The following is a 44558-nucleotide window of genomic DNA, read 5'->3' as shown; positions in this document are numbered from 1 at the left end:
CATTCCTTTCGACCGGGTCTTGACACCGCGCGGACGTGAGCTGGCCGACCGGGCGGAGACCGTCTGCAAGACCGAACTGGACCGGCAGGTGGCCGGAACTCGGCTCGACGAGCTGTTCAGCGCACCGGTGGCGTCGCTGGACGGCATCGAAGCGGCGCTCGATGGCTTCATGGGCACCCCGACCGAGGGATATGACCGGCCGATCTTCCTCGGGCACGGTCTGCTCGACACCGACGTTCCGCCACAGTCCACGCAGACGTTGCATCAGCAGCTCATCGCTCATCATCAGGACGTGGAGTTGCATATCTATCCCGACCAAGATCATTCCGGCACGGTGCTCGCCTCCATGCCCGACTCCACCCGCTTCCTGCACCGCATCATGACGGAGGGTGGCCCATGACCGACCGTGTGGCGATACGCGCGGGCATTCCGCCCTTCCATGTCATGGACGTGTGGCTGGCCGCGGCCGAACGCCAACGCACCCATGGCGATCTGGTGAACCTGTCGGCCGGGCAGCCCAGCGTGGGCGCTCCCGAACCGGTGCGCGCCGCCGCCGCCAGGGCCCTGAACGCCAACCAGTTGGGCTACACCGTCGCGCTGGGCATCCCGGAGCTGCGTGCGGCCATCGCCGGCTCCTACGCCCATCGCTACGGGCTGAGCGTCGACCCCGACGATGTGGTGGTGACCACGGGCTCGTCGGGCGGTTTCCTGCTGGCGTTTCTGGCCTGCTTCGACGCCGGTGACCGGGTGGCGATCGCCAGCCCAGGTTATCCCTGTTACCGCAACATCTTGACCGCCCTGGGCTGCGAGGTGGTCGAGATCCCGTGCGGGCCCGAAACCCGATTCCAGCCCACCGCTGCGATGCTGGCCGAGCTCGAAGGCCCGTTGGCCGGTGTGATCGTCGCCAGCCCGGCCAATCCGACCGGCACCGTACTGGAACCGGCGGAGCTGGCCGCGATCGCCACCTGGTGCGACTCCGCCGGGGTGCGGTTGATCAGCGACGAGGTGTACCACGGCCTGGTCTATGACGGTGCACCGCAGACCAGCTGTGCCTGGGAGACCTCGCGCAACGCGGTGGTGGCCAACAGTTTCTCCAAGTATTTCGCCATGACCGGGTGGCGGCTGGGCTGGCTGCTGGTGCCACCGGCCTTGCGCCGCGCCGTGGACTGTCTGACCGGCAATTTCACCATCTGCCCTCCGGTGCTGGCCCAATATGCCGCGGTCGCGGCCTTCACCCCGGAGGCCATCGCCGAAGCGCAAGGCCACCTACGGCACTACGCCGCCAACCGGGAACTACTGCTGGGCGGGCTGCGAAACTTGGGCATTGACCGGCTGGCCCCCACCGACGGCGCCTTCTACGTCTATGCCGACATCGCCGAGCACACCGCAGACTCACTGGACTTCTGCGCGCGCCTGCTGGCCGACACCGGGCTCGCGCTGGCGCCCGGAATCGATTTCGACACCGAGCGCGGCAACACCTACGTCCGTCTCTCGTTCGCAGGCCCGACCGCCGACATCGAGGAGGCACTGCAACGGCTCCGCGGGTGGCTGCCCCTCCGGTAGGTTTACCCCAAGCTGGAAATACCTGATCGAAGGGATCATCGCTATGCGCACCACCACCACTTCCCGGCTGGCGCTTGGCGCGGCGACCGTAGGCATCCTGGGTGCTGTGGCCGCTGCCGCGACGGCCGGACTCAGCTCGCCCGCCGATGCCGCGCCCGACCCGTGCACCGCAGCCGGGCTGTCCAGCACCGCCAGTGGCGTCCTGAGCCAGGCTGGCGCGTTCCTGCACGACCACCCGGAGGCCAACGACGTGCTGACCTCCGCGGCCACCATGCCCGCGGACCAGGCCAAGTCCTCGGTTCAGGGCTACTTCATCGGCCACCTCGACCAGCTCTCGACCCTGCAGGGCATCGCCCAGCCGCTCACCGACCTGAAGAACCAGTGCGGGATCGCGGTCTCGCCGACCCAGCTGGCCATGCTGCTGGAGACCGTCAGCAAGTAGGCCCGGGCGATGGCCCTGGTGATCACTGAGCAGGAACGAGCCGCGCTGGCGCAGGCGGCCGGTTTCGGGTTGTTCGCCGCCATCACCGGACGCCGGTCGCGACGGTTTCCGGTGGGCGGCGCCATTCCGGCAGGTGCGCTGGCCTACACCAGCCGCCGTCCGGTGCAGCCGTTGTCGGAGGTCGAGCGAGCCCTGCTGCTGTCGCTGATGGCCGGCACCACCGGCTGGCACGACGGCATCGCGCACCATCCGGGGTACGCCCCGGCGCTGCCGAACTATCCCGGCAGCGCCACCGGGCGGGCCATGCCGTCGGCCGCCGGTTTTCACACCAGCCAGCTGTTTTTCACCGACGACACCGGCTGTTACCTGCTGCCCACGCGCGACCAGCAGCCACAGCAGTTCGACACCATCGAACAGTGGATAAGCCATACCGCCGATTCCTATGTACGGCTGTCAGATTCACGCCTGGAGTTGCCGCGCGAAGAGCCCTACATGGAAGGTCATAACACCTGGATCGGCAACCATCCGGGCAGTCTGCTGGCCTTCAACGTGGCCGACCTGTCCGAACATCTGCTGGAGAATCTGTGGTTCTTCGCGGCGAACGGCTACCCGGTCCGTGATGACATCAACGACCGTGAGATCCCCGGCGTCTCAGCTTTTCCCGGCCTGACCCATGCCGACGACCCGATACCGCTGTCGTTCGTCGAGCAGTACACCCTGACCGAGGCCAGTGCCGAACTGTCGATCGCGGCGCACAACGGCGCCCTGGCCCTGCAGGCGATGGGTCTGGGCGGCTGGATCTTCGACGGGCTGGACCGGTTGTCGGTACTGGGCGGCTCGGGCGATCCGCGCGCACCCGGTCTGGGTTTCGTCGCCGACACCGATCCCCGCTGGCCTTTCCCGAACGTCACCGGCCTACCCGGCCACTTCGAGACGCTCAGCCCACCGCATGTCACCTCCGTCGCCGAGGGTGTCCGCAAGCTGGTGGACCGCAAGTTCGGGCCCGGTGGCCCGTCGCACCCCGAGACGCCGGGGCCGTGGTCGGACAGCGCTGCGGTGCGCGGCACGGCTCTGCCGCCGGACGGCATCGCCGAACTGGTCACCTGCCAGGCGTCCTACATCTACGACACTTTCGGCAAGCTGCCGGGCACCGTCCCGACCGTGCACGTGTTGATGTATCTGCAGGCCCAACACCTGGACATCGACTTCTACGACCAGTTCTACGCCCCGGGTGCCTACCTGCACACCCACGCCGAGCACCAGCGATGCTGGCACGGCTCATGAGCGGCGGTGCACCGCGCCGGTGATGGTGTAGCCGAGCCCGACTGCCAGCAGTGCGAACTTGACCGACGCCGCGCCGCGGGCGCGCCGGGCGTTGGCGTCTAGGTCCACCCCGTCGAGTACCCGCAGCAGCGCCACCCCCTCGACCGCGTCACCGGCAACCGCGGCAATCGGTAGCAGCCGCAGCGCGATCGGATGGCCGCGGCGGCGGCGGACACGTTCGACGAACAGCAGCGCGGCGGCGCCGTAGGTCAGCATGTAGCCGAAGTCGAGCCACAGCGACCAGCGCGCCCAGCGCCGGCCCTCCGGTCCCCAAACGTCCAAGATCTGCTGGGTTCGCTCGCGGTTGCCGGCCAGCTCGAATCCGATGATGCCGGGACCGCCCGTCTTGCGCATCCCGCGGTCCAGCACCAGCATCACTGCGGCATAGGCAGCGGTCGCCGCTGCCGACCAACCAAGTCGCTTCACCCGCTGCATGGTAGTCCCGCAGCTGGATGGTTCAGCGGCGCATTCGCCAGCTAGCATCTCGCTCCATGGACAGAGCCGACGTCACCTTCTTGTCCGCCGGAACACATTGCACGGGATGGCTGTATCGGCCGAGCAATACTGCCGGCGATGTCCCGTGTGTAGTCATGGCGCACGGTTTTGGGTTGACCCGCCACGATGGACTGCCCAGCTACGCAGAAGCGCTGGCGCACGCCGGGGTCGCCGTACTCGTCTATGACCATCGCTATCTAGGCGATTCGAGCGGCCAACCCCGGCAACGCATTCGGACCAGCGAGCAGCTCGAGGACCGGTTGGCCGCTATTGCCTTCGCACGGACGCTCGAGGGAATCGACCCCGACCAGATCATCCTCTGGGGTTACTCGCTCAGCGGTGGAACCGCGGTGGAGGCCGCCGCTGCAGATCAGCGCGTGAGCGGCGTGATCCTGCTCTGTCCCTTCCTCGACGGCAGATGGCAGACGATCCACGCACTCAGAGCTGACCCCGGCAATACGCTGTGGCTGACGGCGCAGGCCATGCGCGACGCTCTGATACCGCTGGTCGCCGCCCCAGGCGGCCGCGCCGGAGTGACCTCTCCCGGCGAACTGGAGGGATTTCTGTCCGTCGTGGCACCGGGTTGGCGCAACGAGGTGCATGCCGGCCTGGCTCTGCGCCTGCCGCTCTGGCGTCCAGTGACCCAGGCGAGAAGGCTCCACTGCCGGGTCCTGGTTCAGGCCGGCGAACGTGACATCACGGTGTCGGCGCGGGCCATCGATCATCTCGCCCGGCGGGCACCGCAGGCGACCCGAAAGAGCTACGACGCCGACCACTTCGAGCCGTTCCGCGACGGGTATTCGGCCCAGATCATCGCCGACCAGGTCGGCTGGCTCAGAGCTCTGTCACGAGCCTGAGGGCACCACCCAGCAACTACAGCCAGGTGTCGTCGGTGGTGGTGGTGAGGAATGCTTCGAGGTCGTCGCGCCAGTGCGCTGGCGTGGTCTTGTCCGGCTCGATACCGGTGTAGTCGCCGCGATAGAACAGCAGCGGCCGCGGCTTCACCTTCGGCACATCCGAAAGGGACTGCACCGCACCGAAGACCACGAAGTGGTCGCCGCCGTCATGCACCGAGGCCACCGTGCAGTCGATGTGCGCCAAGGACCCGGCCAGGATCGGCGACCCAAGCGGGGACGGCTGCCAGTCCACACCGGCGAACTTGTCCGGCTCGCGGGAGCCGAACCGGGCACAGACATCCTTCTGCTCCTCGGCCAGGATGTTGACGCAGAATTTTCCACTGGACTCGATGGCCTGCCAGGACCGCGACTGCTTGGTCGGGCAGAACAGCACCAGCGGCGGGTCCAGGGACAGCGCAGCGAACGACTGGCAGGCGAACCCGACCGGCACCTCGTTGTCCACCGTGGTGATGATGGTGATGCCGGTACAGAACTGGCCGAGCACATTACGAAACGCGCGCGGGTCGATCCCGGGTTCTTCGGCCACAGCTATTGCATACCCACGGTGAAGTCATGCCCCCAGAGGCTGACAGCCGTGCTCTCCCGGGCCACCCAGTCCTCGTCATCGACCTCGAGCCCCTCGCAGCCGAACTCGACCTGAAAACCGCTGGGCGCCTTCATGTAGAACGACAGCATCTTGTCGTTGACATGCCGGCCCAAAGTGGCGGCCATGGGGATCTTGCGGCGCGCGACGCGGTCCAGGCACAGGCCGACGTCGTCGGCGTTCTCCACTTCCACCATGAGGTGCACGATTCCGGTGGGCGTCGGCATCGGCAGAAACGCCAGGCTGTGGTGACGCGGGTTGCAGCCGAAGAACCGAAGCCAGGCCGGCTCGCCGTCGGCCGGGCGGCCGACCATCTGCGGGGGCAGCCGCATGGAGTCGCGCAGCCGGAAGCCGAGCACGTCGCGGTAGAAGTGCAGTGCCTCGGCGTCGTCCTTGGTGGACAGCACCACGTGGCCCAGGCCCTGTTCTTCGGTGACGAACCGGTGACCGTAAGGGCTGACCACCCGGCGGTGCTGCAGCGCCACCCCGTGGAACACCTCAAGGTGATTTCCCGACGGGTCGTCGAAGGCGATCATCTCCTGGACGCAGCGCTCGGCCAACTCGGCCGCGGTCGCCTCCTTGTAGGGCGTGCCCTCGGCTTCCAGGCGCCGCCGGATGTCAGCCAGCCCTTCGGCGTTGGCGCATTCCCAACCGGAAACCAGCAGCCGGTCGGTGTCACCGGGCACCACCACCAGCCGGGCCGGGAACTCATCCATCCGCAGGTACAGCGCACCCTCGCAGGTGCCGGACCCCTCGACCATGCCGAGAACCTTCAGCCCGAAGTCCCGCCAGGCCGCCATGTCGGTGGCCTGAATTCGCAGGTAGCCCAGCGAACGGATACTCATCGGTGATACCTCCAGCTAGCTCGTCGTTGTCCCGGCCAGGTCCAGTTCGATCAGACCATGGTGTCGCCGGGTGGCAACCCGAACTCGTGGTTACCGAAGATCATGTATGCGCGCTCCGGGTCGTTGGCCGCGTGCACCCGACCCGCATGCGCGTCACGCCAGAACCGCTGCACCGGTGCGTCATTGGACAGCGCCGTGGCTCCGGCCGCCTCAAACAACCGGTCGATGGAGGCAATGGCCCGGCCGGTGGCACGGACCTGGTCCCGCCGGGCCCGGGCCCGCAGCTCGAACGGGATCTCCTTGCCGGCGGCCAGCAGCGCGTACTCGTCGCCGACGTTGCCGATCAGCTGACGCCAGCCGGCGTCGATGTCGCTGGCGGCCTCGGCGATGCGGACTTTGGCGAACGGGTCGTCCTTGGCCTTCTCCCCGGCGAACGCCGCACGCACCCGCTTGCCCTGGTGCTCCACGTGCGCCTCGTAGGCGCCGTAGGCCATGCCCATGATCGGCGTCGAGATGGTGGTCGGGTGAATGGTGCCCCACGGCATCTTGTAGACCGGCGCGGTGTTGGTCTTGTAGCCGCCGGCGGTGCCGTCGTTCATCGCCCGGTAGGACAGGAAGCGGTGCCGCGGCACGAAAGCGTCCTTGACCACCACGGTGTTGCTGCCGGTGCCACGCAGGCCCACCACGTGCCAGACGTCGTCGATGCGGTAGTCGGAGATCGGGATCAAGAAGCTGCCGAAGTCGACCGGCTTGCCGTCCTTGATCACCGGACCGCCGAGGAACGCCCAGGTGGCATGGTCACAGCCCGACGACCAGTTCCACGAACCGTTGACGATGTAGCCGTCGGCGGTCTCGGTGACCACACCTGCGCCCATCGGCGCGTACGACGAGGAGATCCGGACGTTGGTGTCCTCGCCCCAGACGTCTTCCTGGGCCTGCTGGTCGAACAGGGCCAGGTGCCAGTTGTGCACGCCGATGATGCCGGCCACCCAGCCGGTGGAGCCGCAGGCACTGGCCAGCCGGCGCACCGCCTCGTAGAAGATGGTGGGGTCGCACTGCATTCCGCCCCACTGCTCGGGCTGCAGCAGCCGGAAAAAGCCGATCTCCTCGAGCGCCGCGACGTTGGCGTCGGGCAGCTTACGCAGGTCTTCGGTCTCCTGGGCGCGCTCACGCAACTGCGGCAGCAGGTCGTCGATGGCGGCCAACACCGACTGCGCGTCACGCTGTTGAATGGACGTCACTAGATTGCCTCCCAGGAGTGAACAGGTTCTTCCGGCCCGTTTTCCAACCAGCCTAGTGTGAGATTAGAACACGTTCCGATTTGTGTCGAGCAGGGTGTTCCTGCTGCTGGTGGCGATAGCGGACCGCTTTTCTGTAACCTGTTCTAGTTGTGACCGACGATGAAGGGCGGCCCGTGACGGAGACCATTCCGGACGAACCACTCGGTGCTCATGTGCTGGAACTGCAGATCACCGCAGTCGTCACCGAAACCGACGACGCCCGGTCCCTGGTTTTCGGCGTTCCCGACGGGCCGGACGACCCCGAGATCCCCGAGCAGCGGCTGAAGTACTCGCCGGGCCAATTCCTGACGCTGCGCGTTCCCAGCGACCAGACCGGCTCGGTGGCGCGCTGCTATTCGCTGTCCAGTTCGCCGTTCACCGACGATGCGCTGACGGTCACCGTCAAGCGCACCGCGCAGGGCTACGCGTCGAACTGGCTGTGCGACAACGCGCACCCCGGGATGCGCATGCACGTGCTGGCGCCCTCGGGCACCTTCGTGCCCAAGTCGCTGGACACCGACTTTCTGCTGCTGGCCGCCGGCAGTGGCATCACCCCGATGATGGCAATCTGCAAGTCGGCGCTGTCGCAGGGCAGCGGCAAGGTGGTGCTGGTCTACGCCAACCGCGACGAACGGTCGGTGATCTTCGCCGCCGCGCTGCGCGAGCTGACCGCGGCCTACCCTGACCGGCTGACGGTAGTGCACTGGCTGGAGTCGGTCCAGGGCCTGCCGTCGCGTGCGGCGCTGGCACAGCTGGCCGCGCCCTACACCGATCGCCAGGTCTTCATCTGTGGCCCGGGGCCGTTCATGCAGGCCGCCCGCGAGGCCCTGCAGGACTGCGACGTTCCCGCCGAGCAGGTCCATCTGGAGGTGTTCAAGTCGCTGGACGGCGACCCGTTCGCCGCGGTGACGATCACCGAAGCGCCGGAGGGCGAGCAGGCGGCGGCGCCGGCCACCGTCACCGTGGAGCTGGACGGCGAACAACACGAACTGGTGTGGCCCCGGCACGTCAAGTTGCTCGACCTGCTGCTGGACAAGGGCATCGACGCTCCGTTCTCCTGCCGGGAGGGCCACTGCGGCGCCTGCGCCTGCGAGTTGAAAAAGGGCAAGGTCACCATGGAGATCAACGATGTGCTGGAGCCTCAGGACCTCGCCGAAGGGCTGATCCTGGCATGCCAGGCCCACCCCGAGACCGATTCGGTGGAAGTGACCTACGACCAGTGATCGCCGGTCTAGGTTGGTGCGACATGAAGCGGTTGCTGATGGTGCCGGCCGCGTTGACGTTGCTGGCCGCGCTGATTCCGCCGGCGATCGCGTCGGCGGCCAGCGACTCCAAGACGTCACTGTTCCCGGTCAACGACGCTGATCAGCTGCAGACCCACAGTTGGGTCGACTGCAGCGCACCGCCGCTGTGCAGGTTCACCGTCGGGGTTCGGCTGCAGACGCCCGAGGGCCTGACCGGCTTCCCGCCCGACCTGTGGGCACGCCAGAGCACCGAGATCCGCTCGTCGAAGCGGACCGCCTATCTCGACGTGCACACCGACGGCGGCGAGGGCTGGTTCAAAGACCGCGGCGGACCGGGGACCAAGGTGTTCAAGGACGGCACCGGCGCGGTGATCCAGTCGATGTACTACGGCGAAGGTCCCCCGGAGAAGTACCAGACCAACGGCAGCATCGACGTCCTGGAGTATTCGACCGGCCAGCCCAAGACGGACGCCAACGTCATTGTCTGCACCCACGTGCAGGTGGTCTACGCCGGTGTCAACCTCACCACGCCCTCGACCTGCGCTCAGACGGTGTTCTCCTAGCCCCGGGCCGCAACGCCCCCTACGGGCCGGCTCATACCCGGCGGGACGATTCGCCCTCCGGGCGCAAGACCACGAAGGAGTGGCCCGGCAGTACGGTCGCGTCGGCCACCGTCTGGGGCGACCCCCAGGCCAGTACCGGCTCACCCCGTACCGGCACGCTGACCTCTGCCTCGCTGAGATTGCAGATAAGCAGCACCGGCCCGCGGCGCATCGCGATCCATCGCCGGTCCTCGTCATAGCCGATCTCGCTGGGTGCCGGCCAGGAACCGTCCGTGCCGGTTTCCCGGCGCAACCCGATCAGTGCCCGGTAGACGCCCAGCAGCGCAGCATGGCGTGGCTTCTCGAGCTCGGCCCAGACCAGTTTTGACCGCTGAAAGGTCTGTGGGTCCTGCGGGTCCGGGATGTCGTCGGCGTCCCAGCCGTGGTCGGCGAACTCGGCCTTGCGGCCCTCGGCGGTGGCCCGCGCCACCTGGGGGTCTTCGTGCGAACTGAAGAACTGGAACGGCGTCAGCGCACCCCATTCCTCGCCCATGAAAAGCATTGCGGTGTAGGGCGACAACAATGCCAGCGCCGCCTTGATCGCCAGTTGGCCCGACGTCAGGTTCTGTGACGGCCGGTCCCCCAGCGCCCGGTTTCCGATCTGATCGTGGGTACAGGTGTAGGCCACCAGTCGGGTGGCCGGAATCTGTGACTTGGGCACCGGACGGCCATGCCGCCGGCGGCGGAACGACGAGTACGTGGCCGCGTGGAAGAAGCCGTTGCGCAGCGTGGTCGCCAAGGTGGCCAGGCTGCCGAAATCGGCGTAATAGCCTTGCCGCTCCCCGGAGACCGCCGTGTGGATGGCGTGGTGGACGTCGTCATCCCATTGCGCGTGGATCCCGTAACCGCCGTCTGCGCGGCCGGCAACGGTCCGCGGGTCATTGCGGTCGCTTTCGGCGACAAGTGACAACGGACGGCCCAACTGTGCTGCAAGGGCATCGGTTTCAGTGGCCAGCTCCTCAAGAAGATGGATGGCCGTGGTGTCGACCAGTGCGTGCACCGCGTCCAGCCGGAGACCGTCGGCGTGAAAGACCCGCATCCAGCGCAGTGCGCAGTCGATGATGTAGCGCCGAACTTCGTCGGAGTCGGCGCCGTCGATGTTGATGGCACTGCCCCACGGGTTGCGCGTCTGCGACTGATACGGCCCGAAGCGCGGCAGATAGTTCCCGGAGGGGCCGAGGTGGTTGAACACCGCGTCGATCAGCACACCCAGACCGCGGCCGTGGCAGGCGTCGACGAAGCGCGCCAGCCCGTCTGGCCCATCGTAGGGCTCGTGCACCGCGTACCACAGCACTCCGTCGTAACCCCATCCGTGGGCACCGGAAAAGGCGTTGACCGGCATCAGCTCGACGAAATCGACGCCCAACCCGACCAGATGATCCAACTTCTCGATGGCCGAGTCGAACGTTCCGCCCGGCGTGAAGGTGCCGACGTGCAGTTCATAGATCACCGCACCGTCGACACGCCTGCCCGCCCAGTCCTGGTCGGTCCAGGTCAGGCCGGTGTCGTCCCACAGCGCCGAGCGCGCGTGCACGCCGTCGGGCTGCCGGGCCGACCGCGGATCCGGCAGCACTTGCGGATCGTCGTCGAGCAGGAAGCCGTAACGTGCGTCGGGCGCTACTTCGAGCGCCGTGCGCCACCACCCGCCGCCCGTCGGGGACATCGGGTAGACCACCCCGTCGACATCGAGCCGAACGACTCCCGGAGTCGGCGCCCAGACGGCGAAGTCAGCCATCGACGCGCTCCAGCAGAGCTACCGGCAGTTCGGCGAACAGTTCGACAGCAGACACCGCTCCGCGATGGCCGACACCGGAGAACGCGTCGGTCCAAGTGCCCGGCGGGAGCTCGACGACGGTGCCGTGCCATCCGGTGCCCTGCAGGCGCACCGTCCACCGGCTGACCGCCACCACGACGTCCTCGCCGCGCCGAAACGCCACGACGTGTTCGCCCGCCGGCCCGGACGCCGGCAGCGGGTGATGCCCGCCACGCAGGAAGGTGTCCGGGCGCGCTCGTCGCATCTGCAGCGCCGCGGCGACAACCCGCATCTTCGGGGGGCGCAGGGACCGAAGCGCGTCGTGGCGCGCGGCGAAGTCCACCGCGCGCCGGTTGTCTGGATCCACCAAGCTGTCGTCGCAGAATTCGGTGCCCTGGTAGACATCCGGGATGCCCGGAACGGTCAGCGCCAGCAGTTTCTGCCCCAAAACGTCGCTTTCGATATGCGGGGCGAGTTCGCGGGCGAGTTCGGTCATCTCGCGGGCGATGGGTCCGTCCAGGACGGCATCGAGCCAGCGATGCAGCGCGCCCTCGAACTCGGCGTCGGGGGCATGCCATGTCGTCCGCCTGGCCGCTTCGCGAGCTGCCTTCTCGGCATAGGAGTGCAGGCGCTCGCGCAGCGCGGAACTCACCCGGCCGTCGAGCGGCCATACGCCGAAGATGTTCTGCCACAGGAAAAGCCCGGTTGCCAGATCAGGAGACGGCGTGCGCGCTTCCCAGCGGGCCACGAAGTCCGCCCACAACGACGGCACCTGCGACAACACGCCGATACGGGCCCGTACGTCCTCACCGCGTTTGGTGTCGTGGGTGGACAGCGCGGTCATGGTGCCGGGCCAGTGTTGAGCCCTGGTGGCGGCCCGGTGATGAAACTCCGCGGCGCCCACCCCGAAACAGCTCGGGTCCCCGCCGACTTCATTGAGCGACACCAGCCGCGCGTCGCGATAGAACTGACAGTCTTCGATCGCCTTGGCGGTCACCGCTCCACACAGCTGCTGCAACCGCACCGCGGAATCGCCCCCGCCGGCGATCGCCGCCGCGACCAGCTGCAGCGGCTCGTCGAAATCGGACCGCTGCGCGCGGACCTGCCCCAGCGCCACCGGCAGGATCGCCGTCAGGCCCAGGTAGTCGCTGCGATAGACACCGATGCGACCCAGCAAGGCCACGATGGCATCGGTCAACTGCGGATGGTCGACGCCGGTGGCGGCCACCACACAACGGTGCAGCCGCGCCAGCTCGCCGGCCAGCGTCTCGGTTGCCGCGATCGCCTTCTGCTCGGCCACCAGGGCCGGCATCGCGCGGTAGTCGATTCCGGTGGTTTCGAACAGTTCGGTCAGCGCCGGCTCGCCTTCGGGGTCGATGAACAGCCCCCCGATCTCGCGCAGGGCGTCGTAGCCGGTGGAGCCTGCCACCGGCAGGCTCGGTTCCAGCGCCTCATCGACGGCCAGGATCTTTTCGACGACGATCCAGGCGTCCGGACCCACCAGCTCATGCAGCCACGCGAGATATCCCTGTGGATTCGCCAGACCGTCGGGATGATCGACCCGCAGGCCGTCGACGATCCCCTCGGCGAACCAGCGCGCCACCTCGGCGTGCCACGCGTCGAATACGGCACGGTCCTCTTGCCGCAGGGCGGCCAACGAGGTGATTGAGAAGAAACGCCGGTATCCGCAGCTGCCGTCACGCCAGCCGACCAACCGATAGTGCTGACGATCGTGGACTTGTGCGCCGCTGCCGCCGCCGGTTCCCGGCGCGATCGGCCAGACCAGATCACCGAGCCGCAGCACCTGCCCGTCGACGCTCAGATCGGCCACGTCGGCGTCAGATCCCAGTACCGGCAGTAAGACCCGGCCGTCACCGATGTCCCAGTCGATGTCGAAGAACGTGGCATACCGCGAGGCGCGGCCGTGCATCAGTACGTCCCACCACCACGGGTTCTGCTCCGGGCGTTGTACGCCGACGTGGTTGGGAACGATGTCGATCACCAGGCCCATGCCCCGGGCCCGGGCCGCGGCGGACAACCGGGCCAACCCGTCTGCGCCACCCAACTCCGCGGAGACCGTGGTCGGGTCGGTGACGTCATAGCCGTGCGCCGATCCACGCACCGCGGTCATGACCGGCGACAGATACAGGTGCGAAACGCCGAGTTCGTCGAGGTAGTCAAGCTGCTCTTCGGCATCGGCGAAGGTGAACGCGAATCCGCTTTCCGGGCCCCTCAGCTGCAGCCGGTAGGTGGACAGCACCGGGCGCGTCATACCTCAGCGTACTTTCCGCAGGACGAGCAGCGAACGCCCGCGCACCGATACCTCTTCCCGGGCGCGAACGGGCTGCGCCCTGGGCGATGCCGGCTCCGCGGTGTCCATGTCAACGGTCCATTCTTGCGCGTATTCTTCGCCGGGAACGGCAAACCCGACCGTTTCCTCGTGCGCATTGAAGCACAGCACAAACGAGTCATCCACCACCCGCTGACCGCGCATGTCAGGCTCGCGGATCGCCTCGCCGTTGAGAAACACCGTGACGCATTTGTCGAATCCGTTTTCCCAGTCATCGGAACTCATCTCACGGCCGGCGGGATTGAACCAGGCGACGTCGCCGATCTCGTCGCCGTGCCGCACCGGACGTCCCTGCAAGAACCGGCGGCGGCGAAATACCGGATGCTGTTTGCGAAGCCGCGTGAGGCCGCGGGTGAAGCTCAGCAGTTCGGCGTTGGTTTCGGCCAGGGACCAGTCCATCCAGGCCAGTTCGGAGTCCTGGCAGTAGGCGTTGTTGTTGCCGTGCTGGGTGCGGCCCAGCTCGTCACCGTGCGCGATCATCGGCGTCCCCTGCGACAGCAGCAGGGTGGCAAGGATGTTGCGCATCTGTCGCGCGCGCAGCGCCTCGATGTCCGGGGCGTCGGTGGGTCCTTCGACGCCGCAGTTCCACGACCGGTTGTGGCTTTCGCCGTCGGAGTTGTCGTCGCCGTTGGCCTCGTTGTGCTTCTCGTTGTAGGACACCAGGTCGCGCAGGGTGAACCCGTCGTGCGCGACCACGAAGTTGATACTGGCGCCGGGCCTGCGCCCGGTGCTCTCGTAGAGGTCGGACGAACCGGTGAGGCGGGATGCGAACTCCCCCAGTGTCTCCAGCTCACCGCGCCAATAGTCCCGCACGGTGTCCCGGTACTTTCCGTTCCATTCGGTCCACAGGCCGGGGAAGTTCCCCACCTGATAACCACCTTCCCCGACATCCCACGGCTCGGCGATCAGTTTGACCTGGCTGACCACCGGGTCTTGCTGAATCAGATCGAAAAACGCCGAAAGACGATCCACGTCATAGAATTCGCGAGCAAGTGTCGATGCCAGGTCGAAGCGAAACCCGTCGACGTGCATCTCGGTCACCCAGTACCGCAGTGAGTCCATGATCAGTTGCAGCGCATGCGGGTGACGCGCGTTGAGGCTGTTGCCCGTGCCGGTGTAGTCCATATAACGGCTGGGGTCGTCGGCGACGAGCCGGTAGTAGGCGGCGTTGTCGATACCGCGGAAGCTGATGGTCGGCCCCAGGTGGTTGCCCTCAGCCGTGTGGTTGTAGACCACATCGAGAATCACCTCGATGCCCGCTTCGTGGAAGCTGCGCACCATGGTCTTGAACTCCGCTACCGCTGCCCCCGGTTGCCGGCCGGCCGCGTACTGGCTGTGCGGCGCGAAGAATCCGAAAGTGTTGTAGCCCCAATAGTTCCGCAGACCCATCTTCAGCAGGCGGTCGTCGTGCATGAACTGGTGTACCGGCATCAGCTCGACAGCGGTGACGTTGAGGGCCTGCAGGTGGTCGATGACCACCGGATGCGCCAGTCCGGCGTAGGTGCCGCGCAGCGCCTCCGGAATATCCGGATGCGTCTGGGTCATGCCCTTGACATGGGTCTCGTAGATGATCGTTTCGTTGTACGGGGTCATCGGCCGCCGGTCGGTCGCCCAGTCGAAGTACGGATTGATCACCACGCTGGTCATCGTGAGCCCCAGCGAATCCACCCGGGGCAGCGAATCGGCCTGCGGAAAGTCGCCTCCGGCCGCCATGTCGTAGGAGAACAGGGCCTGATCGAAGGCGAAGTCGCCCGCGAACGCTCTGCCGTAGGGGTCGAGCAAGAGTTTGCTGGGGTCGCATCGGTGTCCGGACGGCGGGTCGAACGGCCCATGGACCCGGAATCCGTAGTGCTGTCCCGGCGCCACCGACGGCAGATAGCCGTGCCAGACGTAGCCGTCGACCTCCTCGAGCCCGATGGCGGTCTGCCGGCCGTCGTCGTCGATCAGGCACAACTCAACCCGCTCGGCGATCTCGGAGAACAGTGCGAAGTTGGTTCCCCCGCCGTCATAGCTGGCGCCGAGCGGGGCACCGTTGCCCGGCCAGACCTCAAGCGGCATGGGCGGGTCGCCGAGGCGATCCGCGGCGGCGGTCACGGCCTCGGCCTGGTCGGGGGTAACGCTCATACTCACTCCATCTCGTCGGCACCGCCGGCGCCGTTGCCTGAGCCGGGGCTACCCGCCTGCTGGGCGGTCAAACAATCGCCGCGCAGCGACGTTGAAACGCACCGCAGGCGGGTATAGGGGTTGTCGTGGTGCCCGAGGACCTACGCCGGCTGGCGGCGGCGCACGGCGTGGCCACGACCTATCGCAATGAGCGCCGCGAGTTGGTGCAGGTCGACGCCGATGTTGTGATCCGGGTGCTCGGGTTGCTCGATGTCGCGGCCGGCAACGCAGCCGACCGGCAGCGCGAGTTGGGCCGGCTTGCACAGGGTGACCGGCCGGGGGCGGCACCGTCTACCGCCGCCGTCCGGTTGACCGGCCGGCCGCACCCGTTTCCCGGAGCCGTTGCGCTGGTGGGCGAGGACGGGCAACGCACGGTGGTGCACGACGAACTGCCCGCCGGGCTGCCGCCGGGCTGGTACGACGTGGAGCTGCGTTCGGGCCGGCGGATGACCCTGGTCGCCGCTCCCCCGCAGGTGCCGCAGGCGCCGCGCGCGTGGGGATGGATGCTGCAGCTGTACGCGTTGCGGTCCACCCGCTCCTGGGGCATCGGTGATCTGGCGGATCTGCGCGATTGGATCACGTGGACCGCCGCCGAACACGGCGCCGCGGCGGTGCTGCTCAACCCGCTGCAGGCGCCGGGGCCGACGCATCCGGTGCAGCCTTCGCCGTACACGCCGTCGAGCCGGCTGTTCGCGAACCCCCTGGCACTGTGCATCGGCGACCTCGGCGCCTACCACCGTGCCGACCCGGACACCCGCGCCGAAGTCGATGCGCTGCGTGTGGCCGCCGACACCGCGCGTATCGACTACGACCTGGTCTGGGCAGCCAAACGCGCCGCCTTGGAGTTGCTCTGGCGCGCCGACGGACGCCCGGGGCTCGCGGAGCCGGCCCGCGCGGCGCTGCGAGACTGGGCCACCTACTGCGCGCTGGCCGAATGCCACGGCGGTCGCTGGTCGGCATGGCCGGCGCCGCTGCACGACCCGGTCGGGCCCGCGGTGGCGGCGGCCCGGCGGGAGCTGGCGCCACGGATCGCCTTTCATGCCTGGGTCCAGCAACGCTGCAGCGGGCAGCTTCTCGCGGTGCAGACCGCGGCCAGGGACGCGGGCATGGGTGTGGGCGTGCTGCACGATCTGGCCGTCGGCGTCGACCCCGATGGCGCCGATGCCTGGGCCCTGGCCGACGTGCTGGCCGGTGCGGCCAGCGTCGGGGCACCGCCGGACACCTTCAGCCCGCACGGACAGGATTGGCGGCTGCCGCCCTGGCGGCCGGACCGCCTGGCCGCCACCGGCTACCGCGCGGTGCGTGACATGCTGCGCGCCGTGCTGGCCCACGCGGACGGCGTGCGCATCGACCACGTCGCCGGGTTGTGGCGGCTGTGGTGGATCCCGCCCGGCGAGACGCCGGACCGCGGCACCTACGTCCACTACGACGCCGACGTGATGCTCGCGGTGCTGGCCCTGGAGGCATATCGCGCCAACGCCGTCGTCATCGGCGAGGACCTGGGCACGGTCGAGCCGGAGGTCTCGCGGGCGCTGGCCGACAACGGCATACTCGGATGCGCGGTCTCCTGGTTCGTCCGCGATCAGTCCGCCCCCCGCCAGCCGCTGCTGACGCCGGCCCAGTGGCCCGCGGAGGGGGCCGCCAGTATCTCCACCCATGACCTGCCCACCGCGGCCGGATTCTTGCGGGCCGAGCACGTGCGGGCACGCGCCGACCGGGGCCTGCTCGACGACGTCGCCGCCGCGCGGGCCGCCGCCGAGGCCGAACGGGCCGAGTGGCTGGCATTGCTTCGGTCTGAGGGCCTACTCGAACCGGTGGACGACGACTTGGCACCGGACGATCCGCGGATCATCGAGGCCATGCACCGCTTGCTGGCCGACACGCCCTGCCGGCTCAAGCTGGTCTCGCTCTATGACGTGCTGTCCGATCCCTGCCAGCCCAACCTGCCCGGCACGGTGGACCAATACCCGAACTGGCGTCTGCCGTTGTCGGAGTCTTTGGAGCAGCTGCGCGGCGACTCGCGCATCGCGCGCACGGCGGCGGTGTTCGCACACCGCCATGGTCACCAAACGCCCGGCCGGTAACCGCGGCCGGATTGGGGTACATGTCGAGATATGGCCGCCGACGCCGACGACGTATCTGGTCAGAACCTGCCAGACCCGGCAGCGGGCAGCCATGTCGAGCACGGGATAGTCGAGCACCCGCGCGCGGAGGACTTCGGCGACGCCGCGGCCGTGCCCGCCGATCCGATCTGGTTCAAGCGGGCGGTGTTCTACGAGGTACTGGTCCGGGCGTTCTACGACTCCAACGGAGACGGCATCGGCGATCTGCGGGGCCTGACGGAGCGGTTGGACTATCTGCAGTGGCTCGGTGTCGACTGCCTGTGGCTGCCGCCCTTCTACGATTCACCGTTGCGCGACGGCGGCTACGACATCCGGGACTTCTACAAAGTACTGCCGGAGTTCGGGACCGTCGACGATTTCGTCGAACTGCTCGATGCCGCGCACCGGCGCGGCATCCGGGTGATCACCGACTTGGTGATGAACCACACCTCCGACAGCCACCCGTGGTTTCAGCAGTCCCGCCAGGAGCGCGACGGTCCGTACGGCGACTTCTACGTGTGGAGTGACACCAGCGAGCGGTACAGCGGAGCCCGGATCATCTTCGTCGACCACGAGGAATCCAACTGGACGTTCGACGTCGTGCGCAAGCAGTTCTATTGGCACCGGTTCTTCTCCCACCAGCCCGATCTGAACTACGACAACCCGGCGGTTCAGGAGGCCATGCTCGACGTGCTGCGGTTCTGGCTGAACCTCGGCATCGACGGGTTTCGCCTGGACGCGGTGCCGTATCTGTTCGAAAGGGAGGGAACAAACTGCGAGAACCTGCCCGAGACGCATGACTTCCTGAAACGCTGCCGAAAGGTGGTCGACGACGAGTTTCCCGGCGCCGTGTTGCTGGCCGAGGCCAACCAATGGCCCGCCGACGTGGTCGCCTACTTCGGCAACCCCGAGACCGGCGGCGACGAATGCCACATGGCGTTCCACTTCCCGCTGATGCCACGCATTTTCATGGCGGTACGCCGCGAGTCGCGCTTCCCGATCTCGGAGATCATGGCGCAGACTCCGCCGATTCCCCGGCGCGCGCAGTGGGGAATCTTCCTGCGCAACCACGACGAACTGACATTGGAGATGGTCACCGACGACGAGCGCGACTATATGTACGCCGAATACGCCAAGGATCCCCGGATGAAGGCGAACGTCGGAATTCGGCGCCGCTTGGCCCCGCTGTTGGACAAAGACCGCAACCAGATAGAACTCTTCACCGCGTTGCTGCTGTCGCTGCCCGGTTCCCCGATCATCTACTACGGCGACGAGATCGGCATGGGCGACATCATCTGGCTGGGCGACCGCGACGCGGTGCGCACCCCGATGCAATGGACCCCCGACCGCAACGCCGGGTTCTCCACCGCGAACCCCGGCCGGCTCTACCTGCCGCCGATCCAGGACGCGGTCTACGGACATCAGTCGATCAACGTCGAAGCCCAGCGCGACACTTCCACGTCTCTGCTCAACTGGACCCGCACCATGCTCGCCGTACGCCGCCGCTATGAAGCCTTCGCCCTCGGCGAGTTCCGTGAACTGGGCGGGTCCAACCCGTCGGTGTTGGCCTACGTGCGGGAGATCGCTGGCCACCATGGGCGGGTCCAGGGGGACACCGTGCTCTGCGTCAACAACCTGTCACGCTTCCCCCAGCCGATCGAGTTGAACCTGCAGCACTGGGATGGGCATACGCCGGTGGAACTCACCGGTTCGGTGGAGTTTCCGCGGATCGGAAAGCTCCCGTACCTGCTCACGCTGCCCGGGCACGGCTTCTACTGGTTTGAGCTGTGCGAGCCGAAGGAGAAACTGTCATGACTGCTGGCACCGGAGACCCGGCGCGCCTGCCGTGGGCGGAGTGGTTACCGACGCGGCGGTGGTACGCGGGACGAAACCGGCAGGTGGCCGAGGCCAAAGCCGCTCTGGTGGTGGAGCTGGGCGACGGGCTGCAGCTGGTGATGCTCGCCATCGGCTACACCGACGGTACCGCCGATCGCTATCAGGTGATGGTCGGCTGGGACGTGGACCTGGCTCCCGAGTACGCCCAGATCGCCGTGATCGGGACCGCCGGTGGCCGTACCGCTTGCGACGCGCTGTACGACTCTTCGGCTACCCGAGTCTTATTGTCGCTCATCGATTCCGCGGCGCGGCGCGGCGACATCACGTTCGCCCCGCAGCCGGGGGCGACGCTGCCGAGGGGCGCTGAGTCTCGGGTCTCGGATGCCGAGCAGAGCAACACCAGCGTCATCATCGAGGACAAAGTGGTCCTCAAGGTGTTCCGGCGGCCCAGGGCCGGTATCAACCCCGACATCGAGCTGAACGCGGCGCTGGGACAGGCCGCCAATCCCCATGTGCCGCGCCTGATGGGCTCTTTCCAGCTTGAGCTGCCCGGCGACTCCGGCGTAGTGCCCTATGCGCTGGGCATGGTCAGCGAGTATGTGGTGAACGCCGCCGAGGGCTGGGCGATGGCGACCGCGAGCGTACGCGACCTGTTCGCCGAGGCCGACCTGTATGCCTATGAGGTGGGCGGCGATTTCGCCGGCGAGTCCTACCGGCTCGGTGAGGCGGTCGCCTCGGTGCACCAGACGCTGGCCGACACCTTGGGGACTTCGCGATCCGCCTTCCCCGCACCGACACTGCTGTCGCGTTTGGCGGCGACGGCTGCGTCGGTGCCGCAGGTGCGTCCCCACCTGGCCGCCATCGAGCAGCGCTATACGGCCCTGGCCGGGCAGACCGTCGCGGTGCAGCGAATCCACGGCGACCTCCATTTGGGTCAGGTGCTGCGCACCCCGGCCGGCTGGCTGTTGATCGATTTCGAAGGTGAACCCGGCGCTCCGTCGTCGGAGCGCCGGAGACCGGACTCCCCCCTGCGGGATGTCGCGGGGATCTTGCGGTCCTACGAGTACGCCGTGTACGGCAAGTTGGCCGACCTGTCGCGCGACGGACCCGACCGGCAACTGGCGACCCGGGCCCGTGAGTGGCTGGACCGCGCCCGCAGCGCGTTCTGCGAGGGTTACGGCGCGCAGTCCGGTACCGACCCGCGCGAGTCGGCGGCGTTGCTCACCGCCTACGAAGTCGACAAAGCGGTCTACGAGGCCGGCTACGAGGCAAGCCACCGGCCGACCTGGCTGCCGATTCCGCTGCGGGCACTGACTCGGCTCACGGCTGCGTGAGGGGCTCGAGCCACAGGGCTGACAGCGCGGGCAGCACCAGCAACGCCGATGCGGGGCGGCCGTGCCAGGGTTCGTCTATGGCGTCCACTCCCCCGAGGTTGCCGACGCCCGCGCCGCCGTAGTCGAGCGCATCGGTGTTGAGTATCTCGCGCCACCTGCCGGCGAACGGCAGGCCCAAGCGGTAACCGCTGCGCACCACACCGGAGAAGTTGAACACCGCAGCCAGCACCGATCCGTCGGTCGCATAACGCAGAAAGCTCAGCACGTTGTTGGCGGAGTCGTTGGCGTCGATCCAGGAATAGCCGGCCGGGCTGACATCTGCGCTCCACAGCGCGGCATGGCGGCAATAGATGGCATTGAGATCGCTTGTCAGGAACTGTATCCCGGCTGACAACCCGGATTCCTCCTCTCGTGGGTCGAGCTGGAACCAGTCCAGGCCGTGGTGCGACCACTCGGCGCGCTGGCCGAACTCCTGGCCCATGAACAAGAGTTGCTTGCCGGGATGGGCCCACTGATAGGCCAGCAGACTGCGTACCCCGGCCGCCTTCGCGCAGTCGTCCCCGGGCATACGGCTCCACAGCGTTCCCTTGCCGTGCACCACCTCGTCGTGGCTGATGGGCAGCACGAAGTTCTCGCTGTAGGCGTAGAGCATCGAGAAGGTCATCTCCTGGTGGTGGTAGCAGCGGTGCACCGGGTCGTGGCCGAGGTAGGCGAGCGTGTCATGCATCCATCCCATATTCCATTTCATCGAAAAGCCCAGCCCACCAAGGTTTGTCGGCCGAGTAACGCCGGGCCACGATGTCGACTCCTCGGCGATGGTGACGATTCCCGGCGCCGACTTGTGCGCTGTCGCGTTCATCTCCTGCAGGAACTGCACCGCCTCGAGATTCTCTCGACCGCCGTAGACGTTGGGGGTCCAGCCGCCCTCGGGCCGCGAGTAGTCCAGGTAGAGCATCGATGCGACGGCGTCCACCCGCAGCCCGTCGATGTGGAATTCGCTGAGCCAGAACAGTGCGTTGGCCACCAGAAAGTTGCGCACTTCGGGGCGGCCGAAGTCGAACACATACGTTCCCCAGTCCAACTGTTCGCCGCGCCGCGGATCGGCATGCTCGTACAACGGGGTGCCGTCGAAACGACCCAGCGCCCAAGCGTCTTTCGGGAAGTGCGCCGGAACCCAGTCCACGATGACACCGATGCCGCCGCGGTGCAGGGCCTCGACCAGCACCCGGAAATCGTCGGGAGTACCGAAACGAGCGGTTGGGGCGTAGTAGGAGGTGACCTGATACCCCCACGATCCCCCGAAGGGGTGCTCGGCCACCGGCAACAGCTCTACGTGGGTAAACCCCTGCTCCACAACATATTCCGTCAGTTCCTCGGCGATCTGTCGATAGCTGCGACCCGGCCGCCAGGATCCGAGGTGTACCTCGTAGATGCTCATCGGTTCGAACACCGGGTTGGCCGCCGCACGCCGGGTCATCCAGTCTTGGTCGCTCCAGGTGTGGCGACTGACGCTGACCCGCGAAGCCGTCCGCGGCGGGGCCTCGGCGGCGAAGGCCATCGGGTCGGCCCGTTGCGTGACGACGTCGTCCGCGCCGTGAATCCGGTATTTGTACAGCCCGCCGATGGGGAATCCCGGCAAGAACAGCTCCCAAACGCCGGAGCCGCCGAGCACCCGCAGCGGTGCGCCGATCCCGTCCCAGCCAGTACTGTCGCTGATCAGGCCGACACCTCTGGCACCCGGCGCCCACACCGCGAACGACACCCCGGTCACCGCGCCGTCGGGGGTGTCGAAGCTACGCGGATGCGCCCCCAACCCCTGCCACAGCCGTTCGTGGCGGCCCTCCCCGAACAGGTGCAGGTCGACCTCGCCCAGGGTCGGCAGAAAGCGATAACCGTCGGCCTCGATCCGGGGCTGTCCGGCGTCGGGATAGTCGACCTGCAGCCGGTAGTCGATCAGCCCGGTGAAGGGCAGTGCGGCGGTGAAAAGTCCGTTGCCCCGCGGTTGCATGGGCACCCGGTCGTCGCCCACCACGACCGTCACGCCGCGCGCGGCCGGGCGCAGCGTCCGAATGACCGTGTGTCCCCCGTGCTCGTGGGCGCCCAGGATCGCGTGCGGGTCATGATGCGTTCCCGACAACAACCGCGCGAGGTCCCCGGGCCTGACGTCCGCGGGCCTGATGTCCTCGGCCTTCATGCGCGGCCCACCGCGCCTGGACATGCGCGCCCGGGACGGCGCACCACCTCGATTCGGCCCGGCACCCACCACTCCGTTCGTCAGCTGCGCTCCGGGCAGTGGGTACCCGCGGCGGCCGAAAGCTACGCGAAGTGGCTACACGCGTCCCGGCGGCCAACGCCGCCGGTGGGGCCTAACCGCGCGGCAACCTCAGCAGCCGCTCGGCCGCCAGCGTCAACAGGATCTGCTCGGTCCCGCCGGCGATCGACAGGCACCGGGTGTTGAGGAAGTCGTGCACCTGGCGACCGGCCACCGCCCCGGCCCCCTCGGCCACGTCCATCCGGAACTCCGCCAGGTTCTGCCGGTAGCGCACCCCGATGAGCTTGCGCACCGAGGACTCCGAACCCGGGTCTTGGCCGCCGACGGCGAGCTGGGCGATGCGTTGGTCCAGCAGCGAACCCGCTTGAGCGGCGATGATCAGCCGGGCCAGCCGCTCGGCGGTGGCCGTGTCGGGTTCGGATTCCGCCAGGGTCTGCAGCAGTTCCTCCATCGGATTGCCCAGCGCGGTTCCGCCGGCGATGGCGACCCGCTCATTGGCCAGGGTGGTCCGGGCAAGTCGCCAGCCGTCGTCGACGTTGCCCACCACCAGTTCGTCGGCGACGAACACGTCGTCGAGGAAGACCTCGTTGAACAGGGCGTCACCGGTGATCTCGCGCAGCGGACGGATGTCGATGCCCTCGGAGGCCATGTCGATCAGGAAATAGGTGATGCCCTTGTGCTTCGGCGCCTCCGAGTCCGTCCGGGCCAGGCAGACGCCCCACTGCGAGTCGTGGGCCCGCGAGGTCCAGACCTTCTGGCCGGTCAGTCGCCAACCGCCGTCGACCTTCACGGCCTTGGTGCGCAGGGCCGCCAGGTCCGAGCCGGCGCCGGGCTCGGAGAACAGCTGGCACCAGAAGATCTCCCCGGTCAGTGTGGCCGGGATGAATCGCTCGATCTGTTCGGGGGTGCCGTGCTCGAGAATGGTCGGCGCCGCCCACCAGCCGACCACCAGGTCCGGACGCTGGACGCCGGCGGCCGCCAGCTCCTGGTCGATCACCAGTTGCTCGGCCGGCCCGGCGGCCCGGCCGTAGGGAACCGGCCAATGCGGCGCCAGCAGGCCCGCTTCGGCCAGCGCCGCCTGTCGCCGCTCGGCGGGCAGGGCGGCTATGCGGGCCACCTCCGCGGCGATCTCGGGCCGGACATCGGTGGCCTCGCCGAGGTCCACCTCCAGCCGGCGCCGCACCCCGTCGCGGGTCAGCGCCGCGGTGCGCCGCAACCACCGCTCGGGCCCGCCCAACGCCTGCCCGATGCCGTAGGCGCGGCGCAGGTACAGGTGCGCGTCGTGTTCCCAGGTGATGCCGATACCGCCGAGCACCTGGATGCAGTCTTTGGCGTTGGCCTTGGCGGCGTCGATGCAGATGGCGGCGGCGACAGCGGCGGCGATCGCGAACTGCTGGTCGTCTGGGTCGCCGGCAGCGCGCGCCACATCGCCGGCCGCCACCGCGGCCTGGTCGGCCCGGCACAGCATCTCCGCGCACAGGTGCTTGACGGCCTGGAAGCTGCCGATCGGCTTGCCGAACTGTTCACGCACCTTGGCGTAGGCGACGGCGGTGTCCAGCGCCCAGCGGGCCACCCCGGCCGCTTCGGCGGCCAGCACCGTGACCACCAGGTTCTCGATCCGGTTGCCGGACTCCAGGAGCACCGCCGGCGCGGCCGACAGCGTGACCTTGGCCAGCGGCCGGGAGAAGTCGGTGGCCGGCAGGGGTTCGACAATCACCCCGTCGGCGCGGGCGTCGACCAGCACCCAGTCCTGGCCGTCGGGGCCGACCGGCACCAGCAGCAGCCCGTCGGCGGTGGCACCGAGCACCCGCTCGGCGGTCCCGGAGGCCTGGCCCGTCGCGGCGTCGAAGCTCACCGCCGCCGAGTCGGTGTCGGTTGCCACCCCGGCAACCCGCTCGCCCGCGGCCAGGGCTTCGGCCAGCTGGGGATCGGTGATCACCAGCGTGGCCAGGGCGGTGGTCGCCACCGGTCCTGGGACCAGGGCTTTTGCGGCTTCATCGACCATCGCGCAGAGGTCTTCGAGGCTCCCGCCGGCTCCACCGGACTCCTCGGGGACCGCAACTGAGAACAGACCCAATTCAGCCAGACGAGCGAAAACGGCTCGCCAGGAATCGGTTTCGCCCAGTTCCGCGGCGCGAATCGCGTCGGTGGTACCCGCCGCAGCGGCCCAGTCGCGGACCAGCTCGCGAGCGGCGAGCTGGTCGTCGGTGATGGTCACGGACACGCTGGGCACCTCCGGGTCGAAACTGACTTGACGGCGGGTGGGCCTGGAAGGCCACCCCACCCACTAGAACGTGTTCTAATAGTGCCAGCGTCGGAGCGTCAAGTCGAACCGTTATGGCTGGACACGTCGGGTCCGGCCGGTGTCGGGAGTAATAAATTCAACTACGCGGTGCGTATCGTTATCAGCCAGAGGATCAACGGAGGGAGGCGCGCAGCACAATGTCGTCACCAGCCGAGGGCAACTCAGGCCGAGGATCGGCCAGCCAACCGCGCGAGGTGGTCAATGTCGCTGTGCTCAACGAATCCGACCTAGGCTCCGAAGCACAGCGCGAACGCCGCAAGCGAATCCTGGACGCGACGCTGGCCATCGCCTCCAAAGGCGGCTATGACGCGGTGCAGATGCGTGCCGTCGCCGACCGTGCAGACGTGGCCGTCGGCACGCTGTACCGCTACTTCCCCTCTAAAGTTCACCTGCTGGTCTCGGCGATGGGCCGGGAGATCGCGCGGGTGGACACCAAGACCGATGCCGCGACGTTCGCCGCAACCACCCGCCACCAGCGGCTCAACCTGGTGGTCAGCAAGCTCAACCGCGCCATGCAGCGCAACCCGCTGCTCACCGAGGCGATGACGCGCGCCTACGTCTTCGCCGACGCCTCGGCGGCCGGTGAAGTCGACCACGTCCAGAAGCTGATCGACTCGATGTTCGCCGGAGCGATGAGCGACGGGGAGCCCACCGAGGAGCAGTACCACATCTCGCGGGTGATCTCGGATGTGTGGCTGTCCAACCTGCTCGCCTGGCTGACCCGGCGCGCGTCGGCCACCGACTTCACCACCCGGCTGGACTTGGCTGTCCGGCTGCTGATCGGCGACGACGACAGCCCCAAGGTCTGACCCGAGGACAACGGCGATGCGCGTCGGCTCGCCGATCGCGACCGGCGGCCCCATCGGCGATAGCCTGAGCGGATGCGCTTAAAGCTCGGCCGCCCCGACATCGGCCGATACGCCGATCGATTCGACGTGACGCCCGCGTCGCCGGCCACACCGCTGTCGGTGACCTGGCTCGGCGTCACCAGCCTGCTCATCGATGACGGCTCGTCGGCGCTGATGACCGACGGCTTCTTCTCCCGGCCCAGCATGGCCCGAGCCGCGCTGGGCAAAGTGGCGCCGTCTGCGGCCCGCATCGACGGCTGCCTGGCGCGGGCCGGAGCGCGCGAGCTGGCCGCGGTGATCCCGCTGCATTCGCACATCGATCACGCGATGGACTCCGCCGTGGTGGCCGAACGTACCGGGGCGGTACTGGTCGGCGGCCAGTCCACGGCCAATGTGGGCCGCGGCCAGGGGCTCTCCGAGGACCGGCTGATCGTGGCCGTCCCGGGTGCGCCCCTCACGCTGGGCGCCTACGACGTCACGCTGGTGGAGTCGCGGCACTGCCCGCCGGACCGCTTCCCCGGGGTCATCACCGCTGCGGTGGTGCCGCCGGTGCGGGTGTCCGCCTATAGGTGCGGTGAGGCCTGGTCGGTGGTGGTGGCGCACCGGCCCTCCGGGCGCAGCCTGCTGATCATGGGCAGTGCGGGTTTCGTCCCGGGCTCGCTGGCCGGCCGCAACGCCGACGTGGTCTATCTGGGCATCGGCCAGCTCGGCGTTCAGCGCCGGCAATATCTGGTCGACTACTGGAATGAAACGGTCCGGGCCGTCGGGGCTTCGACGGTGGTGTTGACCCACTGGGACGACTTCTTCCGGCCGCTGTCGAAACCGTTGCGCGCCTTGCCCTATGCCGGCGACGACCTCGACGTCACCATGCGGGTTCTCAGCGAGCTCGCCGAGGCCGACGGAGTGGGACTGCACCTGCCCACGGTGTGGCGCCGTGAGGATCCGTGGGCCTGAACCTGGCTCTGGCACTGCTGCTGCTTGCTGTGGTGCTGGGCTTCGCGGTGGTCCGCCCACGCGGCTGGCCGGAGCTGCTCGCTGCGGTACCCGCCGCCCTCATCCTGGTCGGCGCGGGCGCGATCTCGATGCACGACGCACTGACCGAAGCTGCCACATTGCTGCACGTCGTGGCGTTCCTGGGCGCGGTGCTGGTGCTGGCGCAACTCTGCGACGACGAGGGCCTGTTCGAGGCAGCCGGCGCGGCCATGGCACGCGCCGACGTGGGGCCGCCGCAGCACCTGCTGCGTCGCGTCTTCGTCATCGCCGCGGGTCTGACTGCGGTGCTGAGCCTGGACGCGACTGTCGTGCTGCTGACACCGGTGGTGCTCACGATGGCCCGGCGACGCAACGCCCCGATCCGCCCGCACGCCTATGCGACCGCCCACCTCGCCAACACCGCATCGCTGCTGCTGCCGGTGTCCAACCTGACGAATCTGCTGGCTTTTCACGAGGCGGGCGTCTCATTCCTGCGGTTCGCGGCGCTGATGGCGGCTCCGTGGCTGGCCACCACAGCGGTCGTCTACCTGATCTTCCGGTGGTTCTTCCGCGCCGATCTGCGTGCCACGCCGGTGCACGAACATGCCGGGCCGCCGCCCCCCGTCCCGGTCTTCGTGCTGGTGGTGCTCGCGCTGACCCTGGCCGGCTTCGTGGTCGCCGAGACCCTCGGCGTGCCGCCGGCGTGGGCGGCCGTCGCCGGCGCTGCGGTACTGGCCGCTCGCGGCCTGGCGCAGCGGCGCAGCACGCCGGGCAGCATTGTCCGGGCGGCCAACCCGGGGTTTCTGGTGTTCGTGCTGGCACTGGGCGTGGTGGTGCGCGCCGTGGTCGACAACGGACTGGGCGACCGGATGACCATGGTGCTGCCGGAGGGATCGAGCCTGTGCGCCCTGCTCGGTGTCGCGGCGGTGGCCGCGGTGCTGGCCAATGTGGTCAACAACCTGCCCGCAACGCTGGTGCTGGCGCCGCTGGTGGCGCCGAGTGGACCGGTCGCGGTACTGGCCGTGTTGATCGGCGTCAACATCGGACCCAACCTGAGTTACACCGGTTCCCTGTCGAACCTGTTGTGGCGCCGGGTGTTGCGCCGGTACCGCGTGCCGGCCGGAGTAGGCGAATACACCCGCCTGGGCCTGTGCACGGTGCCGGTCACCCTGGTGGTGGCGGTGCTCGCCCTATGGGCAAGTGCCCGGCTGCTGGGGGTCTAACCGACCCGATAGGCCGGTGGCAGCGGCATGCCCAGTTCGGCCAGCACGGCGCGCGCCCGCGCCGGATAGTCGGTGATGAGCCCGTCGACTCCGGCGGCGATCTGCCGGCGCATCTCGTCGGCGTCGTTGACGGTCCAAGGAATCACCCGCAGCCCGGCAACGTGTGCACGCTGCACAAAAGACCGGTCCACCACCGAATAGTCCGGGGACACGATGCCGGCACCGGCCGCCTGCGCTCCGGAGATCGGGTCGGGGCCCTGCTCCCACAGGGCGACCAAGGGGATGGCGGGTTCGGCGGCACGCGCCAACGGCAGGATGCTCCAGTCGAAACTCTGGATGGCGACGGCATCGAGCCGACCGGCTGCCCGCACCGCCGCCAGCACCACCTCGACGATCCGCTGCTGGTTTGCCGAGTCGACCTTGGTCTCGATGCTGTAGCGGATGCCGGTATGTGCGGCCAGCGCGAAGACTTCCGGCAAAGTCGCGATGACATTGCCGGCCACCACTTCTGCATCGGGAAACTCCGGCAGCAGATGTCCGCAGTCCAGGGTGCGGATCTGGGCGAGGGTCAGCTCGGCGATCCGCCTGCCCACATACGGGTAATCGGGGTCGCCGGCGAAAGCCGGTCCGGTGTCGGCGCACTTGGCCGGTTCGATCACCAGGTCGTGCCACACCAGTGGCTGGGCGTCGCGGGTAAGCACGACGTCGAGCTCCAATGTGCTGACACCGAGCTGGAGCGCCTTGGCGAAGGCGCGCAGTGATTCCTCGGTCGTCTCGCCCCGCCCGCCCCGGTGCGCCTGCAGGTCGAATGCCGGCGGCTGCGCGGCAGCCGAGGACGGGTTCAGCATCGCGGTGAACAACACCGCCGCCAGGACGACGCGGCCGATCACCGCCGCTGACGCGCGATTTCGGCCAACACCACGCCGGCGGCCACCGAGGCGTTGAGCGACTCGGTGGGCCCGGCCATCGGAATCGAGACGATGGCGTCGCAGTTCTGCCGGACCAGTCGGGACAGGCCTTTGCCCTCGGAACCGACGACCAGCACCATCGGGCCGGTGCCGTCGAGGTCGTCGACCATGGTCTCGCCGCCGGCGTCCAGCCCGACGACCTGCAGGCCGCGGTCCGCCCACGCCTTCAGTGTCTGGTTGAGGTTTGCCGCCCGCGCCACCGGAATCCGCGCTGCCGCACCGGCACTGGTGCGCCAGGCCACCGCCGTCACCGATGCCGATCGGCGCTGCGGAATGACCACGCCGTGTCCGCCGAACGCCGCAACCGAGCGCACGATGGCACCGAGATTGCGCGGATCGGAGATGTTGTCCAAAGCGACCAGCAGTGCGGGCGCGGCGTCTTGGCGCGCGGCGGCCAGCAGGTCGTCGGGGTGGGCGTAGGCATACGGGGGAACCTGCAGCGCGATGCCTTGGTGCAGACCGTTGGTGGTCATCTTGTCCAGGTCCGACCGGGGAACCTCCAGGATCGGCAGCCCGGAGTCGGCCGCGCGGGTAACCGATTCGGTCAGCCGCTCATCGGCTTCCGCGCCCAGCGCCACGTACAGCGCGGTGGCCGGTATTCCGGCGCGCAGGCACTCCAGAACCGGGTTGCGGCCCAGCACGGTTTCGCTCTCGTCGGCACGCTTGGCGGTCCGGTAAGCGCGCTGTTTGGCTGCGCGCTTGGCCGCTTTGGCCGCCGGGTGGTACTCGCGCTTGTGCGCCGGCGGGGTGGCGCCGCGGCCCTCCAGCCCGCGGCGGCGCTGGCCGCCGGAGCCTACCGTCGGCCCCTTCTTGGTGCCGGGCTTGCGCACCGCACCTTTGCGCTTGGAATTTCCGGCCACTTAGTCGACTCCATCCACCAGCAGAGACCATTGCGGACCGTCGCCGGTGTCGGTGACCTCGATGCCGGCATCCTTGAGCCGACCGCGGATTTCATCGGCCAGCTGCCAATCCCGTTCCGCGCGAGCGGTTTCCCTGCGTTCCAATTCGGCGCGCACCAATACGTCGACCGCGGCCAGCGCCGCCGAGGTCTGATCGCGCGATTCCCAGCGTTCGTTGAGCGGATCGCAACCCAACACGTCCATCATGGCCCGGATCGAGCCGGCGGCACTCAGGGCAGCCTCGTGGTCGCCGGTGTCCAGCGCCCGGTTGCCCTCAGCCCTGGTCCGGTGCACCTCGGCCAGGGCGATCGGCACCGACAGGTCGTCGTCGAGTGCGGCGGCGAACCGCGGAGTCCAGCTGCCCGGTGTCACCGCACCGACCCGGCTGCGCACCCGGTGCAGGAATTCCTCGATTCCGACGTAGGCATTGACGGCGTCGCGCAATGCGGTCTCGGAGAACTCGAGCATCGATCGGTAGTGGGCGCTGCCCAGGTAGTAGCGCAGTTCGGCGGGCCGGACCCGCTGCAGCACCGCCGCCATCGACAGCACATTGCCCAGCGACTTACTCATCTTCTCGCCGCCGAGGGTGACCCAGCCGTTGTGCAGCCAGTAGTTGGCGAATCCGTCTCCGGCAGCACGGCTCTGCGCGATCTCGTTCTCGTGGTGCGGGAAAACCAGATCCATGCCGCCGCAGTGGATGTCGAACTCAGCACCGAGGTAGGACCGGGCCATCGCCGAGCACTCCAGGTGCCAGCCCGGCCGGCCGCGGCCCCACGGCGTGGGCCAGCTGGGCTCACCGGGCTTGGCGCCCTTCCACAGCGTGAAGTCGCGCGGATCGCGTTTGCCGGTGGCGACGCCCTCGCCCTGATGCACGTCATCGATCCGGTGACCGGACAGCTTCCCGTAGTCGGGGTAGCTGAGCACGTCGAAATACACGTCGCCGTCGCCGGCGTAGGCGTGCCCGGTGTCGATCAGGCGCTCGATCAGCTCCACCATCTGGGTGATGTGCCCGGTGGCGCGCGGTTCCACCGACGGCGGCAGCACCCCCAGCGCGTCGTAGGCGGCGGTGAACTCGCGTTCGTGGGTGGCGGCCCACTCCCACCAGGGCCGGCCGGCCGCGGCGGCCTTGGCCAGGATCTTGTCGTCGATGTCGGTCACGTTGCGCACGAAGGCGACGTCGTAGCCGCGGGCGGTGAGCCACCGGCGCAGGATGTCGAACGCCACGCCGCTGCGGACGTGGCCGATGTGCGGCGCGGCCTGAACGGTGGCGCCGCACAGATAGATGGACGCCTGACCGGGCCGCAGCGGGACGAACTCACGCACGGCGCCGGTTGCCGTGTCATGCAGTCGCAGGCCGGGGCGTTCGGTCACGACGGGCCAGCTTACCGGGCGGTCCGGCTGCGGCCTCCACACCCGCCGCCACCTGCCGTATCGGTGGACAGGGATTGTGACGTGGCATATATTGCGGCAGTGAGTAAACGTCTGGTGGCAGTCTCGGGAACCTTCTTGGCTGCGGTCGCATTTGTCGGTAGCGCGACCGCCTACGCCGACGAGCCGAACAACAACCAGCCCCAGCAGGCTGAGCTTGTGGCGGCCCCGGTCGAAGCGGCGCCCGCGCCGGCCCCGGTTGCACCCGTCGATGCTGCGGCCTTGCCGTCCGCGGCAGACCAGGCGGCGCTGACCGAAGCCCAGCAGGACATGCAGGCCGAGCAGCAACGGCAGCAGGCTGAGCAGCAGGCCGACCTGGTCGGCACCTCGGCCACGACCGCAGGTGCCACCCAGGCCGCAATGGGCAGCCAGATCGGTATGTCGATGGCGATGATGGCGCCGATGCTGGCCATGATGGCGCCGTCGCTGGTCATGCCGCTCATGACCCCGATGCTGAGCAGCCTCGCCCGGTCGGGCGCGGGCACCGGCGCAAACGCGCTTGCCGAAACCGCCGGTGCGGCCGCCTCGACCGACGCACTCTTCGGCCCCGGTTCAGCCGCCGCCACCGAGGGCCTCGTTCCCGGTGCGGCCGCCGCGACCGCGCTTTTCAGCACTCCCGCCGCCGAAGCTTTCAACATGCCCGCCGAGGCCTTCTCACCCGCCATCGAGGCCTTCAGCGTGCCCGCCGCAGAGATCCCAGAGATCTTCAGTGCGCCCGCCGTCGACCTGCCGTTCGGCCTGGGTGACATTGACTTCCTGTCCACCTTGGACACTGACTTGATTACCGGGGCAACCGGGGACATCCTCACTGTCGCGCTGGGCGACGTTGCGGGCGCAGCCGGTGACGTGGTGAGCGAAACCGCGATCGGTACTTCCACCGCATTGCTGGAAAGCGGCGCTGAGATCGGCGCTGGTATCGGCACCGACATCGCCGCTGAGCTGGCGGCTGATGCCGCCGAGGCCAGCGCCGAGTTCGCCGGCAGTGCTGCCGCGGGCGGCGCGGAGCTCGGCACCGGCATCGCCCTCTGCATCATCGGCACCATCTTCGGCGGGAACTGCTAGTCCCGCCTGACCGCTTAAGCAGGCACAACCAACGCGGTAGCCACCGCGGCAAGCCCCTCACCCCGGCCGGTCAGTCCCAGGCCGTCGGTGGTGGTGGCCGATACCGAAACCGGTGCGCCCAGCAGTTGCGACAGCAACTGCTGGGCTTCGGCACGGCGCGGCCCCACTTTGGGCCGGTTACCGATCACCTGCACCGCTGCGTTGCCGACCGTAAAACCGCTCTGGTCGAGCAGTTCGCGCACGTGCCCGAGCATCACGGCACCCGTTACGTGTGCCCAGCGGGGCTCGTCGACGCCGAAAACCGCTCCGAGGTCCCCCAACCCTGCCGCCGACAGCAGCGCGTCACACAGGGCGTGTACGGCTACGTCGCCGTCTGAGTGTCCGGCACAGCCGTCGGCATCGGGAAAAAGCAGGCCCAGCAGCCAACAGGGCCGGCCCGGCTCGATCGGGTGGACATCGGTGCCCACCCCGACCCGCGGCAGCGCGCTCACCGGTTGACGACCGCCTGGGCCAGCAGCGCATCCAGGGCCGTGGTGATCTTGAACGCCAGGGGGTCCCCCTCGACGGTCTGGACCTGGCCGCCGACGTGCTCGACCAGGGACGCGTCGTCGGTGAAGTGGGCGCCCGCGCCGGCCTGCCGATAGGCCCGCAGCAGCAGGTCGGCGGCGAAGCCCTGCGGGGTCTGTACGGCCCGCAGGCCGGCCCGCTCGGGGGTGCCCAGCACCATGCCGTTGGCGTCGACCGCCTTGATGGTGTCGGCCACCGCAAGAGCCGGGACCACCGCCCGGTGGCCGGCGTGCAAAGCCTCCACCACCCGCCGTACCAGCGCGGGTGGGGTCAACGGCCGGGCGGCATCGTGGACCAGCACGTAGTCCGAATCTGCGACACCGGCCAGCGCCAACCGGACGGACTCCACGCGGTCGGCGCCGCCGGCCACCACGGTGGCGGCTTCGCCCAGGATCAACTTGGCCTCATCGGTGCGGTCCGGCGGAACCGCGACCACCACCTGGTCGACGACTCCGGACTCACGCAGGCCCGCCACGGCCCGCTCAATCAGCGTCTGGCCGCCCAGCAGGAAGAATGCTTTCGGTACGCCGGCGCCCAGCCGGACGCCTGCACCAGCCGCCGGCACCACGGCTACTGTGCTTGGCAACGATTCTCCGAGATTCTCGAAAAGCTCGAAACGTCGCGGTCAGGACGCCGCGCTCAGGACGCCGCGGCCAGCACCTCGTCGAGGATGATCTCCGCCTTGGCGTCATCGGTGTTCTCGGCCAAGGCCAGCTCACCGACCAGAATCTGCCGCGCCTTGGCCAGCATCCGCTTCTCGCCTGCAGACAGGCCGCGCTCCTGATCCCGCCGCCACAGGTCGCGAACGACCTCGGCTACCTTGTGCACGTCTCCAGAAGCAAGCTTTTCCAGGTTTGCCTTGTAACGACGCGACCAGTTGGTCGGTTCCTCGGTGTGCGGGGCCCGCAACACCTGGAAGACCTTGTCCAGGCCCTCCTGGCCGACAACGTCACGCACACCGACATATTCGGCATTCTCAGCGGGAACTCGAACGGTGAGATCGCCCTGCGCCACCTTGAGGACCAGATAGTCCTTTTGCTCGCCTTTGATGGTCCGGGTTTCAATCGCCTCGATCAACGCTGCACCGTGGTGTGGATATACGACGGTGTCTCCGACCTTAAAGATCATCTGATTTGAGCCCCTTTCGCTACCCCATCCTAACACGCCGTCAGGACACGCGACGAACAACGGTGCAGGTCAGGGGCACTGCCGGGCCAGAAGGGGGGTTGACAGTCGCAGAGAAGCGTGCTCGGCCGATCCTGATGAGAGCCTGATCAGGGCTGGTCGGCGGGGGTCGCGGCACACCTGCAACCCTGAGCTATCGTCACGGGAGGGTTGCTACTACAGTGCATAGTCACACGTCGCAACGGCCGGGCAGGAGACCATACGTGAACTCGTTCAGCAGGGCCTTTAACAGGGCTGCGATCGCGCTTGTCGCGGCAGCGACGATTGCCGGCTGCGGCACCGGCCAGATCTCGCAGACTGCTGAACAGGCATCCGCGGTCAACGGCGCCTCAGCCGATGTCGGCTCCCTGGCACTGCGCGACGTGCGGATCCAGGCGACGCAGACCGGCGCGGCACTCGAGCCCGGCCAGACCGTCGACCTGGTATTCGTGGTCAGCAACCAGTCGACCGAAACCGACGACGAGCTGACCGACATCAAGACCTCCATCGGCAAGGTGTCGCCGCTGGCCGGCGGCAAGACCGTCCCGGTCGGCGGAGTCCTGGTGGTCAGCGCCCCGGCCGGACCGGACCTGTCCGCGGCGCCCGCCGCCAAGGCGCTGTCGGACGTGGCCGACGCCACCACCGCCTCGGCGACGGTGACGCTGGACAAGCCGATCCGCAACGGCTTGACCTACGACTTCACCTTCAACTTCAAGAACGCCGGACCGGTGAGCGTGGACGTGCCGATCTCGGCCGGCCCGCTGACGTCGCATCACTGACCGCCGTAGCACGCCGGCCCTGTCGGACCTAGCCGATACGGTCTGCCCGTGGCCAAGGCACGTTCGCTTTATCGCTGTTCGGAATGCGGGAACACCACCGCGAAGTGGCTGGGCCGCTGCCCGGAGTGCGGCAGTTGGGGCGGTATTGACCCGGTAGCCGAGGCGGCCGCACCGGCGGGGGGCCTGCGGCCCGCCGCGCCGGCCCGGCCCGCGGTTCCGATCAGCTCGATCGCGGCTGGCAGCTCTCGGCCGGCGCCCACCGGAGTCACCGAACTCGACCGGGTGCTGGGCGGTGGGGTGGTTCCCGGTTCGGTCACCCTGCTGGCCGGGGATCCCGGCGTCGGTAAGTCCACCCTGCTGCTCGAGGTCGCTCACCGCTGGGCGCTGGGCGGGCGGCGGGCGCTCTACGTCTCCGGGGAGGAATCCGCGGGCCAGATCCGGCTGCGCGCTGAGCGCACCGGATGCAGTCACGACGAGATCTACCTGGCATCCGAAGCCGACCTGCAGACCATCTTGGGACACATCGAGGCGGTGCGGCCGACCCTGGTGGTGGTGGATTCGGTACAGACCGTGGCGGCCGCCGACACCGACGGCGTAGCCGGCGGGGTCACCCAGGTACGGGCCGTGACGGCCGCCCTGACAGCGGCAGCCAAGAGTGCCGATGTGGCACTGATCCTGGTCGGGCACGTGACCAAGGACGGTGCCATCGCCGGGCCCCGGTCACTGGAGCACCTCGTCGACGTGGTGCTGCATTTCGAGGGCGACCGCAACTCGGTGCTGCGGATGGTGCGCGCGGTCAAGAACCGGTTCGGCGCCACCGATGAGGTGGGCTGCTTCCTGCTCCGTGGCGACGGCATCGAGGGCATCGCGGACCCTTCCGGCCTGTTCCTGGAGCAGCGCAGCGAGCCGGTGCCGGGCACCGCTATCACCGTCGCTCTGGACGGCAAACGACCGTTGATCGGCGAAGTGCAGGCGTTGTTGGCCAAACCGGCGGGCGGCTCGCCGCGCCGGGCGGTCAGCGGCATCGACCACGCCCGCGCCGCCATGATCACCGCAGTGCTCGACAAGCACGCCGGCCTGCCCATCGCGGCCGGCGACATCTACCTGTCCACCGTGGGCGGTATGAGATTGACCGACCCGTCTACTGATCTGGCTGTCGCCATCGCACTGGCCTCGGCCTATGCGGATCTGCCGCTGCCGGCCACCACCGTGGTGGTGGGCGAGGTCGGCCTGGCCGGCGACCTGCGCCCGGTCAGCGGGATGGATCGTCGGCTCGCCGAAGCGGCTCGGCTGGGATTCACCAGCGCCCTGACCCCACCGGGCGCCCCGCCAACGGTTGGCGGCCTGCGCACGGTTGCCGCCGCCAACATCGTCACCGCGCTGCACCACCTGTCCGAAATCGCCGACCGGCGAGCCGGTTACGCGCCCCCGCAGCTGCTGGACCGGAGTTCTGGCTGACCCCGCCGCGGTTACGCGCGGGCCGGTCGGTCTAGTTGCCCGGTGGCGGCAGGCCCGGCGGGAGCCCGTCCTGGGGCGGCGGAGGCAGGTCCGGCGACGGTTCGGTAAGCATGAACGGCACCGTCGCCGACCGTAGATTGCCCAGTTGGACCACCAGGTTGTAGGTCCCCGGCCCGATCGGTTGTCGTGGCAGCGGGCACTGCGGCGCCGAACCCATGCCGGTCCAGGTCACCGTGGTGGTGACCTGCTCCCCGGGATCGAACGTCTTGACCAGGGTCTCGTTCGAGGGCGCGCAGTCCAAATTCGACCACAACCGCTGATTGTCCAGCGTGTAGACGTAGGCAGCCAGCACCGCGGCGCCCACGTCGCGCTTGCAGGCAACCAGTCCGATGTTGGTGACCACCATGGTGAACTGCGGTTGTTCACCCACCGTGTACTGCGGAGCGGTCAGACCCTTGACCGCCAGCGTCGAATCGGGGCAGTCGTCGCCCTCTTTGAGCACCGGCGGCGGGACCACCGCCGCGGTCGGGGTCGGCGCGGGTGGCGGCGCCTGTTGGTCGGGCGCCACCACGGGCGTCTTGACCTCTTCCGGGGAGGCGTTCGGCGGCTTGGCGTGTTGCGCGGCGGCGGTCTGCTTCCCGTCGGCATTGTCGGCGCCGGCGCTGCCGCGCACTATGCCGAAGATGACGGCCGACACCACAGCGATCACGATGAGCGCAATGCCCAGCGCGAGGCCACGTCGTCGCCAGTAGATCTGCGAAGGCAGCGGACCCTGCGGTTCCAAATCGAGCACGTTCTCACGGTAGGACGACCTCAGCGCGAGTTGTCCGACCCTTCGCGGCGTGTCGTAGCCGCGTTGTGACCTTCGGCGACTATTCCGTGCCGTAGTCGCCGATGTCGCCCAGGTGGTCACGCGCCGAAACCCGCCCGTCGGCCAGGTGATAGGTGGCGCCGACGACCGCCAGCGTGCCCGCAGCGATCCCGTTGGCGATCACCGTGGATCGACTGGCCAGCATCGCCACGGTCTCGTTGACGTGCCGGGTCTCGAACTCGTCGACGGCGAGCAGCCCGTCACGGCGGCCCAGCAGGATCGACGGCGTCACCCGTTCCACGATGTCGCGCAGGTAGCCACCCGGAACGGCGCCTCCGTCCAGCGCTGCCAGCGTGGCCTTGACCGCGCCGCAGCTGTCATGGCCGAGCACCACGATCAGCGGAACGTTGAGGACGTCCACGGCGAACTCGAGCGAGCCCAGCACCGCCGAGTCGACGACATGGCCGGCGGTGCGGACCACGAACATGTCGCCCAGCCCCTGATCAAAGATCAGTTCGGCGGCCACCCGGCTGTCGCCGCAGCCGAACACCGCTGCGGTGGGTTTCTGCCCGTTGGCCAGCGCGGCGCGCCGCGCGACGTCCTGGCTGGGGTGAATGGGCTCGCCGGCGACGAATCGCTCGTTACCCTCCTTGAGTGCTTTCCACGCCGATACCGGGTTTGAGTTGGGCATGGGGCATATTCTGCCTGTGAATCGAACGCCGCGCTCGATCAAGATCGAATTTAACGATCTGTTCAACTGGTTCACGTTTGCCGAGCGGGATCTTCCCTGGCGAGCGGGTGACGTCACCCCGTGGCAGATCGTCGTCAGTGAGTTCATGCTGCAGCAGACGCCGGTGGCACGGGTGCTGCCGATCTGGCCGGACTGGGTGGCGCGCTGGCCGACGCCGTCGGCGACTGCGGCGGCAAGCCAAGCCGATGTGCTGCGGGCGTGGGGCAAGCTCGGCTACCCCCGCCGTGCCAAGCGGCTCCACGAGTGCGCCGAAGTGATCGCACGGGACTTCGCCGACACCGTCCCCGATGACGTCGACACCCTCGAGCAGTTGCCCGGGATCGGCAGCTACACCGCGCGGGCAGTGGCCTGCTTCGCCTACCGCAAACCGGTGCCGGTGGTCGACACCAATGTGCGACGCGTAGTGGCTCGCGCCGTGCACGGGAACGCCGACGCCGGCGCGCCGTCGGCCAAGCGTGATCATGCCGACGTCGGCGCCCTCCTGGCCCTACTACCGAAAGCCGACCTCGCTGCCCGATTCTCCGCGGCCCTGATGGAGTTGGGTGCCATTGTGTGCACCGCACGAGCGCCGCGATGCGACCAGTGCCCGCTGCAACACAGCTGTCGGTGGCGACTTGACGGTTCGCCCCCGCCCGCCGCACCCAAGCGCCCGGCGCAGCGCTACGCCGGTACCGACCGACAAGTACGCGGCCGGTTGCTCGATGTGTTGCGGGACAACGCCGTTGCCGTGACACGCGGCGACCTCGACCTGGCCTGGCCGGTGGACCCGGTTCAGCGTGAGCGCGCCTTGGCCTCCCTGCTCGATGACGGACTGGTCGAACAGCTCGCCGACGGGCGCTACGCCCTGCCCGGTCAGGACAGAAACGACTCGACGGCCTCGCGGTAGGTCTGCGGCGCCTCGTCGTGCACCAGGTGTCCCGCCTCGGGAACGCACAGGTAGGTGCTCTCGAAGCCGACACTGTGCATCTGGCGCATCTGCCCCGGCGGGGTCACCGAGTTGCCGGCCTCGATCAACAACGTCGCGCAACGCACCTGCTGCCACTGCTCCCAGTAATCGCGGGTGCCCCATTCGGCGGCGATCTGCAGCCACCACTCGGGGCGACCATGCAGCCGCCAGCCGGTCTCGGTGCGGTCGAAGGCCTCCAGAAAGTAGCGCCCGGCGATGTCGCCGAACTCGGCGATCACCTGCTCGGCGCTGTCGAACTCGAGAGGCAGGGCATGCACCCAGGGTTCCCACGCACCGGTGGTGCGGCCCCGGAAGTCCGGTGCCATGTCCTCGACCACCAGCTCGGAGACCAGCTCAGGGCGACGGGCGGCCAGACACCACGAGTGCAGCCCACCCATCGAATGCCCGACCAGGCGCACCGGGCCCGGCAACTGCTCCACCGCGCAGGCCAGGTCGGCGACGAAGCGTTCGGTGCTGATCGGGTGAGGGTCGGCCACCTCGCGGCCACGGTGCCAGGGCGCGTCGTAGGTGTACACCGCCCCCAGCCGGGTCAGCCACGGCAGCTGGCGCCCCCAGGTGGTGCCCCGGCCCATCAGTCCATGAACCAGCACCAGCGGCGTCCCGTGCCCGCCGCGATAGGTCAGCAACTCGGTCGACGCGGTCTTCACCCGGGGCACGGTAGCCTAGGCCACATGTCAGTGGTGAAGATCAACGCAATCGAGGTGCCCGCCGACGCCGGGCCCGAATTGGAGAAGCGATTCGCCCACCGGGCACACGCGGTGGAGAACCAGCCCGGTTTCCTTGGCTTCCAGCTGCTGCGTCCGGTCAAGGGCGACGACCGCTACTTCGTGGTCACACACTGGGAGTCCGACGAGGCTTTCCAGGCATGGGCCAAGGGACCGGCCATCGAAGCCCACGCCGGGGAGCGGGCCAAGCCGGTGGCCACCGGGGCCTCGCTGCTGGAGTTCGAGGTCGTGCTCGACGTTGCCGGAAACGCCGCTTCGGACTAGCCCTGTGCGGCGCCGACTGGCGGCCTGGACAACCTCTCTGACCCTGGTCACCGTCGCCGGGGCTGTCGCCGGTTGTGTCCCTTCGCCGGCCTCACCGGCCGACCCCGGCGCCGGCGGGGGGACGATTTCGACCAAGACACCGCCGGGTCTGCGCGCCAAGCAGACCATGGACATGCTGAACTCCGACTGGCCGATCGGTCCGATCGGAGTGGCGACCCTGGCGGCACCCGACAAGGTCGAGCAGGTGGTCACGTCCATGGAGTCGCTGTGGTGGGACCGCCCGTTCCGCCTCGACGGCGTCGACATCAGCGCCGGCGCCGCCACCTTGCACCTGATCACCTCCTACGGGGCGCGTCAGGACATCCGGCTCCGCACCGATGACAACGGCATGGTGGACCTGTTCAAAGCGACCACCGAGGCACCGGACATCGGTTCCTGGCACGACCTCGACGAGGTGCTGAGCAAGACCGGAGCCCGGTACTCCTACCAGGCCGCACGGGTGGACCGGGGCGCCTGCAAACCAGTGGCCGGGGCCAACACCGCCGCGTCGCTGCCGCTGGCGTCCATCTTCAAGCTGTACGTGCTGCTGGCCGTGGCCAACGAGGTGAAGGCCGGGAGACTGTCCTGGGATGACCCGCTGACCATTACCGCCCGAGCCAAAGCGGTGGGCTCGTCAGGCCTGGAGGAACTGCCCGACGGCGCCCATGTCTCGGTACGCAGGGCTGCCGAGAAAATGATCGCCACCAGCGACAACATGGCAACCGATCTGCTGATCGGCCGGGTTGGCACGCGTGCGGTCGAGCGGGCGCTGGTCGCGGCCGGCCACCACGACCCGGCCAGCATGACGCCGTTTCCCACCATGTACGAAATGTTCTCGGTGGGTTGGGGCAAGCCGGATCTGCGCGAGCAATGGCAGCACGGTTCACCGCAGGAACGGGCAAAGTTGTTGCAGCAGGCCGATTCGCGGCCCTATGAGCCCGACCCGGTCCGGGCGCACGACCCCGCGTCGGCCTATGGCGCCGAGTGGTACGGCAGCGCCGAGGACATCTGCCGGCTGCACGTCGCGTTGCAGGCCGCTGCGGTCGGCGCGGCCGCACCGGTACGCGAGATCCTGTCGGCAGTTCGTGGCATCGACCTGCCCCGCACCGAGTGGCCCTACATCGGCGCCAAGGCCGGCGGCCTGCCCGGCGACCTGACTTTCAGCTGGTACGCCGTGGACCGGGGCGGTCAGCCCTGGGTGGTGAGCTTTCAGCTCAACTGGCCGCGCGATCACGGCAAGAGCGTCGGCAGCTGGATGCTGCAGGTCGCCAAGCAGGCGTTCGCGCTGTTGCCCGGCTAGGGCGGCGACGGGCCGAAAATGAATCTGGCGACGTGACCCGCCGGGTCACGTCGCCAGAATTCAGCGATCGAAACTACTCCGCAGCCGCCTTGGCCAGGTCGGTCGCCTCGGCCGTCGGCTTCGGGCCACCGGCGAAGGTGAACACCGCGTTCTCGTGCGCACCCTCGCCGTCCCAGTTCTCGACGTCGACAGTCACCAGCTGGCCGGGGCCGAGCTCTTCGAACAGGATCTTCTCCGAGAGCTGGTCCTCGATCTCGCGCTGGATGGTGCGCCGCAGCGGACGCGCACCCAGCACCGGGTCGAAGCCGCGCTTGGCCAGCAGGGACTTGGCCTTGTCGGTCAGCGCGATATCCATGTCCTTGGCCTTGAGCTGCTTGGCCACCCGGCCGATCATCAGATCGACCATCTGGATGATCTCTTCCCTGGTGAGCTGGTGGAAGACGATGATGTCGTCGATGCGGTTGAGGAACTCCGGGCGGAAGTGCTTCTTGAGCTCGTCGTTGACCTTGAGCTTCATCCGCTCGTAGTTGTTCTCGCCGCCGCCCTGGGTGAACCCGAGTCCGACGGCCTTGGAGATGTCCGAGGTGCCCAGGTTGGAGGTGAAGATCAGGACACAGTTCTTGAAGTCCACCGTGCGGCCCTGCCCGTCGGTGAGCCGGCCGTCCTCAAGCACCTGCAACAGGCTGTTGTAGATCTCGGAGTGGGCCTTCTCGATCTCGTCGAACAGCACCACCGAGAACGGCTTGCGCCGCACCTTCTCCGTGAGCTGCCCGCCCTCTTCGTAGCCGACGTAGCCCGGAGGGGCACCGAAGAGCCGCGACGCGGTGAAGCGGTCGTGGAACTCGCCCATGTCGATCTGGATGAGCGCGTCGTCGTCGCCGAACAGGAACTCCGCCAGCGCCTTGGACAGCTCGGTCTTACCCACACCCGACGGACCGGCGAAGATGAACGAGCCCGAGGGCCGCTTGGGGTCCTTCAGGCCGGCGCGGGTACGCCGAATCGCCTTCGAGACGGCCTTGACCGCGTCTTCCTGGCCGATGATCCGCTTGTGCAGCTCATCTTCCATCCGCAGCAGGCGGGGGGTCTCCGCCTCGGTCAGCTTGAACACCGGAATGCCGGTCCAGTTGCCCAGAACCTCCGCGATCTGCTCGTCGTCGACCTCAGCCACGACGTCCAGATCGCCCGAGCGCCACTGCTTTTCACGCTCTGCCCGCTGGGCGACCAGTTGCTTCTCCCGGTCCCGCAGACTGGCGGCCTTCTCGAAGTCCTGCGCGTCGATCGCAGACTCCTTCTCGCGGCGCGCGTCGGCGATCTTCTCGTCGAACTCGCGCAGGTCCGGCGGCGCGGTCATCCGGCGAATCCGCATCCGGGCACCGGCCTCATCGATCAGGTCGATCGCCTTGTCCGGCAGGAACCGGTCGTTGATGTAACGGTCAGCCAGGGTGGCCGCCGCCACGATCGCAGAGTCGCTGATCGAGACGCGGTGGTGAGCCTCGTAACGGTCCCGCAGGCCCTTGAGAATCTCGATGGTGTGCTCGACGGTCGGCTCGCCGACCTGCACCGGCTGGAACCGGCGCTCCAGCGCCGCGTCCTTCTCGATGTACTTGCGGTACTCGTCGAGGGTCGTGGCACCGATGGTCTGCAGTTCACCGCGGGCCAGCTTCGGCTTGAGGATCGAGGCCGCGTCGATGGCGCCCTCGGCCGCGCCGGCACCCACCAGGGTGTGCAGCTCGTCGATGAACAAGATGATGTCGCCGCGGGTGTTGATCTCCTTGAGAACCTTCTTCAGGCGCTCTTCGAAGTCGCCGCGGTAACGGCTGCCGGCCACCAGTGAACCCAGGTCCAGGGTGTAGAGCTGCTTGTCCTTGAGCGTCTCGGGGACTTCGCCGGCGACAATGGCCTGCGCCAGGCCCTCCACCACGGCGGTCTTGCCGACGCCGGGCTCACCGATGAGCACCGGGTTGTTCTTGGTGCGGCGAGACAGCACCTGCATGACCCGCTCGATTTCCTTCTCGCGGCCGATCACGGGGTCGAGCTTGCCCTCCATGGCGGCGGCGGTCAGGTTGCGGCCGAACTGGTCGAGCACCAGGGAGGTCGACGGTGAGCCGGACTCGCCGCCGCGTCCGCCGGTGCCGGCCTCCGCGGTCTCCTTGCCCTGGTAGCCGCTGAGCAGCTGGATCACCTGCTGACGGACCCGGGTCAGGTCGGCGCCGAGCTTGACCAGCACCTGGGCTGCCACACCCTCGCCCTCACGAATCAGGCCGAGCAGAATGTGCTCGGTCCCGATGTAGTTGTGGCCGAGTTGCAGCGCCTCACGCAGGCTCAGCTCGAGCACCTTCTTGGCGCGGGGCGTGAACGGGATGTGCCCCGACGGCGCCTGCTGGCCCTGGCCGATGATCTCTTCGACCTGGCTGCGCACCCCTTCCAAGGAGATGCCCAGCGACTCCAGCGACTTGGCGGCCACGCCCTCGCCCTCGTGGATGAGACCCAGCAGGATGTGCTCGGTCCCGATGTAGTTGTGGTTGAGCATCCGGGCCTCTTCTTGGGCCAGGACGACGACCCTGCGGGCACGGTCGGTGAATCTCTCGAACATCGGTGGCTACCTGCTCTCCCTCGCGATCGGCACGATCGGCCTCGGCTCGGCCGGCGCGCCTGCCGTCCACTCTAGTGGGCGGCGCACTGTGCTGTGATCTGCCTTGCAGTGCGCGGGCAGATCGCTCACCCGACGGCGGGCCCCGAAAGACCCAACTGCGGATGCAAGGGACAACGTCTGAGCCCGCGAAAAACGTTCCGGCGGGTGTCAGGTTCGCCAGCAGCGAAACCTACTGGACCTATGCGGCGGTCCCGGCTTCGCCTCTCCTCCGTCGAGCCTCGCCGAACCGCCGGACCCACGCGGCGGTCCCGGCTTCGCCTCTCCTCCGTCG

At 68.4% G+C, this 44558-nt stretch carries 38 protein-coding genes; 19 read left to right on the top strand and 19 right to left on the bottom strand.

Translation table 11 applies throughout. The features are described 5' to 3' along the window. The 4 genes from LI92_RS04025 to LI92_RS04010 form a co-directional block, all read left to right on the top strand. On the top strand, window positions 1–400 hold a 400-nt coding region (locus LI92_RS04025), incomplete at its 5' end, for a prolyl oligopeptidase family serine peptidase (RefSeq protein WP_046316195.1). Next, window positions 397–1563 (top strand): pyridoxal phosphate-dependent aminotransferase, encoded by a 1167-nt coding sequence (locus LI92_RS04020; protein WP_046316193.1) that lies wholly within the window; start codon window positions 397–399, stop codon window positions 1561–1563. The genes LI92_RS04025 and LI92_RS04020, both read left to right, overlap by 4 nt. Window positions 1564–1606: 43 nt before the next feature. Then, complete coding sequence (locus LI92_RS04015; RefSeq protein WP_046316191.1) at window positions 1607–2005, top strand: heme-binding protein; 399 nt, start codon at window positions 1607–1609, stop codon at window positions 2003–2005. 9 nt (window positions 2006–2014) lie between these two features. Continuing rightward, the gene (locus LI92_RS04010) at window positions 2015–3289 is read left to right on the top strand and encodes a hypothetical protein (RefSeq protein WP_046316189.1); all 1275 of its coding nucleotides are present in this window, start codon (window positions 2015–2017) and stop codon (window positions 3287–3289) included. Here LI92_RS04010 and LI92_RS04005 read toward each other — a convergent pair. Beyond that, a complete protein-coding gene (locus LI92_RS04005; RefSeq protein ID WP_152665321.1) occupies window positions 3284–3754 on the bottom strand; it encodes a hypothetical protein in 471 nt (156 codons plus the stop codon). The genes LI92_RS04010 and LI92_RS04005 overlap by 6 nt on opposite strands. Before the next feature lie 65 nt (window positions 3755–3819). Between LI92_RS04005 and LI92_RS04000 the strand changes: the two genes are divergently transcribed. Continuing rightward, window positions 3820–4680 (top strand): alpha/beta hydrolase, encoded by an 861-nt coding sequence (locus LI92_RS04000; RefSeq protein ID WP_046316185.1) that lies wholly within the window; start codon window positions 3820–3822, stop codon window positions 4678–4680. Between the two features lie 16 nt (window positions 4681–4696). Here LI92_RS04000 and hsaB read toward each other — a convergent pair whose 3' ends face one another. The 3 genes from hsaB to hsaA are packed head-to-tail and all read right to left on the bottom strand — an operon-like array spanning window position 4697 to window position 7409. Then, window positions 4697–5266 (bottom strand): 3-hydroxy-9,10-secoandrosta-1,3,5(10)-triene-9,17-dione monooxygenase reductase subunit, encoded by a 570-nt coding sequence (gene hsaB / locus LI92_RS03995; RefSeq protein WP_046316183.1) that lies wholly within the window; start codon window positions 5264–5266, stop codon window positions 4697–4699. 2 nt (window positions 5267–5268) lie between these two features. Beyond that, window positions 5269–6168 (bottom strand): iron-dependent extradiol dioxygenase HsaC, encoded by a 900-nt coding sequence (gene hsaC / locus LI92_RS03990; protein ID WP_046316181.1) that lies wholly within the window; start codon window positions 6166–6168, stop codon window positions 5269–5271. A gap of 50 nt (window positions 6169–6218) precedes the next feature. Further along, entirely contained in the window at window positions 6219–7409 is a 1191-nt protein-coding gene (gene hsaA, locus LI92_RS03985; protein ID WP_046316179.1) for a 3-hydroxy-9,10-secoandrosta-1,3,5(10)-triene-9,17-dione monooxygenase oxygenase subunit, read from the bottom strand. Window positions 7410–7582: 173 nt separating this feature from the next. Here hsaA and LI92_RS03980 point away from each other — a divergent pair, with 173 nt between their 5' ends. Continuing rightward, the gene (locus LI92_RS03980) at window positions 7583–8671 is read left to right on the top strand and encodes a ferredoxin--NADP reductase (protein ID WP_046316203.1); all 1089 of its coding nucleotides are present in this window, start codon (window positions 7583–7585) and stop codon (window positions 8669–8671) included. A 23-nt stretch (window positions 8672–8694) separates the two neighbouring features. Beyond that, window positions 8695–9255, top strand: coding sequence for a hypothetical protein (locus tag LI92_RS03975; RefSeq protein ID WP_046316176.1), 561 nt, complete (start codon window positions 8695–8697; stop codon window positions 9253–9255). Window positions 9256–9286: 31 nt separating this feature from the next. On the opposite strand, the gene treZ is transcribed toward LI92_RS03975, so the two are convergent. Genes treZ through glgX form a run of 3 tightly spaced genes read right to left on the bottom strand, consistent with a single transcriptional unit; the run spans window position 9287 to window position 15455 of the window. Then, on the bottom strand, window positions 9287–11029 hold the full coding sequence (gene treZ / locus LI92_RS03970; RefSeq protein WP_046316174.1) for a malto-oligosyltrehalose trehalohydrolase: 1743 nt from the start codon (window positions 11027–11029) through the stop codon (window positions 9287–9289). Further along, window positions 11022–13319 (bottom strand): malto-oligosyltrehalose synthase, encoded by a 2298-nt coding sequence (gene treY, locus LI92_RS03965; protein ID WP_046316172.1) that lies wholly within the window; start codon window positions 13317–13319, stop codon window positions 11022–11024. Before treY ends, treZ begins: the two co-directional genes overlap by 8 nt. Window positions 13320–13322: 3 nt before the next feature. Next, complete coding sequence (gene glgX / locus LI92_RS03960) at window positions 13323–15455, bottom strand: glycogen debranching protein GlgX (RefSeq protein ID WP_046316201.1); 2133 nt, start codon at window positions 15453–15455, stop codon at window positions 13323–13325. A gap of 191 nt (window positions 15456–15646) precedes the next feature. Between glgX and malQ the strand changes: the two genes are divergently transcribed. Genes malQ through LI92_RS03945 form a run of 3 tightly spaced genes read left to right on the top strand, consistent with a single transcriptional unit; the run spans window position 15647 to window position 20832 of the window. Further along, window positions 15647–17644 (top strand): 4-alpha-glucanotransferase, encoded by a 1998-nt coding sequence (malQ, locus tag LI92_RS03955; RefSeq protein WP_046316170.1) that lies wholly within the window; start codon window positions 15647–15649, stop codon window positions 17642–17644. Window positions 17645–17674: 30 nt separating this feature from the next. Further along, on the top strand, window positions 17675–19477 hold the full coding sequence (treS, locus tag LI92_RS03950) for a maltose alpha-D-glucosyltransferase (protein WP_046316169.1): 1803 nt from the start codon (window positions 17675–17677) through the stop codon (window positions 19475–19477). Then, entirely contained in the window at window positions 19474–20832 is a 1359-nt protein-coding gene (locus LI92_RS03945; RefSeq protein WP_046316166.1) for a maltokinase N-terminal cap-like domain-containing protein, read from the top strand. Before treS ends, LI92_RS03945 begins: the two co-directional genes overlap by 4 nt. Here the strand turns inward: LI92_RS03945 and glgB are convergent. Both glgB and LI92_RS03935 read right to left on the bottom strand, forming a co-directional pair. Further along, entirely contained in the window at window positions 20819–23050 is a 2232-nt protein-coding gene (gene glgB, locus LI92_RS03940) for a 1,4-alpha-glucan branching protein GlgB (protein WP_046316164.1), read from the bottom strand. The two genes, LI92_RS03945 and glgB, sit on opposite strands and share 14 nt — an antisense overlap. A gap of 148 nt (window positions 23051–23198) precedes the next feature. Then, complete coding sequence (locus LI92_RS03935; RefSeq protein WP_046316199.1) at window positions 23199–25328, bottom strand: acyl-CoA dehydrogenase family protein; 2130 nt, start codon at window positions 25326–25328, stop codon at window positions 23199–23201. Window positions 25329–25546: 218 nt separating this feature from the next. On the opposite strand from LI92_RS03935, the gene kstR reads away from it, so the two are divergent. From kstR to LI92_RS03920, 3 genes are all read left to right on the top strand, one after another. Next, complete coding sequence (gene kstR / locus LI92_RS03930) at window positions 25547–26218, top strand: cholesterol catabolism transcriptional regulator KstR (RefSeq protein WP_046316162.1); 672 nt, start codon at window positions 25547–25549, stop codon at window positions 26216–26218. A 72-nt stretch (window positions 26219–26290) separates the two neighbouring features. Beyond that, window positions 26291–27211, top strand: a complete 921-nt coding sequence (locus LI92_RS03925; protein ID WP_046316160.1) for an MBL fold metallo-hydrolase — start codon at window positions 26291–26293, stop codon at window positions 27209–27211. Next, window positions 27208–28452, top strand: a complete 1245-nt coding sequence (locus tag LI92_RS03920; protein WP_046316197.1) for an SLC13 family permease — start codon at window positions 27208–27210, stop codon at window positions 28450–28452. Before LI92_RS03925 ends, LI92_RS03920 begins: the two co-directional genes overlap by 4 nt. Here the strand turns inward: LI92_RS03920 and LI92_RS03915 are convergent. Genes LI92_RS03915 through cysS form a run of 3 tightly spaced genes read right to left on the bottom strand, consistent with a single transcriptional unit; the run spans window position 28449 to window position 31690 of the window. After that, a complete protein-coding gene (locus LI92_RS03915) occupies window positions 28449–29300 on the bottom strand; it encodes a glycerophosphodiester phosphodiesterase family protein (RefSeq protein ID WP_192829971.1) in 852 nt (283 codons plus the stop codon). The two genes, LI92_RS03920 and LI92_RS03915, sit on opposite strands and share 4 nt — an antisense overlap. Before the next feature lie 38 nt (window positions 29301–29338). After that, window positions 29339–30280 carry a 23S rRNA (guanosine(2251)-2'-O)-methyltransferase RlmB gene (rlmB, locus tag LI92_RS03910; protein WP_046316155.1) on the bottom strand — a complete coding sequence of 314 codons (942 nt, stop codon included), beginning with the start codon at window positions 30278–30280 and terminating at the stop codon, window positions 29339–29341. Continuing rightward, window positions 30281–31690, bottom strand: a complete 1410-nt coding sequence (gene cysS, locus LI92_RS03905; protein ID WP_046316153.1) for a cysteine--tRNA ligase — start codon at window positions 31688–31690, stop codon at window positions 30281–30283. A gap of 99 nt (window positions 31691–31789) precedes the next feature. Between cysS and LI92_RS03900 the strand changes: the two genes are divergently transcribed. After that, window positions 31790–32809, top strand: a complete 1020-nt coding sequence (locus LI92_RS03900; RefSeq protein WP_046316151.1) for a hypothetical protein — start codon at window positions 31790–31792, stop codon at window positions 32807–32809. Window positions 32810–32823: 14 nt separating this feature from the next. Here LI92_RS03900 and ispF read toward each other — a convergent pair whose 3' ends face one another. Genes ispF through carD form a run of 3 tightly spaced genes read right to left on the bottom strand, consistent with a single transcriptional unit; the run spans window position 32824 to window position 34504 of the window. Next, a complete protein-coding gene (gene ispF / locus LI92_RS03895; RefSeq protein ID WP_046316149.1) occupies window positions 32824–33300 on the bottom strand; it encodes a 2-C-methyl-D-erythritol 2,4-cyclodiphosphate synthase in 477 nt (158 codons plus the stop codon). Further along, entirely contained in the window at window positions 33297–33962 is a 666-nt protein-coding gene (gene ispD / locus LI92_RS03890; protein ID WP_046316146.1) for a 2-C-methyl-D-erythritol 4-phosphate cytidylyltransferase, read from the bottom strand. Before ispD ends, ispF begins: the two co-directional genes overlap by 4 nt. 53 nt (window positions 33963–34015) lie before the next feature. Next, window positions 34016–34504: an RNA polymerase-binding transcription factor CarD gene (gene carD, locus LI92_RS03885; protein WP_046316144.1), complete on the bottom strand. Its 489-nt coding sequence runs from the start codon at window positions 34502–34504 to the stop codon at window positions 34016–34018. Between the two features lie 260 nt (window positions 34505–34764). Between carD and LI92_RS03880 the strand changes: the two genes are divergently transcribed. Then, complete coding sequence (locus LI92_RS03880; RefSeq protein ID WP_046316141.1) at window positions 34765–35319, top strand: copper chaperone PCu(A)C domain-containing protein; 555 nt, start codon at window positions 34765–34767, stop codon at window positions 35317–35319. Between the two features lie 48 nt (window positions 35320–35367). Further along, complete coding sequence (radA, locus tag LI92_RS03875; protein ID WP_046316138.1) at window positions 35368–36777, top strand: DNA repair protein RadA; 1410 nt, start codon at window positions 35368–35370, stop codon at window positions 36775–36777. A gap of 31 nt (window positions 36778–36808) precedes the next feature. Here the strand turns inward: radA and LI92_RS03870 are convergent, their stop codons facing one another. Both LI92_RS03870 and LI92_RS03865 read right to left on the bottom strand, forming a co-directional pair. Next, window positions 36809–37570, bottom strand: coding sequence for a hypothetical protein (locus tag LI92_RS03870; RefSeq protein ID WP_046316136.1), 762 nt, complete (start codon window positions 37568–37570; stop codon window positions 36809–36811). 79 nt (window positions 37571–37649) lie between these two features. After that, window positions 37650–38279, bottom strand: a complete 630-nt coding sequence (locus LI92_RS03865) for a carbonic anhydrase (protein WP_046316134.1) — start codon at window positions 38277–38279, stop codon at window positions 37650–37652. On the opposite strand from LI92_RS03865, the gene LI92_RS03860 reads away from it, so the two are divergent. After that, window positions 38278–39225 (top strand): A/G-specific adenine glycosylase, encoded by a 948-nt coding sequence (locus tag LI92_RS03860; RefSeq protein WP_046316132.1) that lies wholly within the window; start codon window positions 38278–38280, stop codon window positions 39223–39225. The two genes, LI92_RS03865 and LI92_RS03860, sit on opposite strands and share 2 nt — an antisense overlap. Here the strand turns inward: LI92_RS03860 and LI92_RS03855 are convergent. Next, on the bottom strand, window positions 39192–39878 hold the full coding sequence (locus LI92_RS03855; RefSeq protein WP_502691393.1) for an alpha/beta fold hydrolase: 687 nt from the start codon (window positions 39876–39878) through the stop codon (window positions 39192–39194). The two genes, LI92_RS03860 and LI92_RS03855, sit on opposite strands and share 34 nt — an antisense overlap. Window positions 39879–39977: 99 nt before the next feature. On the opposite strand from LI92_RS03855, the gene mhuD reads away from it, so the two are divergent. Continuing rightward, on the top strand, window positions 39978–40295 hold the full coding sequence (mhuD, locus tag LI92_RS03850) for a mycobilin-forming heme oxygenase MhuD (protein WP_046316128.1): 318 nt from the start codon (window positions 39978–39980) through the stop codon (window positions 40293–40295). Window positions 40296–40311: 16 nt separating this feature from the next. Then, window positions 40312–41634 (top strand): serine hydrolase, encoded by a 1323-nt coding sequence (locus tag LI92_RS03845; RefSeq protein ID WP_502691392.1) that lies wholly within the window; start codon window positions 40312–40314, stop codon window positions 41632–41634. Window positions 41635–41707: 73 nt separating this feature from the next. On the opposite strand, the gene clpC1 is transcribed toward LI92_RS03845, so the two are convergent. After that, window positions 41708–44227 (bottom strand): ATP-dependent protease ATP-binding subunit ClpC, encoded by a 2520-nt coding sequence (gene clpC1 / locus LI92_RS03840; RefSeq protein ID WP_046316122.1) that lies wholly within the window; start codon window positions 44225–44227, stop codon window positions 41708–41710. Window positions 44228–44558: the final 331 nt, after the last annotated feature.

It is taken from the genome of Mycobacterium sp. UM_Kg1 (assembly GCF_000972925.1).
Classification (GTDB): Bacteria; Actinomycetota; Actinomycetes; order Mycobacteriales; family Mycobacteriaceae; genus Mycobacterium; species Mycobacterium hiberniae.
This window is presented reverse-complemented; position numbering and strand designations above follow the sequence as displayed.

What these genes read in the sequence shown, in the direction of transcription:
- treY (WP_046316172.1), bottom strand. Translation starts at nt 13,319, where the DNA reads ATGACGCGCCCGGTGCTGTCCACCTACCGGCTGCAGCTGAGGGGCCCG.
- kstR (WP_046316162.1), top strand. Translation starts at nt 25,547, where the DNA reads ATGTCGTCACCAGCCGAGGGCAACTCAGGCCGAGGATCGGCCAGCCAA.
- LI92_RS03855 (WP_502691393.1), bottom strand. Translation starts at nt 39,878, where the DNA reads ATGGGCCGGGGCACCACCTGGGGGCGCCAGCTGCCGTGGCTGACCCGG.
- clpC1 (WP_046316122.1), bottom strand. Translation starts at nt 44,227, where the DNA reads ATGTTCGAGAGATTCACCGACCGTGCCCGCAGGGTCGTCGTCCTGGCC.
- LI92_RS03865 (WP_046316134.1), bottom strand. Translation starts at nt 38,279, where the DNA reads ATGCCCAACTCAAACCCGGTATCGGCGTGGAAAGCACTCAAGGAGGGT.
- LI92_RS04015 (WP_046316191.1), top strand. Translation starts at nt 1,607, where the DNA reads ATGCGCACCACCACCACTTCCCGGCTGGCGCTTGGCGCGGCGACCGTA.
- glgX (WP_046316201.1), bottom strand. Translation starts at nt 15,455, where the DNA reads ATGCCGCTTGAGGTCTGGCCGGGCAACGGTGCCCCGCTCGGCGCCAGC.
- carD (WP_046316144.1), bottom strand. Translation starts at nt 34,504, where the DNA reads ATGATCTTTAAGGTCGGAGACACCGTCGTATATCCACACCACGGTGCA.
- hsaC (WP_046316181.1), bottom strand. Translation starts at nt 6,168, where the DNA reads ATGAGTATCCGTTCGCTGGGCTACCTGCGAATTCAGGCCACCGACATG.
- glgB (WP_046316164.1), bottom strand. Translation starts at nt 23,050, where the DNA reads ATGTCCAGGCGCGGTGGGCCGCGCATGAAGGCCGAGGACATCAGGCCC.
- mhuD (WP_046316128.1), top strand. Translation starts at nt 39,978, where the DNA reads ATGTCAGTGGTGAAGATCAACGCAATCGAGGTGCCCGCCGACGCCGGG.
- LI92_RS04020 (WP_046316193.1), top strand. Translation starts at nt 397, where the DNA reads ATGACCGACCGTGTGGCGATACGCGCGGGCATTCCGCCCTTCCATGTC.
- LI92_RS04010 (WP_046316189.1), top strand. Translation starts at nt 2,015, where the DNA reads ATGGCCCTGGTGATCACTGAGCAGGAACGAGCCGCGCTGGCGCAGGCG.
- LI92_RS03915 (WP_192829971.1), bottom strand. Translation starts at nt 29,300, where the DNA reads ATGCTGAACCCGTCCTCGGCTGCCGCGCAGCCGCCGGCATTCGACCTG.
- LI92_RS03925 (WP_046316160.1), top strand. Translation starts at nt 26,291, where the DNA reads ATGCGCTTAAAGCTCGGCCGCCCCGACATCGGCCGATACGCCGATCGA.
- treS (WP_046316169.1), top strand. Translation starts at nt 17,675, where the DNA reads ATGGCCGCCGACGCCGACGACGTATCTGGTCAGAACCTGCCAGACCCG.
- LI92_RS03860 (WP_046316132.1), top strand. Translation starts at nt 38,278, where the DNA reads ATGGGGCATATTCTGCCTGTGAATCGAACGCCGCGCTCGATCAAGATC.
- treZ (WP_046316174.1), bottom strand. Translation starts at nt 11,029, where the DNA reads ATGGCTGACTTCGCCGTCTGGGCGCCGACTCCGGGAGTCGTTCGGCTC.
- LI92_RS03945 (WP_046316166.1), top strand. Translation starts at nt 19,474, where the DNA reads ATGACTGCTGGCACCGGAGACCCGGCGCGCCTGCCGTGGGCGGAGTGG.
- LI92_RS04000 (WP_046316185.1), top strand. Translation starts at nt 3,820, where the DNA reads ATGGACAGAGCCGACGTCACCTTCTTGTCCGCCGGAACACATTGCACG.
- LI92_RS03975 (WP_046316176.1), top strand. Translation starts at nt 8,695, where the DNA reads ATGAAGCGGTTGCTGATGGTGCCGGCCGCGTTGACGTTGCTGGCCGCG.